General features: G+C 32.9%; 56 protein-coding genes and 2 riboswitches (2 of these 58 cut by a window edge). Of the genes, 16 read left to right on the top strand and 40 right to left on the bottom strand.

All coding sequences use genetic code 11. The annotated features are described in order from the left end of the window. Both CLORY_RS03380 and CLORY_RS03375 read right to left on the bottom strand, forming a co-directional pair. A protein-coding gene (locus CLORY_RS03380) for an ABC transporter ATP-binding protein (protein WP_079422113.1) crosses the window boundary here: on the bottom strand, positions 1–195 show its 5' end (the start). Its footprint begins 1602 nt before the window's first position; 195 of the gene's 1797 nt are visible here — the first part of the coding sequence; the start codon lies at positions 193–195; its stop codon lies beyond the left edge, outside the window. Next, the gene (locus tag CLORY_RS03375) at positions 195–1136 is read right to left on the bottom strand and encodes a glycoside hydrolase family 113 (RefSeq protein ID WP_079422129.1); all 942 of its coding nucleotides are present in this window, start codon (positions 1134–1136) and stop codon (positions 195–197) included. The genes CLORY_RS03380 and CLORY_RS03375 overlap by 1 nt, the downstream gene beginning before the upstream one ends. 108 nt (positions 1137–1244) lie before the next feature. Between CLORY_RS03375 and CLORY_RS03370 the strand changes: the two genes are divergently transcribed. Both CLORY_RS03370 and CLORY_RS03365 read left to right on the top strand, forming a co-directional pair. After that, positions 1245–2126, top strand: coding sequence for an AraC family transcriptional regulator (locus tag CLORY_RS03370; RefSeq protein ID WP_079422112.1), 882 nt, complete (start codon positions 1245–1247; stop codon positions 2124–2126). 91 nt (positions 2127–2217) lie between these two features. Next, positions 2218–3186 carry a Gfo/Idh/MocA family protein gene (locus CLORY_RS03365; protein WP_079422111.1) on the top strand — a complete coding sequence of 323 codons (969 nt, stop codon included), beginning with the start codon at positions 2218–2220 and terminating at the stop codon, positions 3184–3186. Positions 3187–3447: 261 nt separating this feature from the next. Here CLORY_RS03365 and CLORY_RS03360 read toward each other — a convergent pair whose 3' ends face one another. The 8 genes from CLORY_RS03360 to CLORY_RS03325 all read right to left on the bottom strand — a co-directional run bounded on the left by CLORY_RS03360 (position 3448) and on the right by CLORY_RS03325 (position 11293). Further along, complete coding sequence (locus CLORY_RS03360) at positions 3448–5142, bottom strand: alpha-glycosidase (RefSeq protein WP_079422110.1); 1695 nt, start codon at positions 5140–5142, stop codon at positions 3448–3450. Positions 5143–5167: 25 nt separating this feature from the next. Next, on the bottom strand, positions 5168–6058 hold the full coding sequence (locus CLORY_RS03355; protein ID WP_079422109.1) for a sugar ABC transporter permease: 891 nt from the start codon (positions 6056–6058) through the stop codon (positions 5168–5170). Further along, on the bottom strand, positions 6059–6937 hold the full coding sequence (locus tag CLORY_RS03350; RefSeq protein WP_169911510.1) for a carbohydrate ABC transporter permease: 879 nt from the start codon (positions 6935–6937) through the stop codon (positions 6059–6061). A gap of 46 nt (positions 6938–6983) precedes the next feature. Next, on the bottom strand, positions 6984–8210 hold the full coding sequence (locus CLORY_RS03345) for a sugar ABC transporter substrate-binding protein (protein ID WP_079422107.1): 1227 nt from the start codon (positions 8208–8210) through the stop codon (positions 6984–6986). A gap of 48 nt (positions 8211–8258) precedes the next feature. Next, on the bottom strand, positions 8259–9170 hold the full coding sequence (locus CLORY_RS03340; protein WP_079422106.1) for a LacI family DNA-binding transcriptional regulator: 912 nt from the start codon (positions 9168–9170) through the stop codon (positions 8259–8261). Between the two features lie 162 nt (positions 9171–9332). Continuing rightward, entirely contained in the window at positions 9333–9440 is a 108-nt protein-coding gene (locus CLORY_RS23670; RefSeq protein WP_242954323.1) for a hypothetical protein, read from the bottom strand. Between the two features lie 121 nt (positions 9441–9561). Continuing rightward, complete coding sequence (locus CLORY_RS03330) at positions 9562–10185, bottom strand: DUF6033 family protein (protein WP_079422105.1); 624 nt, start codon at positions 10183–10185, stop codon at positions 9562–9564. 286 nt (positions 10186–10471) lie between these two features. Next, positions 10472–11293 carry a class I SAM-dependent methyltransferase gene (locus tag CLORY_RS03325; protein ID WP_207652165.1) on the bottom strand — a complete coding sequence of 274 codons (822 nt, stop codon included), beginning with the start codon at positions 11291–11293 and terminating at the stop codon, positions 10472–10474. Between the two features lie 263 nt (positions 11294–11556). Between CLORY_RS03325 and CLORY_RS03320 the strand changes: the two genes are divergently transcribed. Both CLORY_RS03320 and CLORY_RS03315 read left to right on the top strand, forming a co-directional pair. Beyond that, a complete protein-coding gene (locus CLORY_RS03320) occupies positions 11557–12000 on the top strand; it encodes a YsnF/AvaK domain-containing protein (protein ID WP_079422104.1) in 444 nt (147 codons plus the stop codon). Positions 12001–12075: 75 nt separating this feature from the next. Then, complete coding sequence (locus CLORY_RS03315) at positions 12076–12528, top strand: YsnF/AvaK domain-containing protein (RefSeq protein WP_079422103.1); 453 nt, start codon at positions 12076–12078, stop codon at positions 12526–12528. A 103-nt stretch (positions 12529–12631) separates the two neighbouring features. On the opposite strand, the gene CLORY_RS03310 is transcribed toward CLORY_RS03315, so the two are convergent. The 5 genes from CLORY_RS03310 to CLORY_RS03290 all read right to left on the bottom strand — a co-directional run bounded on the left by CLORY_RS03310 (position 12632) and on the right by CLORY_RS03290 (position 19877). Continuing rightward, on the bottom strand, positions 12632–13597 hold the full coding sequence (locus tag CLORY_RS03310) for a small ribosomal subunit Rsm22 family protein (RefSeq protein ID WP_079422102.1): 966 nt from the start codon (positions 13595–13597) through the stop codon (positions 12632–12634). Positions 13598–13666: 69 nt separating this feature from the next. Beyond that, complete coding sequence (locus CLORY_RS03305) at positions 13667–14194, bottom strand: GNAT family N-acetyltransferase (RefSeq protein ID WP_079422101.1); 528 nt, start codon at positions 14192–14194, stop codon at positions 13667–13669. 218 nt (positions 14195–14412) lie between these two features. Continuing rightward, complete coding sequence (locus CLORY_RS03300; protein WP_079422100.1) at positions 14413–15276, bottom strand: pentapeptide repeat-containing protein; 864 nt, start codon at positions 15274–15276, stop codon at positions 14413–14415. A gap of 62 nt (positions 15277–15338) precedes the next feature. Next, positions 15339–18281 carry a DEAD/DEAH box helicase gene (locus CLORY_RS03295; RefSeq protein ID WP_079422099.1) on the bottom strand — a complete coding sequence of 981 codons (2943 nt, stop codon included), beginning with the start codon at positions 18279–18281 and terminating at the stop codon, positions 15339–15341. Between the two features lie 240 nt (positions 18282–18521). Then, entirely contained in the window at positions 18522–19877 is a 1356-nt protein-coding gene (locus tag CLORY_RS03290) for an MATE family efflux transporter (RefSeq protein ID WP_079422098.1), read from the bottom strand. Between the two features lie 330 nt (positions 19878–20207). On the opposite strand from CLORY_RS03290, the gene CLORY_RS03285 reads away from it, so the two are divergent. The 5 genes from CLORY_RS03285 (at position 20208) to CLORY_RS03270 (ending at position 23560) form a co-directional block, all read left to right on the top strand. Further along, positions 20208–20990 carry a sensor histidine kinase gene (locus CLORY_RS03285; protein WP_423236514.1) on the top strand — a complete coding sequence of 261 codons (783 nt, stop codon included), beginning with the start codon at positions 20208–20210 and terminating at the stop codon, positions 20988–20990. A gap of 99 nt (positions 20991–21089) precedes the next feature. Then, positions 21090–21587 carry an NfeD family protein gene (locus tag CLORY_RS03280; protein WP_079422097.1) on the top strand — a complete coding sequence of 166 codons (498 nt, stop codon included), beginning with the start codon at positions 21090–21092 and terminating at the stop codon, positions 21585–21587. Positions 21588–21613: 26 nt separating this feature from the next. Then, on the top strand, positions 21614–22597 hold the full coding sequence (gene floA / locus CLORY_RS03275; RefSeq protein WP_079422096.1) for a flotillin-like protein FloA: 984 nt from the start codon (positions 21614–21616) through the stop codon (positions 22595–22597). Positions 22598–22620: 23 nt separating this feature from the next. Beyond that, positions 22621–22791: a hypothetical protein gene (locus CLORY_RS23185; RefSeq protein WP_169911503.1), complete on the top strand. Its 171-nt coding sequence runs from the start codon at positions 22621–22623 to the stop codon at positions 22789–22791. Between the two features lie 25 nt (positions 22792–22816). Next, positions 22817–23560, top strand: coding sequence for a LytR/AlgR family response regulator transcription factor (locus tag CLORY_RS03270; RefSeq protein ID WP_079422095.1), 744 nt, complete (start codon positions 22817–22819; stop codon positions 23558–23560). 175 nt (positions 23561–23735) lie between these two features. Here CLORY_RS03270 and CLORY_RS03265 read toward each other — a convergent pair whose 3' ends face one another. Beyond that, positions 23736–24707 (bottom strand): D-2-hydroxyacid dehydrogenase, encoded by a 972-nt coding sequence (locus CLORY_RS03265; RefSeq protein WP_079422094.1) that lies wholly within the window; start codon positions 24705–24707, stop codon positions 23736–23738. Between the two features lie 193 nt (positions 24708–24900). On the opposite strand from CLORY_RS03265, the gene sstT reads away from it, so the two are divergent. Continuing rightward, positions 24901–26133, top strand: coding sequence for a serine/threonine transporter SstT (gene sstT, locus CLORY_RS03260; RefSeq protein WP_079422093.1), 1233 nt, complete (start codon positions 24901–24903; stop codon positions 26131–26133). Positions 26134–26256: 123 nt separating this feature from the next. Here the strand turns inward: sstT and CLORY_RS03255 are convergent, their stop codons facing one another. Both CLORY_RS03255 and CLORY_RS03250 read right to left on the bottom strand, forming a co-directional pair. Then, complete coding sequence (locus tag CLORY_RS03255) at positions 26257–27504, bottom strand: sn-glycerol-1-phosphate dehydrogenase (RefSeq protein WP_079422092.1); 1248 nt, start codon at positions 27502–27504, stop codon at positions 26257–26259. A gap of 11 nt (positions 27505–27515) precedes the next feature. After that, positions 27516–28124 (bottom strand): HAD family hydrolase, encoded by a 609-nt coding sequence (locus CLORY_RS03250; protein ID WP_341456629.1) that lies wholly within the window; start codon positions 28122–28124, stop codon positions 27516–27518. 144 nt (positions 28125–28268) lie between these two features. Here CLORY_RS03250 and CLORY_RS03245 point away from each other — a divergent pair, with 144 nt between their 5' ends. Then, entirely contained in the window at positions 28269–29021 is a 753-nt protein-coding gene (locus CLORY_RS03245) for a DeoR/GlpR family DNA-binding transcription regulator (RefSeq protein ID WP_079422090.1), read from the top strand. A 29-nt stretch (positions 29022–29050) separates the two neighbouring features. Here CLORY_RS03245 and CLORY_RS03240 read toward each other — a convergent pair whose 3' ends face one another. From CLORY_RS03240 to CLORY_RS03200, 9 genes are all read right to left on the bottom strand, one after another. Next, positions 29051–29515, bottom strand: coding sequence for a GreA/GreB family elongation factor (locus tag CLORY_RS03240; protein ID WP_079422088.1), 465 nt, complete (start codon positions 29513–29515; stop codon positions 29051–29053). A gap of 151 nt (positions 29516–29666) precedes the next feature. Continuing rightward, positions 29667–30125 (bottom strand): hypothetical protein, encoded by a 459-nt coding sequence (locus tag CLORY_RS03235; RefSeq protein WP_079422087.1) that lies wholly within the window; start codon positions 30123–30125, stop codon positions 29667–29669. Between the two features lie 25 nt (positions 30126–30150). Further along, a complete protein-coding gene (locus tag CLORY_RS03230) occupies positions 30151–31767 on the bottom strand; it encodes a thiamine pyrophosphate-binding protein (RefSeq protein ID WP_169911509.1) in 1617 nt (538 codons plus the stop codon). 153 nt (positions 31768–31920) lie between these two features. Further along, entirely contained in the window at positions 31921–32316 is a 396-nt protein-coding gene (locus CLORY_RS03225) for a hypothetical protein (RefSeq protein ID WP_079422084.1), read from the bottom strand. A 280-nt stretch (positions 32317–32596) separates the two neighbouring features. Further along, positions 32597–33007: a DUF1284 domain-containing protein gene (locus tag CLORY_RS03220; protein WP_079422083.1), complete on the bottom strand. Its 411-nt coding sequence runs from the start codon at positions 33005–33007 to the stop codon at positions 32597–32599. Next, a complete protein-coding gene (locus CLORY_RS03215; RefSeq protein WP_079422081.1) occupies positions 33004–33543 on the bottom strand; it encodes a biotin transporter BioY in 540 nt (179 codons plus the stop codon). Before CLORY_RS03215 ends, CLORY_RS03220 begins: the two co-directional genes overlap by 4 nt. 239 nt (positions 33544–33782) lie before the next feature. Beyond that, positions 33783–35237, bottom strand: a complete 1455-nt coding sequence (locus CLORY_RS03210) for an amino acid permease (RefSeq protein ID WP_079422080.1) — start codon at positions 35235–35237, stop codon at positions 33783–33785. Between the two features lie 125 nt (positions 35238–35362). Beyond that, a riboswitch (Lysine riboswitch) is annotated at positions 35363–35538 on the bottom strand. 132 nt (positions 35539–35670) lie between these two features. Further along, complete coding sequence (locus tag CLORY_RS03205; protein WP_079422079.1) at positions 35671–37110, bottom strand: amino acid permease; 1440 nt, start codon at positions 37108–37110, stop codon at positions 35671–35673. Between the two features lie 141 nt (positions 37111–37251). Next, entirely contained in the window at positions 37252–37869 is a 618-nt protein-coding gene (locus tag CLORY_RS03200; protein WP_079422077.1) for a GGDEF domain-containing protein, read from the bottom strand. A gap of 268 nt (positions 37870–38137) precedes the next feature. Continuing rightward, positions 38138–38267, top strand: a riboswitch (cyclic di-AMP (ydaO/yuaA leader). Between the two features lie 123 nt (positions 38268–38390). Between CLORY_RS03200 and ablB the strand changes: the two genes are divergently transcribed. Further along, positions 38391–39254: a putative beta-lysine N-acetyltransferase gene (gene ablB / locus CLORY_RS03195; RefSeq protein WP_079422075.1), complete on the top strand. Its 864-nt coding sequence runs from the start codon at positions 38391–38393 to the stop codon at positions 39252–39254. Between the two features lie 216 nt (positions 39255–39470). On the opposite strand, the gene CLORY_RS03190 is transcribed toward ablB, so the two are convergent. Beyond that, positions 39471–41054 carry a ClC family H(+)/Cl(-) exchange transporter gene (locus tag CLORY_RS03190; RefSeq protein WP_079422074.1) on the bottom strand — a complete coding sequence of 528 codons (1584 nt, stop codon included), beginning with the start codon at positions 41052–41054 and terminating at the stop codon, positions 39471–39473. 215 nt (positions 41055–41269) lie between these two features. Next, complete coding sequence (gene yicI / locus CLORY_RS03185) at positions 41270–43612, bottom strand: alpha-xylosidase (protein WP_079422073.1); 2343 nt, start codon at positions 43610–43612, stop codon at positions 41270–41272. A gap of 213 nt (positions 43613–43825) precedes the next feature. Between yicI and CLORY_RS03180 the strand changes: the two genes are divergently transcribed. Beyond that, positions 43826–44734, top strand: a complete 909-nt coding sequence (locus tag CLORY_RS03180) for an AraC family transcriptional regulator (protein ID WP_169911508.1) — start codon at positions 43826–43828, stop codon at positions 44732–44734. A 37-nt stretch (positions 44735–44771) separates the two neighbouring features. Here the strand turns inward: CLORY_RS03180 and CLORY_RS03175 are convergent, their stop codons facing one another. After that, entirely contained in the window at positions 44772–45095 is a 324-nt protein-coding gene (locus tag CLORY_RS03175) for a DnaJ family domain-containing protein (RefSeq protein ID WP_079422071.1), read from the bottom strand. Between the two features lie 550 nt (positions 45096–45645). Here CLORY_RS03175 and CLORY_RS03170 point away from each other — a divergent pair. Continuing rightward, on the top strand, positions 45646–47253 hold the full coding sequence (locus CLORY_RS03170) for a xylulokinase (protein WP_079422070.1): 1608 nt from the start codon (positions 45646–45648) through the stop codon (positions 47251–47253). 208 nt (positions 47254–47461) lie between these two features. Here CLORY_RS03170 and CLORY_RS03165 read toward each other — a convergent pair whose 3' ends face one another. From CLORY_RS03165 to CLORY_RS03150, 4 genes are all read right to left on the bottom strand, one after another. Continuing rightward, on the bottom strand, positions 47462–48205 hold the full coding sequence (locus CLORY_RS03165; protein WP_079422127.1) for an ABC transporter permease: 744 nt from the start codon (positions 48203–48205) through the stop codon (positions 47462–47464). Then, on the bottom strand, positions 48192–48920 hold the full coding sequence (locus CLORY_RS03160) for an ABC transporter ATP-binding protein (protein ID WP_079422068.1): 729 nt from the start codon (positions 48918–48920) through the stop codon (positions 48192–48194). The genes CLORY_RS03165 and CLORY_RS03160 overlap by 14 nt, the downstream gene beginning before the upstream one ends. A gap of 109 nt (positions 48921–49029) precedes the next feature. Next, the gene (locus tag CLORY_RS03155) at positions 49030–49791 is read right to left on the bottom strand and encodes a MerR family transcriptional regulator (protein ID WP_079422126.1); all 762 of its coding nucleotides are present in this window, start codon (positions 49789–49791) and stop codon (positions 49030–49032) included. Between the two features lie 152 nt (positions 49792–49943). Beyond that, positions 49944–50198, bottom strand: coding sequence for an isochorismatase family protein (locus CLORY_RS03150; RefSeq protein ID WP_079422067.1), 255 nt, complete (start codon positions 50196–50198; stop codon positions 49944–49946). Positions 50199–50376: 178 nt separating this feature from the next. Here CLORY_RS03150 and CLORY_RS03145 point away from each other — a divergent pair, with 178 nt between their 5' ends. After that, the gene (locus CLORY_RS03145; protein ID WP_079422066.1) at positions 50377–51315 is read left to right on the top strand and encodes a metallophosphoesterase; all 939 of its coding nucleotides are present in this window, start codon (positions 50377–50379) and stop codon (positions 51313–51315) included. 109 nt (positions 51316–51424) lie between these two features. On the opposite strand, the gene CLORY_RS03140 is transcribed toward CLORY_RS03145, so the two are convergent. Next, the gene (locus CLORY_RS03140; protein ID WP_079422064.1) at positions 51425–52759 is read right to left on the bottom strand and encodes an arabinan endo-1,5-alpha-L-arabinosidase; all 1335 of its coding nucleotides are present in this window, start codon (positions 52757–52759) and stop codon (positions 51425–51427) included. Positions 52760–52770: 11 nt separating this feature from the next. Then, positions 52771–53529, bottom strand: a complete 759-nt coding sequence (locus CLORY_RS03135) for a lipocalin-like domain-containing protein (protein WP_079422062.1) — start codon at positions 53527–53529, stop codon at positions 52771–52773. A 451-nt stretch (positions 53530–53980) separates the two neighbouring features. Here CLORY_RS03135 and CLORY_RS03130 point away from each other — a divergent pair, with 451 nt between their 5' ends. After that, positions 53981–54601: a L,D-transpeptidase gene (locus CLORY_RS03130; RefSeq protein WP_169911507.1), complete on the top strand. Its 621-nt coding sequence runs from the start codon at positions 53981–53983 to the stop codon at positions 54599–54601. A 269-nt stretch (positions 54602–54870) separates the two neighbouring features. Here CLORY_RS03130 and CLORY_RS03125 read toward each other — a convergent pair whose 3' ends face one another. From CLORY_RS03125 to CLORY_RS03110, 4 genes are all read right to left on the bottom strand, one after another. Continuing rightward, complete coding sequence (locus CLORY_RS03125) at positions 54871–56127, bottom strand: sensor histidine kinase (protein WP_079422060.1); 1257 nt, start codon at positions 56125–56127, stop codon at positions 54871–54873. After that, on the bottom strand, positions 56120–56800 hold the full coding sequence (locus tag CLORY_RS03120) for a response regulator transcription factor (protein ID WP_079422058.1): 681 nt from the start codon (positions 56798–56800) through the stop codon (positions 56120–56122). The genes CLORY_RS03125 and CLORY_RS03120 overlap by 8 nt, the downstream gene beginning before the upstream one ends. Then, positions 56793–57347, bottom strand: coding sequence for a UBA domain-containing protein (locus CLORY_RS03115; RefSeq protein WP_079422057.1), 555 nt, complete (start codon positions 57345–57347; stop codon positions 56793–56795). Before CLORY_RS03115 ends, CLORY_RS03120 begins: the two co-directional genes overlap by 8 nt. A 120-nt stretch (positions 57348–57467) precedes the next feature. Beyond that, positions 57468–57671, bottom strand: partial view of a DUF4342 domain-containing protein gene (locus CLORY_RS03110; protein WP_079422056.1) — the final stretch only. The gene runs 204 nt beyond the window's last position; only the last 204 of its 408 coding nucleotides appear in the window; its start codon lies beyond the right edge, outside the window; its stop codon occupies positions 57468–57470.

Here is a 57671-nt window from a genome sequence, read left to right as displayed (position 1 = left end):
TGAAGTTACAATTGGAAGTACCCAAACAGGAAAATGTTTTACTGCAAAAAAGACAATGGAAAAGAATAGTTTTAAATAATGACCCTTGTATAGCCCAAGCAGTGTAATTAATGTATGATTTTCATTTCTCCTAAAATTCTCTAAAAGGACTTCCTCTTCTGGTTCTAACTTGTCTGTTTCTATGCTCTCTGCCATTATCGATCAGCCACCACCATGTCATAGTACTTTCTAATAACTTTCTCTGCTGGTTTACCATATACATCATAACCTTTGTTACTTTCTGCTCTATTTAATGAATATTGATTGGATGCCCAATCCCACATTACAAAGCCAGATATCCATTTACGTCTTAAGCAGGCTTTAAGCATAGTTTCATACCACTCTGCCTGTTCCTTTAAATCCACATCACCTTCCATGTTCCAATCATTTGGAACTGCCGAGGAACCTTGAGTAGACATGCAGCCTGCCTCTGCAAAGAAAAATGGTTTATTAAACTTATGCACTACCGCTTCTATACGATCTAGCTGCCTTTCCCAGTCATTAAGAGGATAATATCCGCTGGAAGAAATTACATCTACACAGTCCCACCACTTTACATTATGTTCTTGATATTTATCTGTATTGTAGGTCACAGCTCCATGATAAACATCTCTGATATCTGAAATTAACTTACGCCATTCTCTTTCTCTACGTTCTGACATTACCATTTCACAACCTGCAATAAACATTTCACAGCCTGTTTTTTCAGCTAAGCTTGCGTAATGCAGCTGAAAAGCCGTATATGCTTCAAACCACTTACTCCATTTCGGTTCACAATGAACATCTTCATCAAAAAAATTAATATGAGCTCTCCAAGTTCCGTTCTTACAATTTGCTGTTGGTTTAAGCGCAACCCTTAGACCCTTTTTCTTTGCATAATATATCATAGCTTCTAATTCTTCATCTGATACAGTTGAATTTGAAGTATAACAAATCTCTTCTGATTGTGGAGTATCCTGTAAACCATTAGGTACTAGTATTATGAAATTAACACCAACTCTTTCTACCAAATTATCTAAACTCTTATATGCTTCTTTTCTCATATAGCTTCCTCTTTTAGCAAAAGGCGCAAAAGTAAAACCTTTAATAAACTTCAAAACTCTCATTCCCCTCCATCTTGTTTCATATAATATACCAATTTATTCTTGAATCTGATATAATACAATTATTTAAAAATAGAACAAATCTATTTTAAGGAGATTATTATGGACTTTTTATTTGAAGAAAGTAACATGTTAACTTCACCTTATGAAGCCTTTTTATTTGATACAAAACATAATGTATTTCCAATAAAAGCTCATTGGCATTATTTTATGGAAATTATATTTATGCTTAAAGGTACTGCCATAATAAATTGCAATACTGAAGAGTATGTACTGGAGCCTGGAGATTTGATTCTTTTCCACCCACAGGCAGTGCACTCAATTTTTACAGCTTCCCATGAGTCTCTAAAGTATGACGTGCTTAAATTTGATGCAAATAAACTACAAATAAACAGTAGTTATACTCCAAAGCTTAGTGCAGTTTTCAAATGTGCTGTAGATGACCCCTGTGCACCTATTTTCTTTCCTTCAAAAACTTTTGCTAATTTTTCATTGGATAATTTAATGGATAGCTGCATAGAAGAAGTGGTAAATAAAGACTATGGTTATGATATTCGCCTTCAATCCTTGATATCAACATTATTAATCGAAATTCTTAGACTATGGAGAAAATACGGATTTGATACTAATAATGCCGCTCTGATGCCTAATAACACAGATTCACTATACACCATATTACAATATATAGATGAGCATTCAAATGAATCCCTAAAGGTTGAGCTGCTGGCTGAAAGGTGTCATATGAGTTACTCCTACTTTGCTAAGAGATTTCATGACTTATACGGTCAGTCATGCAGAGATTATATTGAATTTATAAGACTGAGTAAAGTTAAAGATTTGTTGTTATTTACAAATTTTGATCTTAACTATATAAGTCAAGAAACAGGTTTTTCAGATTGCAGTCATTTGATACGCATCTTCAAAAAAAACACAGGCATGACACCAAAACAATTTCGTTTACATCATACTATTTCAAAAAATTAAATTTATGTTGTTAAAAAAACACCTTGACTTTTACTTAAGTTAAAGCCTTATAATGTACTTACAATAACTTAAGAAAAGGAGATTATATAATATGAAAATGGCTATCTTGGGAGCTGGTTTCATAGCTAGATCTATGTCAGCTACAATAAATAAAATGGATGAAGTTACAAGCTATGCTGTAGCTTCTAGAGATTATAAAAAAGCAGAAGCATTTGCAAAAGAATTTGCGTTTGAAAAAGCATATGGTTCATATGAAGAAATGTTATCCGATCCAGAAGTTGAGTTGGTTTATGTTGCAACTCCTCATTCACATCATTATGAGCATGTTAAGCTTTGTCTGAATCATGGAAAACATGTACTGTGTGAGAAATCCTTTGCAATAAACGCGAAACAGACAGAAGAAATGTTTGCTTTGGCTCTTGAAAAGAAACTCTTACTTACAGAAGCCATCTGGACCAGATATATGCCTCTTAGAAAAACCTTGGACGATATTATTGCTAGCGGAGTTATTGGAAATGTAAGCATGTTGACTGCTAACTTAGGCTATGTAATTAACCGTGTTCCAAGACTGCTAGAACCTTCACTGGCAGGAGGTGCACTATTAGATGTTGGTGTGTATCCTATAAATTTTGCTCTTATGGTTTTCGGAAATGACATTGAAAGAATAACTTCAACTGCAATCTTGACTGATAAAGGTGTAGATGCACAGAACAGCATTACATTTGAGTATAAAGATGGAAGAATGGCAGTATTAAATAGTACAATGATGTCTCAAACGGACAGACTGGGAATAATCAGCGGTAATAAAGGATTCATCATAGCAGAAAATATTAATAACTGTGAAAGGATAAGAGTGTATGACCTTGATCAAAAAGAAATCGCCTGCTATGAAGCTCCAAAACAGATATCAGGCTATGAATATGAAGTAAGAGCTTGCATTAAGGCTATACAAGAAGGTAAATTAGAATGTGAAGAAATGCCTCATGCAGAGACAATAAGAGTTATGCAGATTATGGATAGTCTAAGAAAAAAGTGGGGAGTTATTTACCCAGGAGAATAAAATAAGGGATGAGTGACCTCCGTCGGCTAAAAAATGCCTCCTACGGCCACTCTCACCTCTATAACCAGTTCTATGCATTTACAAAGTAGTATTTTCTACATTACTTCTTCCAATTTATTTTTCTTATTTATTTGCTTAATGGTGTTTTCTTCAAAGTTACCTTCATATTACTTCGTATATTTTATAGTTACTTCTTTAACCATACATGTACTATGTTCCTGTATGGTTGAAAGTTATCCACAATTCACAAATCATTAACCTCTATGATTCTATTCTTATTATACGTTTTCCAAATGGTCCCATATAGAGGCTTAATCTATCTGATTCTATAGCATACTCTACTCCATTAAATAGATCTATTCCTTTGTGTCCATTAACATCCAGCGTAATAGTTTTAGAAACAGTACTGTAATTAAAAATATTTATAACTGTATCTTTATTAGTAAATCTCTTGTATGCATAAACATCATCATTTACATATAAAGTTCTGAACTCACCATACTTTAATGCATCACTGCTTTTTCTGATTGAAATAAGCTTTTTATAATAATTAAATAATTCTTTATTTCCATAATTGAAATCTATAGTTCTTCTACAGTCAGGGTCATTCCCCCCTGTTGTACCCAATTCATCTCCATAGTACACCATCGGTATTCCCATAGAGGTCATTTGAAAAAACACTGCCATTTTTAACTTTTCTATATCTTCATTTGCCTCGTAAAGAAATCTGCTGGTATCATGACTGTCAATAAGGTTCAAAAGCTGATTTCTTATGGGCTTTTTATACCGTACAAAAAGATTATTTATATAGGCGTCAAATTCGCTTAATGTAGATTCTTTTTTAGCAAAATAACCAATCAAAGCATACATGTACGGATAATTCATGACTGAATCGTACTGATCACCATTAAGATAGCTTTCTCCTCCATCCCATACCTCACCTACTATAAAGGCATCCTTTTTAATATTTTTAACTGCTTCTCTGAATTTTCTCCAAAACTTATGATCAATTTCATTGGCGACATCTAATCTCCAACCATCTATATTGAACTCATCAATCCAATATTGTGCCACGTCTATTGCGTACTGTGCTACCTCACTGCACGCCGTATTAAGCTTTGGCATATTCTTCGATGAACCAAAGCACTCATAATTATTATCCTTGAATATATACCAATTATAGTATTTCGAGTTTTTCCCTTTTGCAAGTACATTTTTAAATGCGAAAAATTGGTCACTGGTATGATTAAATACTGCATCTAAGATAACTTTGATGTTTCGTTTATGACACTCTCCTATCAGTCTTTTTAAAGTTTCTGTATCACCAAAGCTACTATCTATCTTATAATAATCAACAGTATCATATTTATGGTTACTTGGAGACGCAAATATTGGAGTTAGATATATACAATTAGCACCTAATTCTTCGATGTAATCAAGCTTATTGATTATTCCATTAAGATTACCCCCATAGACATCCTTTGGTGTAGGTATCCTATACCATTTCTCATCTATTCCTTCTTTATAAAACCTATCTATAAATATCTGATATACAATCATATCCTGCCAGCAAGAGTAACCGTCATAGATATCAGCCCTGCATATATACGAAAACATAAACAGCTGATTTCTTTCTTTAGGCGGTTCTGTTAAAAATCTTCCCTGAGCATAAATAATTCTTTCCTCACCGCTTGTAAGCTCAAAATAATATCCTATTCTATTAAAAGTAGGATTTATTTCTACCTCATAATAGTCATATAAATCATCAGTAAAAGTAATGCTCATTTCTTTTTTATACATTGTTATTTGTTTAGTGGTTTCATATCTATCTCCGTAAAACAAATTAACTTTATCTACATCATCCTTCTTCACCCTTAATTTAAGCATTAATGAATATTCGCCTACGCTGTAAGCAAATGTACTGTCTGTAATATGCAATATAGCTTCTCTTAACATGTTTATTACCTCCTTGTTAGTATGTTTATTTTGAACTTCCTAAAGTCAATCCTGAGACCAGACTCTTTTGCAAAAATAAGAATATAATTACAACTGGTATGGCAATTATCATTGAACCAGCTGCAAACAGTGGCCAATTTGTAGAATAATTACCCGAATTTTGCAAGGACCATAACGCTACGGAAAGAGTATATATATTTTTATTAGAAGTAAATGTCATTGCAAATAAATATTCATTCCACGCTGACATAAAAACAAATAGCGATGTAACAGCTATAGCTGGCTTGGAGAGTGGAAGTACTATCTTAGTAAATATATCAAATGAGGATGCTCCATCAATAAAGCTAGCTTCCTCTATTTCATATGGTATTGTGTCAAAATACCCTTTAAGATTCCATATAGTAAAAACTAATTGTCCACCTGAATATATTAATACTAATCCCCCAAGAGTATTTATGAGATTAAGTATTGAAAGCATTTTATAATACGCAACTATACTTAAAATGCTTGGGAAAGCATTTAATAAAAGAAACATATTTAAAAATAGCTTTCTTCCTCTAAATCTAAATCTCGAACAAGCATATGCAGCTGTTACCCCGAGAAAAAGGCTAAATAAAGTGGTCGTAACTGAAACGATAAGGCTGTTGAAGCACCATCTGAAAAAATGACTGTCCGGTCCAATTAACATCTCTCTATAATTATATAATGTAAATTTTCTTGGAAGCAAGCCCAGAGAAGTGCTGGAAAGATTGTTTACTGCATCAAGTGAAGTAGACAATATCCAAAGTATTGGAAGTATGGCAAAAACAATTGCAATAATCAAAACTATATAGGCCATAGTACATTTCAATATGGTTTTCCTTTTAAACACATTTTGTTTTAAATTGGGATTTGATATTTTCGATGTATTTAGCATTTATATATCCTCTCCTCCCTTCACGGCTCTCATATTGATAATAGTGAATACAAGAAGTATTAAAAATATAATTACAGAAAATGCTGAGCTAAAGGCATAATTTTTCGATGTAAAAGCTTTATTGTATGCATAGGTTATAACTACATCTGTTTTTCCGCCAAGTCCTCCAGTCATGAGATAAATAATATCAAATTGTTTGAACGTTACGAAACTGGTTAGAATGATTGGGGCTATGAGCATAGATTTTATTAGTGGTAGTGTAATTCTAAAGAATTTATCAAAAGCATTAGCTCCATCCATATCAGCAGCCTCATAGTATGAAGCGTCGATGCTCTGTAGTGCTCCAAGGCATACCGTCATCATAAATGGAGTAGCTAGCCATACGTTTACAATAATACATGCTATCATTCCAAAAGTAGGAGAAGTAAGCCATTCTATTCTATGCAGTCCAATCTTAGTTATCAAATCATTCACTATACCGAAATCGTAATTGAACATACCTTTCCATATAAGTGAAGATATATATACAGGTATAGCCCAGGGCAATATAAGTAAAGTTCTCATCAATCCTTTGAGTTTAAGCTGCTTTATATTTAAAAGCATGGCAAGAAAAATACCAAATGCAACCTGCAGAAATATATTTATAACAGTCCATACTATAGTTCTAAGCAAAACCTGATAAAATTCCCCATTAAGTCCTTTTAGAACTTTAGTATAACTTTCAAGACCTACAAAACGATAATTTATCCAATGATACATATTCATATTGGTAAAGGAAATATAAATACAGTAGAATATAGGTAATACGACGATTAATAATATTCCTATAAATGACGGTACTATATAAAGATATGCTCTATTTTTCTTGTTAACTAACATATAGGCTCCTTTCATACTAATAGAGGACATTCCTCTATTAGTAGATTTATTTCATATTAGAAATAGCATCCTCAGCTCTTTTTTGAAACTTTTCAGCTGTTTTTTGAGGATCCTGCCTCAAAACAATTGTACCCTGAAGAAGATCAGTAGCTGGCTGCCACATTACACCCATCTCTGGAATATTAGGTTGAGCAATCCCTACTTCTGCCTGAGCCTTAAATGCAAGGATATCTTTGTCTGCCTTCACTTCAGCCTTGTTATATACAGAACTGTTTGATGGCATATATCCACCAGATTTGAAATAAGCCATTGCCACATTCTCACCTAAATAATATTTCAATACTTTTGCTGCAGCTTGTTCATCTTTACAGCTAGATGTCATCATCATACCCTGAACGCTTACAAAAGGTGCAGCTGGTTCATTAGTATTGCTTGAAATAGGAATTAATGCTAACCCGTAATTAATTTTTAATTGTTTAAGCTTGGCTATGTCCCATGGGCCGCTAATCATCATAGCTACTTTCTTATCATCAAAGAGCTGGGACACCATTTGATTATCCAAATCCTTTGGATAATACTTGCTTAACTGCTTTAAATATTTAAGAGTTTCAATGTTTTCAGGTGTATTTAACGAAGCCTTCCCATCTGTTGTCAGATATTTATCCTTATTTGATCCATTGAAGAAACATGAATTAAAATACGGATCCTTGGGAGGTATCAAAAAACCAAACTTATTGTCCTTAGATAATTGTTTCGCTTTTTGAAGTAACTCGTCCATAGTTTTAGGAGGCTCTGGGATTAGATCTTTATTATATATTAGCGTAACCGTTTCCAAGTGGCCTGGAACTCCATAAAGCTTTCCTCTATATGTGAATCCATCTATCGCAGTTTTCATAGTATTCTTTAGATCTGATTTACTAATAAGTCCATTCAGCGGTTTAATTGCTCCCATAACGGTAAGTTTTCCAACCATATCATTAGACCTTATTATTATGTCTGGCAATTTCCCGCTTTGAGAACCTATTTCTATCTTGTTATCAATATTTTCCTGCTTCTCAAATTTTAATTTTATTCCTGTTTGTTTTGTAAAATCCTTAAATGAATTTATTAATAGTTTTTCAGTGTCCGGAAGGTATTGATGCCATACCGTTAACGTTATATTCTTTTTCCCTCCTGAATCGTCGTTTACTGAACCTTTTGAACTCGAGCAAGCCGCTAAGGATGACATGACTGCCATTGATACAAATGCCGTTAATATTTTTTTTAATTTCATAATAACACCTCACTTAACCGTTTAAGTATATATTTTTTTAAGCAGATTTTACTCTGCTCGTAATATCAAATATTTATTTCCTCTATATCTTTTCTCTAAAACTTCCTTCATTAATTCAACAGATCTTTCTGCCTTTTTCAATATGTTAAACTTCAGTAATTTTATATCTTCTGACAATAAATACGAATCACCACAGGTCGCTATGACTGTAAGTTTTTTACAATCAACATATCTTTGAGCTAATATAGCAAGGTACTCACTTATTATTATGCCTTGGTTACCTTTCCTATCTTTGAGGAACTTTTCCATACCACTAATAGATTCCATTATATACAAGTTTTCTTTCTTTCCGTTAAAAGCATCGCTAATAGAAGCCATCACTTTATTACTGTTAAATTTTTCAGTTATAAGATATGCCTCGTCATCATCTATATCTTTCAGCGCTTTCTTTATTGAATCATTAAAATCAGGCAATATCTTATAAAAAAGTTTATCATCGATAATACTATCTAGAATTATTATTGGTACAGTGAAATTATTTGAGATCTTATAAAAGAATTTTTCATCAACATCTATAACAAAGACAGCTTCAAGTTCCCTTTGCAAAACAATGTCTAAATCAGGTTTATCTAAAGGGGTATTTGTTACAAGTAAATGATATCCCTCTCTGTCAAGGAGTCTTTCAAGTGCATTTATGTAACTGCTATAAAAATTTTTCTTCCACGGTCCTTCTTTCTTATAATCTCTTACAACTATGATACCAATAAGACCGGATTTCTTATTAACTAAAGAACGAGCATTTAAATTAGGTACATAATTAAGCTCTTTTGCAATTTTAAATATTTTCTCTTTTGTCTCATCATTAATTTTTTCTTTTTCGTTGTTATTTAATACATAAGATACAGTCGCTAAAGATACTCCTGCACTTATTGCAATGTCCTTCATAGTTACTTTCTTCATTTTTATCCCGCCTAGAAACGTTTTGTTTTACTTAATCGCTTAAGTTGATTATATTATAACAGCATGCCCTTAATTTGTAAATAGTTTTTTTGTAATTGTTTTCCTAAATATATCACAATATACTAATAATCTATTTTTTAATCATACTGTACACTACAACGACTAAGAGTGCTGACAGCATATTGCAACCTTAAACTTTTTACCAAACACAAGATTTATGCCAACACAAAATATAAGCATTGAACCTATGAATGATAAATTTTGGATCATTTGCTGTGTAAGAATTTGTTCAATAAAATGAACAAATATTGTACAACTTTCAACTGTTGCATTAAATTTCATATCCTCGTCTATTATACTTTAATTTAAGTTACAATCCTTACGTCCCTATTTAATATATCTTAGTGTCTAGTAAATTTGAGTCAAAACCTTCTGATATAGTATCATAATAGCCGCATACTTGCTGCCCTTTTATATCCTTTGAAGCATCTTTTCTAGCTTCTTTTAAAGCTTTAGCTCTCTCCCTTAATGCTTTTATCTTTTTCTTACGCAATTTTTCTTGGTGGTCTTCAGTAGTATTAAGCTTTTTAGTATCCTCGTCTTCAAATTCACACTTAGTTCTGCATTCACCATTCTCATCTATCATTATACTTACTTTTGTTACTTTTTTTCCCGTTAAACTATAGCTCAATTTTTCAATAAATTGTGGTAATGATGGCATCTGATCAAGAAGATAATTTATTTTTTCAGATGCCTTAGGATCTTTTGTTGCTTTTTCAACTAACTTAGGAGAAATGTTTATAGTTAATTTATTTTCCTCACCCAAAACAGCATCACTCATATTAATATTAAGATTTTGATATTTACTACATATATTTTTAAAGTAATTATACTTTGATATTCCTTTATCTGATGTACACCTTTTGCCCGCTTTGTTCTCACTAACATCGCATTTTGTTTTATTGGATACCTGTTCATAACACGAACCATACCTGTTATCAATTTCTACTGACATATAAATCACTACCTTCATGTACTTAAAATAAATTACATATATGCTATCGTATCTACTTTCTTATTCTTTATATCAATTGTATTATTAAAAGCTACTACTCATCATATAGTAGTAGCTTTTATCCCAAAAATCTACTGATTCATACAGCAAATAAAAAATATTCTTTTTTACTACTAATTTCTACAATATTACATATAAAAGCATTTTCGTAATAGTTTTTTATGTCTTAGTATATTTTTAGCAAAAACAAAGGAAAAATAAATGTTTTTAAATTATCACTGAACTTCTAATTCTTGTAATTTTTTTCAGCCACTAATGTAAACGTCTTTGGAATTCCCTTATCAAAGATATCAGATGATAAGTTGGGTTCTTCATCTAGACTCCTAATAAGGAATCCTTCCTTAGCAACAGCTGTAACTATCTCACCCAAGTTCCATTTACGAAGCAGTACTTTCTGAGGTTCTTTATTATCAATTAGATATTTTGAATAAGAAATATCTTTTTCCTCCAAGGAGGTATCAAAATAATCTCCTGTAACCTTATGTTTACGTACTTTAGCAGTTGATCCCCTTGAAGTAATTAGCTTTGTAGAAACTGGATGAAAATCTCTTATTATGAATATTCCATTGTTTCGCAAAAGCTTATAGATAATATTCATAAAAGGTTTTAAATCAGTAAAATAGTGCAATATACCCATCTCAGCAAATACTATATCATAATCGCCAGTAAGCTGTTCTTGTGATAACTTAAGCACATCTGATAAAATATAATCAATTTTTACTTTAGCTTCTTTTGCCAGCTCCATGGCATAACGTTTATTACCTGATGAAAAGTCTACAACAGTGACATTTGCTCCTAGTAAAGCTAGTGCTACAGCCTTGCTGCCATTTGACCCCATCAGATTCATAATTTTCTTTCCGCTTACATCATTCATTTTGTTGTAGATCACGGACAAAGTTTTTACCGGATTTATTTTAATTTTATTAGCTGCTTCACATGGTTGTCCAAATCTTTGTGCCCACGCATCATAAGTTTCTTTATTCCAAGACTCTTCGTTCACATCGATACATATATCTTTATTATCCATAACGTTATTTTCCTTTTCCAATCATTTTACCTCCAGTTTCTAATACTATGCTATGCTTATTATAACAAAATTTATATTAACTAATTATAATATTTTCTCTCAAATATATTTTTACATTCATACAAACATTATTTTATATTAGCATATCATCTCTTAAGTGAACTGGTTATTCTTAATTTTCGCATAATAATTACTTCTAATTCCAATTTTCAAATAGGATAATATATTCTTTTAAGTGACAACATATAAATGAACAAATTTAATTTATATGGAGGTGTTTGCATATGAGTATATTTGGAGGTATTTTTGGAGATGATGATACTAAAAAAGAAACTTCTGATGATGCAAAGCTCCGTCTTCACAAGGAAGAACTTGATATAGGGAAAAGTAAAGTTCAAAAAGGCGAAGTAGAACTTGGTAAAGAAATCATAGAGGAGCGTAAAGAAGTCGATGTTCCTGTAACACGTGAAGAAGTTGTAATTGAGCGAAAATCTCTAAATAACGAAGTTTCCGATTCGCCGATAACCGATGAAGAAACTATTCGAATTCCTGTTAGTGAAGAAAAAGTTGATGTAGATAAACACACTGTTGTAACAGGAGAAGTTTCAGCTCACAAGCGTTCTATCGAAGAGAATAGACATATAGATGAAACTCTTAAACGAGAAGAAGCTCGAATAAATAAAACTGGTGATGCCGATATAGTAGATAATGACAACTCTATGGAATAAATAGCAAATCAAAAACACCTCCAAATTTTATTGAAATTTGAGAGGTGTTTTTAGGAACATATGGAGGATAAGAATATGGAAAATGACTCATCCATAATTAACACAAAAATAGATATGACTAACAATCATAATAAAGAAAATAAAACTTTGCAAATTAAACAAGAGCAACTAGATATAGCAAAAAGATGGATTCAAACAGGACAAGTAAATATTCACAGAGAAGTTATCTCAATAGACAAAAACTTTACTATACCCATTAAACGTGAAGAACTCGTAATAGAAAAGACCCTCATAAAATCAACTATTCCGGGTTTTAATGCTTCATCACCAGAAGCTATTAGAATACCATTATGTGAAGAACATGTTGAGTTCTCAAAACATATGGTCACTTTAGAAGATGTATCTATATACAAACACCAAATAAAAGAAATAATCCATATTGAGGAAACTTTAAAGAGGGAAGAACCTAAAATTAAAACTACAGGAGCACCAAGAATTATCGATGAATCAAATTTTACTCATTCCTGATACAAAAGAACCTCCCTTAGCTATTGTTTATAAAATATTGCTCAAATTTTGACATCCAATTTGTATTCGTATTGGATGTCCATTATTAAAGCAATTATTACTATCATTTAATTGATATTTCATCACCACATTGTACTTTTCGTGCCTGTTTATATAGCTCTCCATCTTTTTTAAAAACATTTACCTTTCTTATTCCACTAGTACTGCAAATATCCAGTAATACTCTCCCTTTTCCTACAATTGGATGTCTTAAAACACGTGCGACAGCATTTTTATATTGTTCTCGTGCTATTGCTAAATATGCAAATTTCTCATCTTCATACGGAACTTCTCCCTCTTTTAATAAGCGATGCAGTCTGCTTCTTTGTATTCTACACGTAAAGTGGCACCAATCATCCTGTTCAAGCTTACAGGTATCTTCATGAGGACAAGGTGCTACCATATGAGCTCCTTTAGCTAATAAGTAATCCCTAATTTTTTTCAAATGAGAATATCCTATTGGTGTTCCCGGTTCTACAATCAAAATAATTTTATTAGCTGCATTCCATAATTTTTCTGCAGCTTTTATTCTTTCATTATCATCCAACTCATTTAGTACATAAGATGCGATAACTAAATCAGCTTTTTCTGAAATATTATCCATTGATAGGTCATATTCTGTCCATTTGGCTTTTTTTAAAACTTCTGATCCTTCCTGCATCATTTTTTCACCAATCTGGCTCATGGCATGTTCTCTTTCCAAACACGTAATCCTTTTTAATTTCAGCAGTGAATCTGCAGCCCACGAAGCTGCTCCAGTACCTGCTCCAACATCTAATAGCGATTCTATATTACAATCAGCTAAAGCTAAAGTATATTTCAGTGCTGAATAAACTGCCCCATAAGTGGCCGGCATCCTTACAACGGAATATGTAGCTGCCTCATTACTGCACGTAAGAAGACGTTTTCCATGTCCGCTTTCAGTTCTATATTTTTTACTAAGCGTTTGAGCATCTTGTAATAATTGAGTATGCTTCATACCAACAATCTGATTTTCTATAGCTAATTTTAATTCAAAAGGTAAATCCATCTATTCAACCTCTTTCATTACATAGTTTATGATAAAAAACAAGTATAAATTAGAATTAATTTGTTTGATCTATATTAATTTTTCGTATAGTTTAAACCAATTTAATCCGTGATTTCCGAGTCCTAAATCAACCGTAGTTATATACTTAAAACCAAGTTTTTCATAAAGTCTAATTGCAGGCATATTTTTTTCATAAACATCCAGTCTAATTGACCTAGCGTGCGTTTTAGTTCCATGCTCAACAGCAAAATCCATTAATGCTGTGCCAACACCGCATTTCAAGAAGTTAGGATGTACCGCAAAAGTATATACAACAATGACATCTGAATAATCAGATTCAAATTCCCATTTAGCCTTATAATATGCCGTTTCAGGTTTGTGACTCAGAATAAAGGAACCTGCAATTTTGCCATTATGCCTTGCCACATACAGATTATCATTATTAATTCCATCGATTGCATTCTGCCTAACAGGGTATACTCCCTTTAACCATCCTGGATAGTTTATTCCTTTTGATAAATAATCATTCAAATCATTATAAAGCTGCTCTAATTCATCAATATCATCTATTTTCCCTAATTCAATGATAATGTCCATATATCTTTTCTCCAATCAATAACTATAAGATTTTCTACCATCATTTTATTTACTTGTATGCTAATCAGCAATTATTATAAGTCAATTATAGCCCATATATAATTTCAATAGTTTCCTGTCTCTGATACTATGGTTGAATATACCACATAATACACAATTCCAAACTTATTTTCATATCATGCAGCACATCATAATGAGTCAATACTATATGTTTATGATTACTTATCCCAGTATGCTGGACGAGTTAATGACACTGGTAACTTTGTATTAGAATCCCCTTTTGCTGCGTTGATTTGAATTTGTGTAATAAATATACTTTCTGCAAGATTAGCTCCTCTTATATCAGCATCTCTTAAATCTGCTCCTATAAGATCCGCTCCAGTCAAATCACTGCCACTAAGATTTGCAGCAATCAAAAGTGCTCCTCTTAAGTCTGCACCTCTAAGATTAGTCCTTCTAAAATCCGCACCAATATAATCAGGCCTCCCTAAAATTGACTTCTTTCGTTTCAAGCCGGATTTTTGACCTCTACGAGTTTTTGTTCTCACAGCCTCACTGGTCTTTGAAAGCAATACATTAACATTATTTCTGTGTGTATCTAGATTTAGCTGTATCAGATTATCCGCATCAAGATTAGTTAATCTCTCTGTTTCACTTATCATGCTGCTAATATCCTTTTCAATAATACCATCAGTTTGCACTCTGAAAGCTTCTATTAAGTACCATAAAATTTCATGAAGCTGTCTCATAACTAGAAATGTGTCAAACATCCTGTTTGCAGTTTCAGGTTTTTTCCTCCAGTCATGTCCACCATATGTAACCTGTGCAACTTTTTGACCTGCGCCAAAACAATCATAAGCAGTACATCCTTTAAGGCCCTTTTCCCTAAGATTTTTATGTACAGCACATCTATAATCAGCTTGTAGATTTATACAAGGCTTGCCGGCATCTTTATTTGCTGGAAACCCTTCAGATGCTGAGAAGTATAATGCTACACAACAGAATCCAAAACAGTTTTGACAATCAATCATAAGTTTTTCGTATAATTCTTTGCTGTATTTGATACTATTCTGGTTAGTCAATGTTATCACTCCATAATTTTTATATTTAAATAACGTTAATTTTTAAATTAAATGTACTTGATTTAATCTCTATCAAATAACTGCAGTAAATCCTCCCTTGATAAGCTGCTGAGTAAACTGCTATTTTTAAGCTCTCCCGTAAGAATATTATTAATGAGTTCTTTTTTATCTTCCTGCAACAAAATAATTTTTTCTTCTATAGTTCCTTTTGCTACCAGCTTTATTACCTCTACTATGTCTGTTTGACCAATTCTGTGAGCCCTATCAGTAGCTTGATCCTCAACTGCTGGATTCCACCATGGGTCAAAGTGGATAACCAGATTTGCCGCAGTTAAATTCAAACCAGTACCCCCAGCCTTCAATGAAATCAGAAATACTTTTACAGAATTGCTGTTGTTAAATTCCTTCACTCTTTCAATTCTATCCTTTGGTTTTGTTCTTCCGTCTAAATGAAAGAATTGGAGTTTTTCTTTGTTTAAGCGTTCACCAATTTTATCTAAAACAGAAGTAAATTGAGAAAACAGAAGCACCTTTCCGCCTGAAGCAGTATGTTCTTTGATAAGCTCCATTGCTACCTCCAGTTTTCCACTTCCCCCCTCATATTTTTCTACTATTAGAGAAGGATCCAAGCATATCTGTCTTAATTTAGTTAAATATGAAAATATCTCAATTTTACCCTCTACGTTGTTCTTCATTATGGTCTTTACTCTTTTTATATAACTGCTATATACAGCTTTTTGAGCTGCTGTCATTCTAACTAATAGCTTCTTTTCTATTTTATCTGGTAATTCATTAACCACTTCTTTTTTAGTTCTCCTTAAGATAAACGGCTGTATCAACAGCTTAAGGTTTTCTAAGTTCTCATCTCCACTATCAATAAATTTTTCTTCAAATTTTTCTTTAGTATATAAATATCCAGGCATTATATAGTCAAATATAGACCAAAGTTCTGTTAAATTATTCTCTATAGGAGTTCCAGTCAAAGCAAATCTAGTCTTAGCTTTGATCTGTTTAACAGCCTTTGTATTTTGAGCTGATGCATTCTTTACGTTTTGCGCCTCATCAATGATGCAGTAATCAAAAATGAAATTACTATAGTTATCGATATCCATTTTCAAAGTTCCATAGGTAGTTAAAATCACCTCATATTCATTCATGCATTCCGCTGCTTTATTTCTATCAGAGCCATGTACTATTAATACCTTTAAATCGGGTGCAAATTTCTGAAATTCATCCTTCCAGTTATAAATCAAAGAAGTAGGACAAATAATAATTGTCTTCTTTTCTTGTTCCGACAATAGAAAAGCTATTGTTTGAATAGTCTTACCCAATCCCATTTCATCTGCCAATATTCCGCCAAAACCTACTTCACTTAATGTTTTAAGCCATTTAAAACCCTTCAGCTGATATTCTCTAAGTGTTCCATTAAAACCATCTGGCAAGGTTATTCCTCTATTATTAATATTGATTAGTTTATTTTCTATTTCATTTAACTCTTCAGAATTTTTGAAAAATCCCAATTTACTATTTTTTATATTTTCATATAAATATAGAGCTTTGCTTTTTTCTAGTTTTACACTGTCCCATTCGGTGTTATCATCCGTCCTTAATACTTCAATAAGATTGAAAAAACTCTTTACACCATCATCTTCAAAATCAAGAAAATCATTATTTTTCGTTTTATAAAATTTCTTTTTTGATCTATAAGCTTTAAAAGCACTTTTTAGCTCTTCTTTTTCTAAATTTCCTATGCTGTAGGAGAAATCATAATATCCATCTATCTCATCCAAATCCGCTTTAATATGTGCTGAACTATATATTTTTTTGTCTTTAAGCCCATTTCCTAAAATAATGTTTCCTAAATTTTTAATACTATCTCGTCTACCACTTAATATGTTAAATAGTTCATCCTCTCCACCTGTGAACATAAATCTGTCTTTCATCTTAGTAATACCACTTTTTTCTATCTTCATAAGAAGTTTCTCTTCTTTTTTATAGTCTCTTATTAAGGTATCGCTATTTTCACTTTCATGTAGTATATTAATCTTTCTGTTTCCATAGTTTAAAAACACGTCACAGTAAATTTTATCAGCCTGTTCAAAAATATAAAATTCAGGTCTTAATAAATCCGATACAAAATTTTTTAGTCCTTCTGAAATATTAATGTTATGTGAAATACTACTCAATATAGAGATGAGCTTATTATAGTTATTTATATTTTTTCGATAACTAATTTCTCCATGCTCCTTTAACTTTTCATATAAAGCGGCATATTTATCCGTCTGACTCTTTGATGGCAGATAAAGTTCATTTCTAAAATAATAGACATCATGGTTTGAGTTTAATGGAATTGGCAACTGTTTGTGAGTTGTCAAAACTATACGTTCAGCGTCTTCTTTCAGATTGAAGGTTAATGGTAAATCTTTATGTAAAATAGGAACTACAAATTCTATATATTCAAATTTAAATCTAATTTTTCTATTTTCTATTTTCTCCAAAAATGTTTTCAGCTCATTAGGATGCATCCTCCGTTTCTCATTTCTAGAAGATGACTGTCCCTCATAATAAACAGAATCCTTCTCAGTTTTTCTAACAAGTCTAGCAGTACAAACACCTTTCTGTTCTTGCTCTTTATTTATAGCTCTAATTTCTTGAACTTCATTTACTTGATTTTTATTTTTTGACAGTAGGCTAAAAAATTTATAAACAGTAGCAGTTAAATGGCGGCATTTTAGCATATATCCACTGGAAGATAATTCTCTGAACTCACCACAGGAACACACTGCTTCTTCTATTTTTTTCTCCTTTAGATTAATCTCTAGATGAGTATTAATTTCCTTAAATTTGCTTTTATCTTTCACTTTACCATAAATATGATATACTTCATCTATCTTCTTACCCTTAAAATGAGTAACTAGGCCTTTATCAAAAATTTCTTTTCCTTCCTTTTTTATAGCATTGGAAGCAGATTTATTAAATATTAATTTTAATTCATTTAGTTTCAAACAATCACTTCCTTTCGTAGTGACTTCAAGTAATCTATCCGTCTATTCAATAAAGGAATAGCTGTTAAAAGTAATTTGCACCATCAACCTTCTTTTATGTTATCAATCATATTTTTCATAAAATATATTATAACATAGCATATCTAAAAATTATCCATATTTAACAAGATGCATAAATTCCTAAAGAGTAAAAACTAATGCCTGGCATTAACACCAGGCATCTATCTATTATTTATAAATTTATCCGTGAATAACTAACGATTTGTTTTTCCACTTACCTTGTTTATATCTTATCACACTTGCAGTAGATGTAATAAGCCAGGTTAATCCCGTAGTCAACCATATGCCCCAAACCCCAAAGGCAGGAACAAAAACCAATGCGCTTGAAAACCCTACCCTTCCAACAACCTCAATAAAGCCGTTAAGCATGGCATAAAAAGCATCTCCTGTACCATTTAGCAGTCCTCTGGTAATATAAATCATTCCAAGAGGAAAATACAAACAGCTGGTAATTCTAATTCCATTAGCTCCTAGAGAAATTACTGCGTTATCCTTAACAAACAGTTCCATAATAGCACGTCCACCAAACTGGGCTGCGAGAAAAGCCGTAAAACTAAATGCTGCTATTATTATTATACTTTTATGATATCCGTTTTTCACTCGTTCAAGTTTACCAGCTCCCATATTCTGTCCTGCAAACGTAGACACGGCAGCACCTAAAGAGTTAAAAGGCTGCTGTATAAGCTGTTCCACTCTTCCTGTTGATGTAAAGGCTGCAACTGCTACCTTCCCATAACCATTTACAACGCTCTGCAGTGCTACTAAAGATACAGCAATCATAGAACTTTGAGCAGCTACAGGAATACCAATTTTTATACATTTTACTATGATCGTACGGTTTACCTTCAAATGTTCCGCTTTTAATTTAAAATAAGGATTCTTAAGCAGTGCAAAAATAATGCATCCCAAAGCAGCTGAGCCCTGAGAAATAACCGTAGCACACCCTGTTCCTGCTACTCCAAGTCCAAATTTAAGAACGAAAATCAAATCCAGAATGACATTAATTCCACAGGATATAATTAAAAAAATCAGTGGTGTCTTGGAATCTCCTAAAGCCCTAAGTATAGCAGATATAGCATTATAAGCTGCCACCGCTATCATACCACCTGATACAATTCTTAAAAACGCTGTAGCATCATCTATAATTTCAGGCGGTGTTTTTAGAAACACTAAAATAGCACGCGCAAAAATTACAGCTAACAAACTCATAATTATGGCTGCTGCACCTATAACATAAATTGAATTGGCAATTGCTCTTTTTACATGTGATTCTTTCTTGGCTCCGAAATACTGTGAAATAATAATGCCTATTCCAACAGACAATCCTGCGCATATAGAAAAGAATAGAAAATTCAAAGAGCCTGTAGCACCTACTGCAGCTAATGCATTAGCACCTATAAACCTTCCCACAACTACGGAATCTATAATATTATAAAACTGTTGAAAAACATTACCGATAAGCATCGGCAGTGAAAATTTTATCAGAAGTGAAACTTCACTCCCTTCTGTCATATCATGTACGTACTTGTTTGACATATCTTACCTCATTTCTTCTAGCTATCTTTTCTGTATGTTCATTTGTTTACTTTGCTATTATCTTTGCATCTATTTATTCACACATATTATATAGATAATTGTACATATTGGATATAATACTATTGTTTTAAAATAGAATAAATCTATTTTATGTATAAGGAAATCTTTCCATCACAAATATTATCGCTGCTGTACAAAATCAATGTATTTATATGGTAAAATATACTTAAAATTTATATTCCAGGGGGTAAAATGCATGCCAGTTAAAAGGCAATCAATCGATGTATCTAAAATAGTATTACTATCTATTTTTTAAATTTAACACAAGTAGTGTTTATAACATTATTCATCTACTATAAATACAAAACCCCCTATAACATTCAAGGCAATTTTATTATTTATGTTATCGCAATAAGTATAGGAATTAACAGCATTATTTCAGGCATAATATTCTATAATCTCTTATTTAAGAAAAGCAGTAATAACTTAATTGACACTATCAAATATCTTGAAGCCTTTAATAAAACCCTGAGATCCCAAAGACATGATTATCTAAATCATATACAAGTCATTTATTCACTGATGGAGCTCGGAGAGTTTGATGAAGCAAGAAACTATATAGAGCCAGTTTACAAGGATATAGTAAAAGTTAGTAAAGCATTAAAAACTTCAGAACCAGCTGTAAACGCATTACTTCAGGCAAAGTTACAAACAGCTGAAAAAGAGGACATAGAAATGGAACTGGAAATAAAAAGTGATTTAAAATCACTTAATATGGAGCCCTGGGAATTTTGCAGAGTTCTTGGCAACATAATAGATAATGCAATTTTTAGTTTAAAGTTGAAGTCCTGCAATAGACACTTGCTGGTTGAATTTGGTGAAGATTTGAAAAACATTAAGGTCAACATATCAAATAATGGGACAAACATTCCTAAAGAAATTATGAGTCGTATATTTAATGTAGGCTTCACTACTAAGGGAGACAAAGGAGAAGGCATGGGACTTGCTATAGTAAAAGAAATAATTGAGAAGTCTCATGGAACAATAACAGTTACATCAAATGAACAAAGGACATCCTTCGAAATAACTATTCCAAAGGATACCTCTAAATGACATTTGGAAAACAAAAGTGTATAATTCAGAAGTTTTATATTAATGTTTTCTATTATAAGGTCTATTATATTTACATAGTAAGGAGGGAGGTATCAAAACATGGGTGTATTTTTGCCGAATATTACGCTGCTGACAATTATATTTCTAGTCATAGGATTCGGATTAGTACTACTAGAAATGCATATTCCAGGCTTTGGAGTTCCAGGAATCATAGGTTGTATATGTTTAATACTAGCAGTTGTACTAACGGCTCAAAACTTTGGTCAGGCATTAGTTATGACATTAGGTATCCTAGCCGTTCTTGGAATAATGTTAGGTGTAGTTTTGACATATTTTGCAAAGGGTAAACTTTTTAAACCGCTTATACTGCCCTATGAACAAAAAAAAGAACATGGATATATCAGCTCGTCAGATTTGGACTATTTACTTGGAAAAAAAGGCATCGTGATAACAGACTTAAGACCAGCTGGTTCAGTAGACATTGACGGAGTTAAATTTGATGTAATTTCTGATGGTGAATATATCTCTAAAGGTACTAATGTTGAGATATTTAAAGTTAGCGGAGTAAAATTACTAGTAAAAAAAGTAAAATTGTGAATTTATAAGTAAAGGAGAAATTATAAATGTATGCTAATTTAATTATAATAGTAGTAGCAGTTGTATGTTTTATTGCTATATTTGCTATGTTCGTTCCATTGGGATTATGGATATCGTCCCTGGCAGCTAATGTTCAAGTGAGTATTTTCAATTTAATAGGTATGCGATTAAGAAGAGTCATACCTTCTAAAATAGTAATTCCACTAATAAAAGCAACAAAAGCTGGTATGGGACTGACAGTTAACCAGTTGGAAGCTCATTATTTAGCTGGTGGTAATGTAGATAATGTGGTAAACGCATTAATTGCTGCCCATAGAGCGGATATAGGCTTGCACTTTGAAAAAGCAGCAGCTATTGATTTAGCTGGTAGAGATGTTTTAGAGGCGGTTAAAATGAGTGTTAACCCACGAGTAATCGAAACTCCAAATGTCTCAGCAGTTGCAAAAGATGGTATAGAACTTCTAGTTAAGGCCAGAGTTACAGTCAGAGCTAACCTAGAAAGACTTGTTGGAGGTGCTGGAGAAGCAACTATTTTAGCCAGAGTTGGTGAAGGTATAGTAACTACTGTTGGTTCATCTACCAGTCATAAAATAGTGCTGGAAAACCCCGATGCCATCTCAAAGACTGTATTAAATAAAGGACTAGATGCTGGCACAGCCTTCGAAATTTTGTCTATAGATATTGCTGATGTTGATGTAGGAAGAAATATAGGTGCTCATTTACAAACTCTGCAGGCTGAAGCTGACAAAAATATTGCTCAAGCTAAGGCTGAGGAAAGAAGAGCTATGGCCGTGGCAAAAGAACAGGAAATGAGAGCTGCTGTTGTAGAATCCGAGGCTGAAGTACCAAAAGCAATGGCTTATGCTCTTAGGGAAGGAAAACTCGGAATAATGGATTACTATGATATGCAAAATGTTATTGCAGATACAAGCATGAGAAGTTCAATTTCAAAAGCAGGAACCAAACCCCAGACATTAACTACTGATAATAAAGAAAAACAAAATCAATAAAACCTCTTGGGAGAGTGAGATTCATGAGAAATAATGATGATCTTAATAAGCAGCAAAATACTTCAGCAAATCCTCAGGGTGTTATAGATTCAATTGCACAGGAACTTACTCCAGTTAGACTGCAGCAGGCAATCATACTTTCAGAAATAGTTAGCAAACCTAAAAGTAAAACCAGAAAAAGAAGACGATATTAAGTATTAGGATTAGGAGATTTTTTCTATGAATATAAAAGTGCTTATAGTGGATGATGAAAAAGGAATGAGAACCGTAATTAGTAAGGTGTTAGAAAAATCCGGCGGTTTTGAGGTTGTTGGTGATACGGATAATGGTGAAGAAGCTATAAGTGTCTTCAAGAAGCACCATCCTGAGGTGGTGTTCTTTGATATTGAAATGCCAGGATGTAACGGGATTGACTGTGCTAAGCTATTGACGGACATAGATCCAAAGACAATTATTATTTTTGCTACGGCTCATCAAGAATATATGTCTGATGCTTTTCAGCTTTATGCTTTCGATTATTTAGTTAAACCCTTCAAAATAGAAAGAATAATGCAGACTCTAGATAGAATTAAAAGAATTAATAGGCCTAGCTTTGAAGACAATATTGATAAAATAATAAAACACGAAAAAGGCCTAGATAGGCTTATGATAAAAAATAAAGAAGGTATAAGTTTTGTGGATACAAAGGAAATTATTTTAGTACAACGTGAAGAAAGTACTACTGTCATATATACAAAGACAGATAGCTTCGTAACCTCAATATCTTTATCAGACATAGAGGAAAAACTTGATAAGTCACAATTTTTTAGGAGCCATAAATCTTATATCATAAATCTATCTTCCATTACAAAAATTTATCCTTATGGGAGATGGACCTACGTAGTTAAGCTTAAAGATACAGAAAAAGACGCTTTGCTTACACATGAAAAGTATGAAGAGATAAAAAAGATTTTTAGCTTATAATAGATGTAGCTGACGCGCCACATCTATTTTTAATATACTTTTTCCTTAATATTGGAGCTCCCTTTGAACATAAAATAATTAATAAATTAGTGATGAAAAATGAGAAACTATAGTAGAATTCTGCATAGCAGAATTTCTTCCTTCACTTTTCTCTTTTCTCTCTACTCTTTACTCTTTACTCTTTTTCTTCCTTCTTCATCCTATAGCCCGTTTCAAAATTAACTATATTCTTTAATGGTTCCTGCTTTTTAAAATGCTCAAGATTCTCAATACTTATATTAACTATTCTCCTCAAAGTTTCTGGGAGATGGTAATATCCTGATATATGTGGAGTAATAACAACTCCCGGTGTATCCCACAACCTGTGTTCGGCAGGTAATGGTTCTTGTTCTGTTACATCAAGACCTGCCCCACTAATGATTCTATTTTCTAGCGCATCACATAAATCCTCACTACAGATCAAACTTCCTCTTCCCACATTAAGAATAACAGCATCTTTCTTCATCAAGTTAAATCTGTCTCTAGTAAATAAATGATAAGTAGTCTTTGTACCTGGAAGGCATAGTGCAACTATATCAGCTTTAGGCAAAAGAGTGTCTAAGGTCTCCATTGTGTACAGTTCATCAACATATTCCGGTTTCTTTCCTTCAGTTCTCTTTATTCCTATTGTATAGCTTCCAAGGGCCTTCATTTTTCTAGCAAAATTTCCTCCAATATCACCAAGTCCTACAACTAGTGTAGTACTTCCCTCAATTGCAGTGACATTTCCTTCATCCTTCCACACATGCTGTTTCTGATTTACATAATATAAATTCAGCTTTTTTTTAATTTCAAGCAGCATTCCTAACATATGTTCAGATATAGCAAGTCCATACGCGCCCGAAGCATTTGTAAGATATGCCCCTTTAGTAATTACGCCTGATTCGCAGTATCCATCTGTACCTGCACTATTTAATTGCAGCCATTTAAGCTTTGTACTTTCTTTTATATATTGAGGCGGAACATTTCCAATAATTATATCTGAACTCTTTACAATATTTTGAGTAATCTCCCCAGGCGTTATAAAAATATACTCAGCCTCTGGCATCTTTGACTCAAGTTGTTCTTTTTCATGTTCGTTAAATGGGATTACAACTAAAATTCTCATCTACTATCACTTCCTTTAAATATTTATTATACTATACAATTACCAATATAAATACCTGAATCTTTCACTTCACATTCGACAAATTTCGTGCTAAAATATCTGTGTTCCATTCTTTTAGTTCAAACATTTCATTAATTATATACAAAATAAAACTGCATTGTTTCGTTTCTATCTTAACTCAAGGGGGAAAAACATGAAAAAACTAATGAATAAGTGGAATCAATTAAGCCTAGTAAAAAGAATTATCATCGGCTTGATTGTAGGTATTATCTTAGCTGTAACGGTTCCAGAGACAGCAAAACCAGTTGTGATTTTGGGTTCTTTATTTGTAGGTGCATTAAAAGCAATTGCACCTGTATTGGTATTCTTCTTAGTTATGTCAGCCATCTCTCAGCATAAGAGCGGACATCAAACCAATATGAGATCAATCATCGTACTTTATCTTCTGGGAACATTCTCAGCTGGATTAGTAGCGGTTATTGTAAGTTTTCTGTTTCCTGTAAGCTTAACGCTATCTATGAGTGCTGAAAACGTAACTCCTCCTAATGGTATCACTGAAGTTCTTAAATCACTGTTATTAAACATAGTCGACAACCCGGTAAAAGCACTTTACAGCGGTAACTATATCGGTATATTGTCTTGGGCAATACTATTCGGCTTTGCATTAAAAAATGCTTCTGACCATACTAAAATGATACTTGCTAATTTTTCAGATGCAGCCTCATTAATAGTTAAATGGATTATAAACTTCGCTCCATTAGGAATAATGAGCCTAGTATTTAACTCTATTGCGACAAACGGATTAGCTTCCTTGCTTAGTTACGGAAAGCTATTAATACTTCTCATTGGTTGTATGCTTTTTGTAGCTCTTGTTGTCAATCCGATTATTGTATATATAAACATTCGCAAAAATCCATTCCCACTGGTATTTAAATGTTTAAAGGAGAGTGGAATTACAGCATTTTTCACTCGAAGTTCAGCCGCCAATATTCCTATAAATATAAGCTTGTGTGAGAGACTAGGCCTTGATAAGGATACTTATTCTGTATCCATTCCATTAGGTGCTACTATTAATATGGCTGGTGCAGCCGTTACTATTTCTGTTTTAACACTTGCGGCAGTTAATGCTCTTGGTATTCATGTGGATATACCTACTGCATTCATTCTCAGCATTCTGTCAGCAGTAGCCGCTTGCGGAGCTTCAGGTGTAGCCGGTGGTTCACTATTATTGATTCCATTAGCCTGCAGCCTTTTTGGAATTTCGAACAATATAGCTATGCAAGTAGTTGGCGTTGGTTTTATTATAGGTGTTCTGCAAGATTCCTTTGAAACTGCAATTAATTCATCAACAGATGTACTTTTCACAGCAACTGCTGAATTCGCTCAGCGCCGTAAAGAAGGAAAAGAAATTATTATCAATAATTAGCTGAACTTTATATATTGATTCTTCATAACTCATAAAACTATTCTTTTTAATAAAAAACCGGCGCTAAGCCGGTTTCTTTATCAAAAGAGTAGTTACTAAAAAAGGAAGTGATAAAATTAAAACTTATATACTGAAAAGTTTCGATATTCTCATCAAGGTTAACCTTCTTCGTACATATGGACTCAATGTTAGTGTCAATTCTTTAATATCGGGCAAATTCAATTCCTGCATAGAAGTTATACAATCCGTTCTATTTAACTTTTCTTCCATTTCATCTGATCCTGGTAATTTTCTAAGTTCCGCAGCAATAGCTGGTAACTGGTTTTTCAATCTACTCAGATTAATAGATTTTAATAAATTATCACCATTTTCCTCAAGAATGCCCTCATATAAACCTTTTTTTCCAAAAGATTCTTTAAGTAGTGCTGTCTCAAATTCAGCGTTATCTATTATCTTGCATTTTCCGCTTTCAATAGCCTTTAATATCTGTCCATACTTTTCCAAACACATAATCAGGCCTACTGATACTTTTTCACCGTGAAGCGCATCAATAGGTTCATTAATTACGCTCATCTCCCACAGATGAGAAATATGATGCTCTGCGCCAGATGCTGGTCTTGAATTTCCTATCATCTGCATTGCTAAACCAGAAAGAAGCAGTGCATACATAAGTTTTTCCATACATTCTTCATTTCCTGACTTTATCTCCCCTAATATACTCTCCACTTCTCTAACCGCTTCTATTTCTAAATCATAGATTCTAGAGCAAAAATATTCACCAGTAATCATATGTGATATTTTCCAATCAGTTAAAGCTGTATATTTTCCCATTAAATCTGATATTCCAGATGCAGTCAATCTATATGGAGCTTTACTGAAAATATTAGTATCCGCTAGCACAAAAATTGGTGCTTTAGCAGGGAAAGTCTTTTTCAATCCATTCCATGTCATAGCCGCAACAGTAGAAACGAACCCATCAACACTTGCAGCTGTAGGCATAGATATAAAAGGAATTCCTTTTTGAAACGCAACATATCTAGTCAAATCATGAATTGTTCCTGAACCCACAGCAATAAAAATATCTGCTTCATCATTTAACCTTTCAGATAAACGGGCAACATTCTGATTATCTGCATGTATTCCTTCTCCTGATAATTCAACAACTTCATTCTCTTTAAAGTATTTATTTAGAGCTTCCTCTGAGGCTTTTTTAGTTTTTGAATCACAAATAAAAACAGGATGTTTATACGACTGCAAAAGTTCACCCAAATATCTGCAGGCATTTGGCTCAATATAGATACCTTCCACAGATATAGAATGAGTGTGTCCGCAGCTGCATTTTCCTAGAAAACGATCTAATTCTATCTGCATACTTTCTCCCCCTAACGTAGATTCAAAAGATCAGTTATCTCATTGATAGCTGCATAGCAGTTTTCAACGCTTCCAAAACCGTATTTTGCATATACAAATGGAACCTTTGCAAGTAAAGTAGCCTCATAATCTCCTTGAGTATCTCCAACGTATATAGTATCTTTTAAATTATTTCTATCTATAACAAGCCTAATATTTTCTCCTTTACCTTTACCTGTATTTCCAAAGCATTCATAGTCTGTAATATACTTTTCGATTTCCGCCTTCTTCATAAATAATTCAATATATCCTGATTGGCAGTTGCTTACAATAAACAAATGACATTTTTCTGAAAGTTTCTGTATAGTTTCTTTTACATTAGGAAACAACAAATTATCAGTGTTTTCTCTCAAGGCATCATGTTCATATTCACAGCATCGTTGCATTATTAAGTTTCTTTTTTCTTCGCTGGCATCATTGAACAGATTATTTGCTATTGTATCCATTGTCTTACCAAATTCTTTTTTTAACATAAAAGAGGTTACGTTTGTCGATGTTCCACCGATTTCTGCTATTGCCTTATTCCAAGCTTTAGCTACAACCTCCGTTGTATCCCATAAGGTGCCGTCTACGTCAAATATTATGTTCTTTATAATGAAAATCTCCTTTCTAATTGCTATTTATGAGAGTATAATATTAAATAATGCTCATATAGTCAATAGCTGGCGTTGATTATGAAAAATAATCAGATATGAGCACATCACAGATGAAAAGGAGCATTGTTCATGAGCAATATTCAGAGAGAGAATGAAATAATGAAACTTTTAAAGGAAACTTCATATGCCACCGTAGAATATTTATCACAAAAGCTCTTTATCAGTCCTTCAAGCATTCGAAGAGATTTAACGAATCTGGAAAATCGAGGATTAGTTAAAAGAACTCATGGCGGAGTATCTCTACTTTCTGCTCAACCTGGCATGGCGCCCTTTTCCATTCGACTTCAAGAAAATAGACGTGAGAAAGTTGCTATAGTAAGAACTGCATCAAACCTCATAAAACATGGCACTTCTATTTTTATTGATAGCTCAACGACAGCAATAAATTTTTCAACCTTTCTAACTTCTGATATGAATCTTACTGTTTTTACAAACAATATTAGTTTAGCACATCTCCTTGCTTCTAAACATATATCAGTATATTGTATAGGTGGTCTGGTTTCTGATTGTAATGATGTAATTACAACTGGTTCCTTTGCTCTTGAAATGCTGGATAATATATATACAGATATGTTCTTTTTCACATCTTCTGCTCTGTCAAAAGAGGGTATTATTACTGATACAAATGAAAATGAGACAACCATTCGAAAAAAAATGTTGTCCCATTCAAAAGAAAAAGTATTTTTATGTCCTTATAATCGCTTTTCCTCAACTGCTCCTTACAGGGTAGCAAACATTTCGGATGTTAACTATATAGTCTCAGAGAAGAAGCTTCCTGACTCTTTTACTGGTAAATTCAATCATATATCTTATTTATATTAAATTTATCCTAGTTTAAATATTAATATATTTTACAATATTTCTAATACTTCTACTTTGTATTGTCCACTTGGTGCATTGACTTCAACTATATCGCCAACTTTTTTACCGTTTAAGGCTTTTCCCAAATCCGATTCTATACTTATGCACATATTTTCTGGATCTGAATCCATAGTAGTTGCTAATGAAATAACATCTTCATATTCATCTTCAATAAATTTGATTCTAGCTTTACTATTAACTCCTAATGCCGACTTGTCTATATTTTCATCTTCTATTACAGTTGCAGTTGAAATCATATTTAATAAATATTGTATTCTATTATCATTTTCTCTATAGTTAGCACAAGCTTCTTTATATTCTGCATTTTCTGACCTGTCACCATGTGCAGCAGCAATCATTTTTTCTTTTGCTATTTCTGCTCTCTTTACAGTCATTCTATATTCTAATTCTTCTTTTAACTTATTTATATTTTCTTCTGTCAGTCTGTTATTCATATATGTCTAAACCTCCATCAGATATATTATACTAATATTATATAGCATTCAGAAAAAAAATAAAGTTTCTTTATTCAACATCTTTACTTGAGAATTAGAATTTGCATAGCCTTTCTGTTTTCTAAATAAACACCAGCTCATCGCATAAAACTTATTTACTGTATTCTTCTACTGTCTGCAATATCTTTTCACTATACTCACAAACTAAACACTGAATTTTATCCAGTGTACCTTTATCAATTATATAATAATCTCCTATATACGCAATATCTACGAATCCAACAACTAAATTGTTATGCAGCACTGGGAATAAATATATGCTATATATATTTAGTATTTGGAACTCTTTTTGAGGCACTTCTAGTGCATGAGTATTTTCTACTGCAACATATTTTTTGTTTTTTACTAAATCTACAAGAACAGGTGATTTTGCTATTATAGTAGGGTAATCTTCCTGATGAAACTTCTTCCACTCAGCTAAACTAAATAACTCAGAATCTGCTTTATAAAAAGCAAATGCCTGAACTTCATCTTTTACAGTAAGATATGCAAATTCATCTACTTTAATTATTTCTTTTAACCTTTCTTTCAGCTCACTAAATACTTTCATATTATTTTCCTTCTATCTTTTAAAATTAGTTTACTTTTTTTATTCTATCTGTATCTATGAACACTTCGGTACCGTCTGTAACAACTTCAACAACCAGCGGAGACTTTCTATCTACAAACAAATGTTTTATACTATCTATTTCATCCACAGAATTGATTACTACACTATCAACTCCCATAGCTTGTGCAATTGAGGCTATATTACTTCTTTTAAATTCAACTTTTCCCTTACACTGTCTGCCCATAAATACTCTCGAACCATTTCTTACAAGTCCAAGCATTGCATTGTTTATGATGAAGTATATTATCGGCATGTTATACTCTCTAGCAGTAAGTATTTCTGCACCATTCATATAAAAGCTTCCATCCCCTGCCACTACTGCACACGTCTTACTAGTATCTGCTAAATATGCACCCATTGCTCCTGCAATTCCAGTTCCCATGCACGCATAATTCATACTTGTCAAATAATCTATTCCATTAGTAACCGGCATATATTTAAATATGTAATTAAAGAAATCTCCCATATCACCTATTATACAAGTATCTTTAGGAAGAATTTCCGGCATTTTCTCAAAAAATAACCTTAAAGATATTCCAGTGTGATTTTTAACATATGGTTTGTTTTCTATTGGCTTTTTAAACACACATTCTTTTGCTGCAATGCTTTCATGGAGGATTGGCATTGCTTTTTTAAGATCATAATATACAGATATATCCTCATTAAATACTTTATTAAATTCCTGTCTATCCCAATCAATTCTTATAACCTTCTTATTTCTAACAAGCACATCATTAAAATCTCTTGTAGCTGTTTGTCCTAATGAAGAGCCTAAAATTAACAAACAATCTATTTGCCCTTTTTCTATATATTCAACTGCTCCATCTGCTGAACAAAACCCGTAATTTCCTATATAATAATCAAAGTCGGTATTAATAACCCCTTTTGCATTAGGTGTCGAGATAATAGGCCATTTTAATTTTCTACTTAACCTTTTTATTTCTTCTCCGAGTCCCCTTGCTCCTTTTCCTACTAAAATAATTCCATGTTTAACACTATTAATCTCTTTTATAGCTTCATGCAACATTTCATCATCACATTCAATTGATTGAATATGTATTTTTTGATTATTAATTCTCCCATTAAATTCTGCTAATTGCACATCAAAAGGTATTGAAATTAAAACAGGTCCGCAAGGCGGCGTCATAGCAATTTTAATAGCTTTTTCAATTTCAGAAACTGCCTCGTCCTCATTCAATATATTTTTAGCATATTTTGTTATAGAACTTACCATTTTTTCATTGTCTAATTCCTGTATGGCACCCTTGCCATTAAAAGCTCTCTTCGTATCACCGCATATGATAAGCATAGGTACTTTGTTTCTTTTAGCGTCATTTATCCCGTTTATAGCATTACTTACTCCTACTCCACCTGCTAAAAGACATACCCCTATTTTTTTAGATAGATCAGCGTACTTAGAAGCAGAATATGAAGCACCTGCCTCATTTTTAGTAATTATATATTCTATGTCACTATCATTCAACGCATCATTAATTCCTGCAAACGTACTTGCAGGTATACCAAATATATATTTAACACCATTAATTTCCAATAATTTTACTATTACATCGGATATTCTCAATATTTCCATCTCCCTTTATGTTCTATATCATATAATATAATTTATTTTGAACTTTCTATAATGTTATCTAAGAATACTTTTGAATTAAAGTAAATGTTTAACTATTTTTAGTAAAAAAAGAATATCTCTTAATGAGATATTCTCTTTTTACTATTAATGACCTACAGACTTTAACCATGCGTCTGCTTCTTTTTCATCTGTAAATGCATTAGGCGGTACAGGCGTATTTCTGCCAGTTCTATTCATTTGCATTTTGACAACAGCACTCTCAACAATAAGAGCTGCATGTTCTAATCCATGATCAATACAATATTGAAGATGAGTGTTCATTTCATCTACAATGTTAGACAATTGATAATTTCTCATATCACAATATTTAGCCCATTTCTTTCCACCCAACGCAGGTATTACTTTTTCCTTGTAATCCTTGTCCATTCTTTGTAAAGCTTCAATTGTGAATAGGCCCTTAAAATGGTTCTCATACACTATTCTTCTTTCCAAATCAACCTTAATCTCATATAAACCTTGAGGATCTTTAATTTCCATCATTTTGACGACCACCTTTACTTTATGTATTTTTTGAATATCAATTGTATGATATGTCATGTCATAATTATACATGATTTTTTAAATAATTCCAATTATCCCATGTAATTTTATTATTTTTATTGATTATTAAGCTTTTTATAGGTTTATTATCATAACATGTAATTTTTTGTCACACATGCATATTTTGATATCTATGAAAAACTATCTACAATTGGTAAAACACATAATTTAATTAAAAGTAAAAAATGATTGCACACTACCTCGGCTGCTTCAATTATGATTAAAGTTCTATTTTTCCTTTAGCTAAATTCAAAATATTAGCCCTACACTTACTTGTTTTGTACCACTCACATTTTCCACAGACATCGTCCATAATTTTTCCGTTTATACTTAGACTTAACTTATCTACAAGCTCAGCATACGTATATATTTTTTCTTCTAATCTCAAATAACGGATTACCTTACTATCCAAGTTCATTACCTTTTCATTGGAGCTGCAGTAATTTTCCGATAGCTTATTAGGACACTTTTTACACACATCATCCGTGGAAAAAACAATTTTAATTTTAAGGCCAGCTTTCTCATTAAGCTCTTTATGTATCCTGTTCATATTAAGAACGAATGATTGACTATACCCTTTTCCCTCGTAACCCTGAAAACACATAATATGGTGCGGTCTTAGTTTTATCATGATAAACCACCTACTACAATCCTAGTTCTAACGTTTAGACCAATTATGGCTACAATAACAATTTTTACTGCATCAAAGAGTATAAATGGCAGAACTGCGACCTTAAGTGCTGAGGTGAAAGACATTTTTCCTATCACTGAAAGCCATACAGCGCCGAAGATATAACAAAATAGAAGAGCGATTATCATTGCTATTACTATATATATCTTTGATTTATATTTATTTGTAGAGTATCCGGCAATAAGAGCCATAAAAGGAAATGCTATAACAAATCCACCTGTAGGACCTAAAATGATACTAGCTCCTCCCGTAAAATTAGCGAAAACAGGCACACCAATTGCCCCTAAAGCTACATAGACAAGTTGTGATATAAAGCCTCTTTTACCTCCTAATATTACTCCAGCTAAGTAAACAGCCATAACCTGCAATGTAAAAGGCACCGGACTAAATGGCAGCTGAATAGATATCTGAGCTAAAACACAGGTTATTGCCGCAAAAAGTCCGCATAATGTTAAATCCTTTGTTGATATTTTCATATTTTTTCCCCCCCTTATTGTAAACCATAATTATAATATAGGTTTACAATTTAATTATAGCCACTTACTTGCAACTGTCAATAGAATTATGTAAGCAGAAACTATACAGTAGTAAATTGAACATTTTTTCCTTAAGAATTAATAAGCTGGGAATTATTTTATAAAAATAACTTCCAGCTTATTTAATCAGCACAATCAGAAATTAAAACAAAGAATACACAATTTTACAGTCAATAAGTTTATTCTTCTGAATTATTATCCTCTATATCAAAATTAATTTCCTGTAAGTTAACAACCTTTGTTTTATGTTTCTTTTTATATCCAATCCATAAACCCAAGAAGATCGGTAATCCTATATAGGAAGATATTACTCCGCTCCAATCAATTTTAGCAGCCTCAAAATAGCTAAAACCCTGACCTAAAATGACAATTATACATAAGGTTAATGCCATCATTGGACCAAGTGGGAATAATTTCGCTCTATATACAAGTTTATTTAAATCATGTCCTTGAACAACATACGCTTTACGAAAACGGTAGTGGCATATTGCTATACCAGCCCATGCAAGAAAACCTGCAAGCCCTGAAGCCGCAACGAGCCATACATAAACAGTACTTTCAGCATAAATTCCAGTCAAGAAACAAGCCGATGCTATAAGTGTAGTTAATAGTAATGCATTTACTGGAACTCCTCTTGCATTAAGCTTTCCCAACCAGCTAGGTGCCTTTCCTTCCTTTGCCATTGCATACAGCATTCTGCTTGAAGCATACATTCCTGAGTTTCCACAGGATAATACTGAAGTTAAGATAACTGCATTCATAAGTGATGCTGCGGCTGCTATACCAGCTCTTTCAAATACTAGTGTGAATGGACTTGTATTAACTCCAGCCTGCGTATAAGGAATTATAGCACTTACTACAAATATTGTTCCTAAATAGAAAACAATAATTCTCCAAAAGATTGTATTGATTGCTTTAGGTATGGTCTTCTTAGGATTTTCACTTTCTCCAGCAGCTATACCAACAAGTTCTGTTCCTTGAAAGGAGAAACCTGCAATTAAAAACACCATAAAAATAGATTTTGCTCCTCCAACAAATGGAGCATCTTTAATAGTAAAGTTTTGCAACCCAATTCTATGACCACCTAATATACCTAAAATAGTTGCAGTACCTATTAATAAAAACACAATTACAGTAACTACTTTAATACCTGCAAACCAGTATTCAGACTCCCCATAAGCCTTCACAGATAATAGATTTAGAAAAACTATTATCGCAAGGAATAAAACACTCCAGATGATAGCAGGCACATTAGGAAACCAAAATTTCATAATTAGTGCACCTGCAACCATTTCAGCCGCAACTGTAATAGCCCAGTTGTACCAGTAGTTCCAACCAAGTGCAAATCCAAAGGACGGATCAACGAACTTTGAAGCATAGGTTTCAAATGATCCTGATACAGGCATAAAGGTTGCCATTTCTCCTAAGCTAGTCATTAAAAAATAAACCATAACTCCTATACAAGCATAAGCAACAAGTGCTCCCCCGGGACCTGCCTGCTTAATTGTTGCACCAAGTGCTAAAAATATTCCGGTACCTATAGCTCCGCCCATAGCAATCATATTAAGATGTCTTGCCTGCAAACTTCTTTTAACTCCACGTGAGTCTGTATTTTTTCCTCTTGTAGTATCCATTTGTCTCCTCCTTATCGGTTATATTTCCGATAAGCGAACTAACTAAGTCGAGTAAAAAAAATACCCTGAGGCTACACTCAGGGTATTAAGCATGTATTTAATAGGATAATATGCATTAATTCCACAACAATGATAGCTCTCCACAATTACACTTTGTGACAGTCTTGTACATATTCTATACAAGCCCAGTGCTACAGCATTAAAGCATTAGCTGTACACTTCGGCAAAATTTCCTTTCGAACCGTTTCATAGTGCTTATCTCCACAGTTTTACTTTTAAACTTTGCGCCTCTACCTTAGTTATTCACTTACGCGTCTTAATATACACTATATTTAAGATTAAGTAAACTTATTTTTTAAGAAAATCAAAGCATATTCCTTAAAATAATTCTACCACTAGGGGGCCTGAGGTAGAATTATTTCGTTGTACTAGCTTAGTTTTTATTTCCATCATTGGCTTTTTCCGTCAGCTCTTTAGAGAATTCTACTACAATATTTTTATGATATCTTTTAATATTGATTCTTCTATCAACAGTTTTTTTAGTTTTGGAACTAATAAAAAATTTCGTTACTATATACATAATGGAATATATCACCAGCATCGCTATCCCAGCTATAAGTCCTGAACCCTGCCCAGAAATAAATGGCATGCTTAAGATAATAATGACCATACTTACTAAAGTAAACCAGGAGGTATAGGGATATCCAGGCATCTGGCATTTTCCCTTCGGAGGACATCCATGCATTCTACGAAGTCGTATTTGAATAGCTAGAATTACTGCGTAGGTAAATAGAAGGGCAAAACTGCCTGAACTTATTAAGAATAAATACATTCTAGGAAACAGAAGACCCATCCACAATGCTAATAGCATTGCAAAACCAGAAAATAATATTCCACGGTAAGGCACATTTGTTTTATCCTTCAGCCACCTTGGAGCCTGACCCTCATACGCAAGAGATCTCATCATCCTTCCAATCCCAAACATAGCTGCTAGTGAAGCTGACAGTATAGCGGTAATAAGCACCAAATTCATAACAGTTCCAGCCCAACCCATTCCATATCTGTTCAGGGCGGTTACCATAGGGCTCCTTTTTTCACTTAGTACAGCTGTTGGAACTAGTGGAAGAAGTGCAAGTATAGAAAGTATATACAATACTACAAGTCCTAGAACGGTATTTCTTATTGCTTTAGGAATTGTTTCCTCCGGATTAACCGTTTCTGAAGCAGCTAACCCGATTATTTCAAAACCTGCATAAGCAAACATAACTATGAGCATACTTCCAGCAATGCCTTTTATTCCACCAGGTGCAAAAGGCTCTCTTGCTAACACTCCGATGCCAACCGGTGCAGCTTTTTTAGTTATGCCTAAAACCAATAGTATTGATACAATAATAAAAGAGACTATTGCCAGCAGTTTCACAGCTGCAAGGCTGCTTTCCAACTTGCTTAATTTATCTGCTCCCAACAGGTTTAGCAAAGTAACAGTTATTATTATCAAGCTTCCCATCAGCGATATAGATATATTAGGAAGCCAATTACGCATTAAAATTGAAACAGCAGTGGCCTCGCTAGACATAGATAGAACCATTCCAGTCCAGTACACCCAGCCTACAACAAATCCAATTCCAGGGCTAAAAATCTGCGCTGCAAATGTATGAAAAGAACCAACATGTGGATTTGCTACAGTTATTTCAGATAAAGCATACAGTATAAAATAAACTAGTATTCCAGCTAATATGTATGATATTATAATAGATGGTCCTGCGGCATTAATAGCTACAGCTGAGCCAAGAAAAAACGAACCTCCTATAACAGTACCTAGTGCCATCATTGTAAGATGACCTACAGACAATCCTTGTCGTTTCTCTTTCATAATATTATCCTCCAATACCAAAGTCGTGTTACGATGAATAATATTATTCCTCAAATACAAAAATGTATTCTTATACTGATTCTTCACGGCAGGGTATATGGTTTTCTCCAAAATCTTCACTTCCTTCATAGCAGTAACTATTTATCTGCTATACTTCTTAAATAAATCATCAAGTGCTTCTCTAAGGAGAAAAGCTTCTGTTCTATCAGTTGATTTTGAAAGTCTTGAAAGTCTATCGAGTTGAGTTTTGGTAAAATAATTAGATTTCAAAACCATATTTTCTGCTTCTGAAAGACAAATTCTATTTTTGCCCAATTCTTTAGCTCTAAATAAAGCACTATCAGCTACTCTAAAAAGTTCAACTACATTTTTAGCATCTCTCGGATAACTAGCAACTCCAAAACTCAATGTAAAGTATAAACTCTTCTCTTTGTCATCACCTAACGAAAAGGTATTATCTGATAAATATCTTCTTATTTCTTCTAACTCCATAAAACTTCTCTCAGCACCTTTTTTTACAAGCAAAATATTAAATTCGTCTCCTCTTCTATAAATGAGATCTGTAGGAGCTAAATTATTATGTAATATGGAAATAAGCTTTTCTATTACTTCATCGCCAGTAAAATCTCCATACAGAGCATTTAAATTTTTAAAGTCATCTATATCTGCTACTACTATACTAAATGGTCCTTCATTCCTCAATATAAGCTCTTCCATCTTATTTATTAATTCTTCTTTTTTAACGAGTATTTTGTCCATAGTTACCTCCAATAATTTATGCAGTGTATATAACGGCGTAATGATTCACTAATGCTAGATTTGACTTTAAGTACACTATATAAAATTCAATACTATTATATTAACATAAGATTCTTTATACCTTAATTATATTAGCGTTAGCATATATATGTGTCAATATATACCTAGATGTATTAATATTCTTTATATACATTCATTTTCAGCATGATACGCTATTTATATATACATTGACATATATATATCCAAATGCTATACTTTAATAAAATAAATATTGCTAGCGCTGAATCAATTGAGCGGGAGAACCAATTTAGGGGTGAATCTTGTCATTATGACAAGTAGGGTTAATTTCTTCAATCCGAATCCGACAGCTAATCTCGTAAGCGTTGAAGAGAGGTTTTTCTTAGCATATTAATATCATTCTTTTTGATATATATGAATAATAAGGCTTGATAAGCTGTAGAGACTTCTCTACGGCTTATTTTTGTTTTAGTAAGAATAATCATTAAGGAGCTATCAATTCTATGACATTGCAAAGTTGTAATTTGAGCAATAATTACTTTACCAAAATAGACCATACTAAGATATATGTAGACTATACTAATAAACTAGTTAGAATACTTGATTTAGATAATATATCAATTCTTAATATAAAACGAATAATTCATTTTTCTTCAAAACAACATTTAGGAAAAATTATATGTAACTGTGATGGCGAAACTTCAATATTTTTTAGAGATGCTAAGTTTAAATTAGAAGGTACAATAGAAGGATATTTCAAAGGAAAAGATGCATTTTGCATGTCATATTTCATACATAAGGAAAGAGAAATATGCAACGACCACGTTCGAAAAGACTCGTTATTAAGGCGTTCTGTCAATGTAAAAAATGCTTATACCCACAGTATTTATAATTCTAAATACTGTATCAGAAATGCTAATGAAGATGATATAGATGAAATGGCCGAGCTGTTTTCCAAAACATTTTCAACATATCCTTATCCTATTTATGATAAAGAATATTTAAGGAGAACTATAAATAAGCAAGTCTTATATAAAATCGCTGTATATGATAAAAAGGTCATTGGTATTGCATCAGCAATTATGGATAAAAATAATTTAAATGCTGAAATAGCTGACTGTGCTACTTATCCATTATATAGATGTAAAGGCATATTATCGAATATTGTTTATTCTCTAGAAGAAGATCTTAAAAATAAAGGATTTATTACTCTATTCAGTTTATCTAGAGCAACTAATATTAGTATGAATATTGTATTAAGCAAATACAATTACAAATTTGGAGGACGACTAATTAATAACTGCAATATATGCGGTACATTTGAAGATATGAATATTTGGTTTAAAGATATTCGTAACATAATGTAATAAATAAAAAATGAAATGTTGTGGCACTACGGAGATTGATCCGTTCATTAAGCATTTGTAACACAAATTTTATGCACCTTTTCTCCTATTTAGTGGTGTATCTTTATATTAATTAAAAGTTATCCACAATTAGCAAAATACATAAATTCCTAAAGTGTAAAAAAAGCTTCAGCGATTATATTTATATCTATACTCGTTGAAGCTTTTTTATTTATACTAAGCTAATTCAAGGCTTTTTGACATTCCAAGTAATTCGTTAGTTATTTTTTCCGATTCGTCTTCATTGGTAAGAACTATCAGATAATCACCAGTAGTAAGCAGAGTATTACCCTCAGGAATTATTTCAGTTTTTCCACGCTTAACTGCAACCAATAGACAATTTTGCGGCCATGTTATCTCTTTTATTCTTTTCTCATCAATTATTGATCCCATACATACTGCTATCTCGAGCAATACTTTATTGTGCCTGCTTCCTTGAAACTTATCGCCAGTATTTCTATTCAAAAATCTGTTAAGTAATGACTCATAAATTGGCCCTTCACCCAATAAATCTGCAACTATATATGCTACAATTGAAACAAGTGCCAATGACATTAAGTGACTTAATGATCCTGTCATTTCAGTAATTAAAATGCTTCCTGTTATAGGGGCTCTCACCACTGCAGTAAAATACCCTGCCATAGCGAGTATTATAAAATTACTTAAGTAACTGTTGTCAAAATGGAAAATATCTATAAGGACATTTCCATATATATTACCTATTAAAGCACCTATGGCTAGAAGCGGCAAAAAAATTCCACCAGGAGCCCCTGAGCCATAACTTACCATTGTAAAAAGGAATTTAATTACTAATAATATTATAAGAAATTTAATTGTAAAATTAGCCTTAATTAGTGATCCAATAAGTTCATGCCCACCTCCTAAAACTTGTGGAAGGGTAAAACCTAACGCTACAGAACATAATAAAGGTACTATAATTCTAAATTGCTGATTAAGCCATTTCTGTTTGGCATATATAGTCTGAGTTCCAAGTAAAGCCTTATTAAATAAAACACCAAGTCCTCCAATTATTATTCCTAGAACAATAATATACAAATAATATTGTAAAGGCAAAACAGATACATTTTTAAAATCAAATACAGGTTTTAATCCTAAAAACTCACTAGACACAAAATTAGCAGTTAATGCTGCTGATAAAGAAGATAAAAGTACTAAAGGTGAAAAATTCTTATGAACCTCTTCTAACGAAAACATAGCACCAGCTAACGGCGCATTGAACGCAGCAGAAAGGCCTGCGCTTGCCCCACTAGTTATAAGAAATTTTTCCTCTAATTTAATTCTTCTGAATATTTTTCCAAAGCCTTGTCCAACAGCAGCTCCTAATTGAACAGATGGACCTTCTCTTCCAAGTGATAGCCCTGATCCTATGGTCAACACTCCTCCGAAAAATTTACCTAGTATTACTTTCCACCATACCATCTCAAGCTTTCTAGTTAGAACTCCCTCTACCTGAGGAATACCACTTCCACTAATCATAGGTTCATTTTTAACCAATCTCCCCACTCCGTAACCGATTAATACCAAAACAAAAACCCATAGTGGAATCAGCCAATATTGAGACTTCAAAGCAATATAAATATTATCTATAAAAATAACTGACTTTTCTAATAAGAATCTATATAATACTACAATTAAACCTGTAATTAATCCTACCGCTATTCCTTCTATTACAAGTTTTAGCTTTAAACTGCTCCAGTGAAATAATGTATTATATATATCACATTTATCGCTTTCATTCATTTTACGTCACCCCGACAAACTAAAGCAAAAGACTCATTTCCAATTAATAATTGTATCACCTGTACATATATATGTCAAAATATATATGTATTTTTTATAGATATTCATTATATTGCTTAGATATTAACTCCGTAATCAACAAAGGAAGAGGAATCTTCATCATTCAAAGATTTCTCTTCCTTAATTTTAATTAAAAAATTTATATTTTTTCATTATTATAAGTTAATCTGTACACTTGTGCTTCCAGCTGCGGCATAAGCACTCTTATCAGTACCAGCAACAACAACTTTGAAGTTCTTATCAACTTTACCATAAGTCACATTGATTACATTGCCGCTTCTCGTTGCAGTAATATCAGTAAGTTTGTTTGCCTCACTATCATAGATTGAAGCTGCAGCAGTCTTGCCATCTTCCAGACTGTAGATTGTAACTTCCGCATTTTGAAGGTAATCATACACAACATTATTAGTTGCAAATTCACCATAAGTTACAATTGAATTTGGTCTTGCAAGAATTGGCATCTGATAGTAATCGCATTTTCTTTGATAGTATCTTCCGCCTTCATAAGTATCCTTTGTAACTATATCAATCCATTTACCTTCTGGTACATAGAATTCAGCTAGGCCTTGCTCGTTCATTACTGGTACGATTATAAGATTATCTCCTAACATATACTGCTGATCAAGATATTTGCATGCAGTATCATTTGAGAATGCAATAACCATTGAACGCATCATAGGTACACCAACCTCATGAGTCTTGATTGCCTGAGCCCAAAGATATGGCATCATTTTACCCTTCAGCTTTGCATAGAATCTTAAAACATCACAAGCTTCTTCATCAAAGTTCCATGGCACTCTGTAAGAGGATGAACCATGCAAACGGCTGTGAGTTGACATCAAGCCAAAGGCACACCATCTCTTATATACATCTGCAGGAGCAGTTGCTTCAAAGCCTCCGATATCATGACTGAAGAAACCAAAACCTGAAGAACAAAGGGAAAGACCACCACGAACAGTTTCAGCCATTGCAGAATATTCTGCATAACAATCTCCGCCCCAATGTACAGGGAACTTCTGTCCGCCTGCTGTTGCACTCCTTGCAAATAAACAAGCCTTATCTTTTCCATAGTATTCTTCTAATGCTTCAAATACACATTTGTTATAAAGATAAGTATAGTAATTGTGCATCTTAATTGGATCCATACCGTTGTAGTATACACATTTTGTTGGGATTCTTTCACCAAAATCAGTCTTGATATTATTAACGCCCATCTTGAACAATTCTTTAAGCAAGCTCTTGTACCAATCACAAGCTTCTGGGTTTGTAAAGTCAACAATGGCCATGCCTGGCTGCCAGAAATCAGTTTGAAATACACTTCCATCACGATTTTTAATAAAATATCCTTTTTCCTTGCCTATATTAAATAGCTTTGAGCGCTGGCCTATATAAGAGTTTATCCATACACAAATTTCTAAACCTTTATCATGAAGTCTCTTAAGCATAGCTGGAGGATCTGGAAACTGTCTCTTATCCCATTCAAAGTTACACCACTCATATTCTTTCATCCAGAAACAGTCGAAATGAAATACCTGTAATGGAATATCTCTCTCAGCCATTCCATCAATAAAGGAATTTACTGTTTTCTCATCATAATTAGTTGTAAAGGAAGTTGATAACCATAGACCAAAAGAATATGCCGGTGGCAATGCAGGTTTACCAGTTAATGTTGTGTAGTTCTTTAATACGTCCTCCAAGTTTTCTCCGCCAATTACAAAATACTCTAATTCTTCTCCAGGAACTGCAAAAGTTACCTTTGATACTGTATCTGACATAACTTCAAAGGATACCTTGTCTGTACTGTTTACGAAAACACCGTAGCTCTTTGATGAGATGTAGAAAGGAATATTCTTATAACTTTGATCTGAACAAGTACCGCCATCACTGTTCCAAATCTCAACAGTCTGTCCATTTTTAACGAATGGAGTGAATTTCTCGCCGAAACCATATATACATTCACCAATATCTGTTTTTAACTGTTCTCTTAGATATACTGTATGCGGATCCTGTGGATAGTTAAAGAACTCATCATCCTCCTGCAGTGCCATTCTTGCATTTGCAGTAAACTTGCTCTCTTTTACATAAGTAGTAGAACGCCATGCTCCTCCTGTAAGATGTCTATCCTTATAATAATACTGAACACTCCACTCAGTTCCCTTTTTAATTACAACTTTAGTATCACCAGAAACTAACTCAACATAATCATCAGTCTCATTAATATTAGGTATATACCCTGTATCTTCATTCAATTCAAAATGAGGAACATTATCAAGTCCGCCGCTAAAATGTGTAACGTTTACTTTGATTATATTCTCAGAAGTTGAAGAATACGTAATTTCAAGATTAGGTCCACCTAACGTCATTCCACGATTCTCTATAACACCTGGAGTTGCCAAAACTTTAATTGCATTCTTTGATATTTCAATTTCATAAGGTTGTGAAGCATACTTTACTTCATATCCCTTCTTATTTAGCCAAAAACCATCTGCTACTTTCATTTTTACTCCTTCCCATTGCTTCATTGGAAGCAATAATCCATTATTATTTTAGAAAAGAAAGACACTATTTTTGAATTATAGATAATGCATTTACTATAATCCACCTATATGTTATTATATTGATATTTGCTTATATAATCTTTAACTATAATATTTATTTCTAACACTATTTTGATGTTTTTATATTATTTTTTATTATCAGGAGGTGTTTCAATGAATCAGCGCCGCAATTTTGAGGAAAAAGTAATTCATGGTACTGCTGAATTACCGATAGCACTTCATAAACTTACCTATCCTAAAGATACAAATGTGATTTTCTATCTTCATTGGCATAAAGAATTTGAAATACTTGTTATCACTGAAGGAAACGTTATCTTTACTATAGAACAGAAGGAATACCTTTTAAACGCTGGTGATTTTGTATTCGTAAATTCAAATTTCTACCACTCGGCAAAAGCTGCTACCGGCGAAAAATGTAGTTTTTTTGCCATTGACTTTTCTTACCAACTTATGCAGGAAGATCTCTATACACGCTTCGGCAGAAAATACATTCTTCCTATATTAAATGGACATCTAGCATTTTCTGAAGTTATAAGAAGAGTAGAGACTGATACAAATTCAGATTTCTGGCAGGCCCAAATTATGAAACATCTTATAGAAATAAGCAATTATCCGGAACACGAACTAGATTCTCATGAATTAGCAATCAAAAGTCATATATTTGCTATTTGGGATTTATACTACCAAAATGCAACTGTGAAAAGTCAGCTTAATGATACAGTTTTATTCAATATGGAACGCTTGAAGCCGGTTTTACAATTTATCCATGAGAATTATTCATATGACATCACATTAGCAGAATTAGCAGGCCTTATTCCAATGAGTGAAGGCCAGTTTTGCCGCATGTTCAAACAGACTATGAAAGTGACTCCTGTCCAATACATCATGCGATACCGTATCATTCAAAGCTGCCATCTTCTGCTGGATACAGATAAAAAGATAGGTGAAATAGCTAATCTATCAGGTTTTAATAATATCAGCTATTATAATCGCTTATTCTTACAGACCATTGGCTGTACACCGAAACATTACCGTACTTCGGCTAGTCACCGGCTTTTCTAGAGAAAAAGATTTTCCAGCAGCAAAGGAGTCCTGACGTTTAATACCTACGCTTAATTTTCTCTTTCATAATATTGTACTCAGTGATTTTTTTGCTTAATTTAGCTCTTAAATTCTTTTTTTCATCTTCAGAATTACTTTTTTCTATTCTGCTCTCAAGCTCACTAATCACTTTTTTTAACTCCATTTCTGGAGGTAGAATATTTGCGTTTTTAAGTATTTTGTATGCCATTCTGTCCTCTGGCGATATGCCCGATAAATCTTCGAATTTAAGGGGTTTACCTTTTCCAGATAGATTATCAAAATCACCATTTTTAATTGCCTCTTGTATTTTTTGCTCTGCGATAATTTCAAAGATATCCATGTTTAATCAAAAAACCGGTTGGGTTCTAGAGGGAAATAAAATACTAAGAACAGCTGATGGAGGTAAGACATGGAAGGATGTTTCGCCTTACTCAGATAGTATAAAAAAGGGTAGGAAGTGATTTCCGTCGGCTGGAAAATGCCTCCTCCAACCACTTCCTACCCTATGCCGACTATATGCATTCACAAAATGCTTTTATTATTATGATATACAATCAAAAATATTATGTTTAAATCAAAATCGTATTGATTTAATGTTATTTTGATAGTACAATAGCAATATATGTTGTACGTACAAGTATCTCCTGTTGAATTGTAATTTAATATAAATACAAAATATTCAAAGTACTTATTTTAACAGTGAATGTGATAAGCAATAATTTCAAATAATAAATAACATTAGCGGCATCAATATTATTGCAAAAGTTATACGTACATTATGTGTATTTGAACATACATTTTTTAAAAGAATGCTTAAAAGTATTTACAAAAGTTATCAATGCAAATTATATAAATATTATTATTAAAATATTTTATGGAGGAATAAAAAATTGAGTATTTCAGTAAATGGTATCAAAAATTCTATTATCAACGGAAAAACAGTATTAGGCATAGAACTTGGTTCTACACGAATTAAATCAGTTTTGATTGGTGAAGATAATACACCTATAGCCTCTGGCAGTCATGATTGGGAAAACAGCTATATTAATAATATCTGGACTTATAGCTTAGAAGATGTTTGGAAAGGTATACAGGACAGTTATCAAAAGATGGCTAGCGACGTAAAGGAGAAATATGGAGTAACACTTCAAACTATTGGTGCCATAGGTTTTAGTGCTATGATGCATGGTTATATGGTCTTCAACAAAGAGGGCGAACTTTTAGTACCATTCCGTACATGGCGTAACACTATTACTGAAAAGGCTTCTGAAGAGCTTACTAAGCTTTTTAACTATCATATTCCTCAAAGATGGAGCATTGCTCATCTTTATCAGGCTATTTTAAATGGGGAAGAGCATGTAGCCGATATCAGCTTTCAAACAACGCTTGAAGGATATGTACATTGGAAACTAACTGGGCAAAAAGTTATAGGTATTGGTGAAGCGTCAGGAATGTTCCCTATCGATATAAACACAAAGAACTATAATGCAAAAATGATTAATCAATTTAATGAATTAATAGCTTCTAAAAACTTTTCGTGGAAACTTGAAGATATCCTGCCAAAGGTTCTACTAGCCGGCGAAAATGCAGGTGTTCTTACAGAGGATGGTGCAAAGCTCCTCGATGTTACTGGGCAATTGAAACCTGGCATTCCACTTTGTCCTCCAGAAGGCGATGCAGGAACAGGTATGGCTGCAACTAATAGCATTGCACAGCGTACAGGTAATGTATCAGCCGGAACCTCTGTCTTTGCAATGATCGTTCTTGAAAAGGAATTGTCAAAAGCATATGAGGAAATCGACTTAGTTACAACACCTACTGGTAACCTAGTGGCTATGGTTCACTGCAACAACTGCACTTCAGATCTTAATGCATGGGTGGGAATATTTAAGGAATTCTCTGAAACAATGGGCATGGAAGTCGATATGGATAAGCTCTTCGGAACTTTATATAATAAAGCACTTGAAGGCGATGCAGATTGTGGTGGGTTACTGGCTTATAATTATTTCTCAGGTGAACATATAACTGGCTTTGAAGAAGGACGTCCATTGTTTGTACGTACACCAGAAAGTAAATTTAATCTAGCTAATTTCATGCGTGTAAACTTATTTACAGCATTAGGTGCATTAAAAACTGGTTTGGATATTCTTCTTAAAGAAGAAGGCGTTAAGCTTGACGAAATTTTAGGCCATGGCGGTCTATTTAGAACTAAAGGTGTAGGACAAAAGATCATGGCTGCAGCTATAGATGCTCCAGTCTCTGTTATGGAAACTGCTGGAGAAGGTGGAGCTTGGGGAATGGCATTACTTGCCTCTTATATGCTTAACAAAGATGAAAATGAAACATTAGATGATTATTTATCGAACAAAATATTTGCAGGTAAGGTTGGCACAAAAGTGGAGCCAGATGCTAAGGATGTAAAAGGCTTTGATGAATTCATGAAGCGCTACTCCAATGGGCTTGCAATTGAAAGATCAGCTGTAAATAACCTTAAATAAAAAAGATAGTGGCATCCGGCAACTAATCCCGTTCATTAAGAAATTACTCCATGTCGCCTACTGCCACTATCTTTTTTATGCCCTAACTCTTAATCTTCATATAATTCTTTTATTTTATTACTTCTGTTGCCTTTTTCTCTTAATTCATTAACTTCAAAATATATTATTATTACTCTTTAATTGCTTTGTAAACATGATGTAACATTTCTTATTCCCATTTGAAAAATCTAAGTGCTATACCGGTACATATTACTCCAAGAACAATCATTACAATAACAGGAATTATAACCCCATCTGTGGATAAACCAAGAGAAACTGTTTTTAAAAGTTTTATTCCTTGCGTTAAGGGTAATATATTGGCAAATTTCTGAAGTGTTGTTGGCATAATCTCATAGGGCAGCGTTGCTCCCGAAAAAATCAGCATAGGAAAATATAATACACTTGCTATGATACCTGCTGTCTTCAGGTCTGGAGCAATGCCTCCTACCATTATGCCTATGCTAAACATGCATACCATTACCAAGAAGTAAGCACCTAAAAACTGAATATATGAACCACTAAATCGAAAACCAAAGAAAATTTTCGATGTGCCATAAACAAGTATAAGTGAGCTAACAGAATAAAATGTGTAAATTACTACTTGCGCTGCCAGAATCATAGCAGGGCTTACAGGTGTCACTTTAAACCTCTTTAGAATTTTTTTATGCCGATAGTCAGACACCACCAATGGTAATCCCATCACGCTCCCTGCACATATTGCAATTGTAGTAATAGCCCCAAAAGATTGCTCAAAAAATGTGTATTTTGCTCCAGCAAAAGCTAACTTATTCCCATAAATGATACCAAGAATTATTGTTATAACTACCGGCATACAAATTGCAAAAATGAACATATCCATTCCTCGTATGGATAATTTCAACTCTATTTTCAATATTGTTCTAAATGCTCTCATCATCAACTACCTCCTCTGTATACCACAAATAAGCTTCCTCAAATTTTTCAAAAGGACTTCCTGCAATAGCTTCCTGAACTGTTCCATAGAAGATACTCTTTCCCTTCTCAAGAATGCAAATCCTATCGCACAATACTTCTACCTCATCCATGAAATGAGAAGTTAAAAAGATAGTAAGACCTTTCTTCTTTAAATCCAAAAGTATCTTCCATACCTTTCTCCTTGCTCTAGTATCAAGTCCCGTCGTCAGTTCATCTAAAAACACAACTTCCGGATTGGGAATTAAAGCAAGTATAATGAATAAGCGCTGCTTTTGTCCTCCTGAAAGCTCACTCACTTGACTTTTACATTTATGTAAAAGACCAAATTGTTTTAGTAATTCTTTATAATCTGATGCCTGTTTGTATAGAGCTTGTGTACCTTCACAAAGTTCTTCTACTATTAGTTTGTCTTGATAATTTGATTCTTGAAATTGGACTCCAACTCGCTCAAATAATTTCTTTCTTTCTGTTTGTGGGTTCATTCCTAAAATCGAAATTGATCCGCTATCAATTTTCTTTGTACCCAAAACACATTCAACAGTTGTACTTTTCCCTGCTCCATTAGCACCAAGCAGCCCAAATATTTCACCATGCTTAACCGATATGCTCACATTATTTACAGCTTGCGTATTCCCATATGCTTTACATAAGTCATGAATCTCAATTACTTCCATGTCTGTCGTACACCTCCTATTTTTAATACATGAATATTTCATAAATCATTAAATGTAAGCTTTTTAGTTCATTACATAAAAGAGAATAACACCAGAATTAAGTCTGGTGTTAAACTGTAGGGTTCATATTAAAATTTTCTTGCATAGCTTCTAGCTGCCTCAAAATGCTATTTGCATTTAATTCTGCATTGCTTAGTGAGGTAAGAAGTTTGTCACAGACTGTTACAATATCATCGGATTGAGGCGTATTGATGACTTCCCGTATATCAATTTCTGAATTATTTGATATGGCATTTACCATACGTAAAATTGCCGCAAGAGAATAATTGGCACAACGTAAAGAACGTATTATCTTCAATAATTGGATGTCATTTTTAGTGTATATACGATACCCATTTTGTCTTCTCTTTACAGAAAGTAACCCATTCATTTCCCAATTTCTTAACGTATCTATCGTAACTTCCAGATAATCTGCAGTTTCTTTTCTGGTTAATGACACATCCGTTTCTTTCTCCTTTACATCAGAGAGCAAGTTTTTTGTAATTTCGATAGCTTCTTCTGCATTTTTTCGCTCTATTTTAACCTGCTCTATATAGTTTTGAGTACATACAATTGCCCTTTCAAACTCACCTTGGGCAGATAATTTAATAATATTAATCATATTTTTTCTCAAACCGCTTTGCAGGACTTCAACTTTAAGTGCTGTCCTCGCCAATTTAAATTGTGCAATATGAAAATCTGAAAAAACTCGGTATCCATTGGATAATCTTTGAGGTTTAGGTATCAAACTTAGTTTTTCATACAACCGTACTGTATTAGGGTGTATCCCGATTATTTTTGCTACCTGTGCAGTCATATATTTGTTTTCCATCATATTTTACCTCCATTTACCACTATAATAACGCACATTTTAAGTCTGGTGTTATAGTGTATAGTTTATTATACAAAAAATAGCCTTATATATTAGGCTATTGCATGAAGTTGATTATAATATTCAAGATAAATTTGATTCTATCAATTGCCCTAGCAATTGCTAAGCACATATGAAATAACTTCATAAGAAATCAACTCTCTATTATAATAGATATCCAGCAAACCACTTGGGTGACAGGCAAAAATACCATTCTGAAGCATAGCTGCTCCAAAGTCTCTCTCTATCGCACCATTATAAGTTGCTAATACACAATACTCTGCAGCATTACCACACAATACAGCAAAGTCAACATTTTTTTCTTTTAATATTTCCTCTAAATTCGTCTTTCTCTTTAAACAACCAATTTATATCTATGCATTTCCAATTGCTGTAATATACTCTATTTTATCAACGTACGGATTTAACATTATATCATTAACATCTTTTAAAATAATATATTTATATTAATAGGATATATTATATATAGTCTAATTTTTATGTTAATTTGAAAATTAATTTGATTAATTCTAAAAGAGGTGTCGCATGATCTGGGATAAAAAGTTAGCAAAAAAGAGGTTAGATGAAGCTTACAATAATGCTAAAATTGAATATTTTGATAATAATTCAAAATATATATTTTTCAGTGACTGTCATAGAGGCGACAATACACCGTCAGATGAATTTGCAAAAAATCAAAATATTTTTTTATATGCATTAGGATTTTATTTTAATAATGGCTATACTTATGTGGAGCTTGGAGATGGGGATGAACTTTGGGAGCATTCTAATTTTAAGCATATAAGATTAGCACATGATGAAGTATATTCCCTGCTAAAAAAATATTATGATTCTAATAGATTGATCATGCTATATGGTAATCACAATATACTTTTAAAATATAAAGATTTTGTAAAAAACAATTTTTATAAGTTTTATGATGATTATAACGAAGAAGAAATAGAGTTATTTCCTGGAATTACGCTGTATGAGGCTGTAGTGTTTAAACACAATATTACATCACAGGAAATTCTTGCTGTTCATGGGCATCAAGGAGACAGGATGAATGATAAGCTATGGCGCTTTAATATGTTTACAGTGAGATATTTTTGGAGGTTCCTTCACTCAATCGGCTTTATAAATCCTGCAAGTCCTGTAAAAAGTTCCGAAAAAATCCACAAAATCGAACGTATCTATGGTGATTGGATTAAAACAAATAAAATTATGATCATCTGTGGACATACTCATAGGCCTCATTTTCCAAAAGCAAATGAATTACCTTATTTTAATGATGGATCATGCGTCAGAGCAAGCGGGATACAAGGTATTGAAATATCAGGTGGAAAGATAATGCTTATTGAATGGAAAATCAGAACTGATTCCGAGGGAGATCTTCATATAAAAAGAAAAATATTAAGAGGACCCGAACCAATAGAAACCTTCGACTTAAGAAATAAAATGGCAAATAGAGTAAGCATACATTAAACATATGAAGATTTTTATATATTTAATATTTGCAATTATTAGTATAGGAATATTAATTTTCTTTTTATCAAATTTTGACCTAGTATTGCTGAAAGTTTTATATTAACATCTATAATTTCTTGCCCCACACAGCAACCCCATACTGATCTTTACCTGTAATCGCTAGGGTTCGCTCATCCAACTGCCAATCCCATGCAGGTGTTACTTTATAGGTTTCTACAGTATTACCGTAAGAAATTGAGATAGTAGTACCATCAATGTATTCCCAATGACCATTGATTGAACAGCAGGTAAATCTTCCATCTTGTTCTAAAGTCATTGGAACAGAGTTAATAACTCCTTGAGGGATAGATGGTACTAATTTAATTCTTTCATATTCGCCTGCAATCAGTTCCTTTCCTATAAGCTGAGTCTTTTCACCTGCATAACACTGAGGATTTAGAACTGGCCAGCCATCGGGTGTCCAGAGCATCTTGTGTATATGCATGGTAGAAATCTGAGGAACCTTAAAATCATGTTCCCTTATATGACACACGAGATACCACTCATTATCAAAATCCCTTAGAACCGAATTATGACCAGGTCCCATATATCCTTGACCATCATTAAAATGATATCCACAGGCAATCATGTACCCAACTTCATTTTTATAATCATCTAAATCTGTCATATCTCTTCCGTTCACATCATAATATGGTCCTGTTACCTTTATGCTTCTTCCAACTCTTATATTGTAATCACTTTTTAAGGAGCCATAAGAAACAAATAGATAGTAATATTTCGTATCTGGATTATACCTTATATACGGTCCTTCTATAGCACAATCAACCCACTTTGGGCGGCAAGCAATACATTTTCCTATACCTTCTTCTGCAGCAAGTCCAGTTTCCTTATCAAGCTTTATAATATGACAGCCACCCCAAAAAGATCCATAGGTCATATATATGTCCCCTGTTTCTTCGTCCTTTATCAAATTTGCATCTATTGCATTTACAAGGGAATCCTCGCTTGTTTTTATAACGCAGCCTCTGGGAATAAATGGGCCTTCCGCATTATCAGCCACTGCTAGAAATATACAGGATTGACGTACACCCCAAGTAGAATTTGAGCAATACAAACGATACTCATTACCCATTTTTATAATATCTGGAGCCCATATTCCGTTGTCCCCTACCCAATCAAAAGATTCTTTTGGAGGATTCTCAACTACTTTGCCTATATTCTCCCAGGTGATCATATCTGCAGATCTTCTAGCAATCGCTCCTGTACAATAGGTATAGTAATTACCTGATACAGGATCATGAAAAATAGCAGGATCGTGAGATCCCCATAAACTCATTTTATCTGGTTCCTTTGGTTTTTCACCTTGTGCAAACACGGGTTTAGTCACAGGAACCGGTGGTTTACTTGGAAATTCTATTTTACAATCTTTAAATTCAGCCATTTTAATCCTCCTTAAAAGTTCAGTTTAGGCAAATCACATTTTTTTGCAAAACACGCTATTCCATTACTATCTTTTCCAGTTAAAATAATAGTAAGCTTGTCTAATTCATTATCCCAAGCTTCTTTAATGATACAAGTTTCTTTATAGTTGGCATAAGTGAATTCGATTGTCTCAAAATCAATAAGCTTCCATGCACCTCTTATACTTCCTCCTAGTTCAACCCTTCCTTCAGTATTTTCAGGCATCTTAACTGCCCACGAATTTCTCGTACTGCTTGCACCCTGCATTGTAATATCGAGAATATCAAGTGAAACTGAGTTGAAAACGCCTTGAGGCAGGGTAGGTGTTAACTTAACAAACTCATAATGGCCTATTATTTTTTCTGATAATAAGGAGCTTTTCTTAAATTCCTTATAGCATTCTGGGCTTATAACAGGCCATCCATCAGAAGTCCAAAACAATTCTCTGACCTCAAATAGTTCTTCTGCACTCTTATTAGTTGTATATGAAAGCGCTTGAACAGGATTTGGATTTTCAGCTGAAACTGCATCCTCTGAAGTAGAAGTTACCACTGGCAGCCGCAACACAAATTCATCTTCCAAGCTTTTTGCCGCTAATAAATTGATAGAACTAGAAACTCCTCTATTGTTCTCAGTATAAACGGTTTCATAAGCCCTATATTCATTAGCTGCTTTAATTGTGTTAGCCCTCAGAAAATTAGGTATTAACTTTTTAAGGCTCTCCAGAGTACAGCCTGTAATTTTCCCCATGTTTTCTCCTCCATTACTAACTTAAGATTCATTTTTAATATATCACGATAAAATTTATATAGCAATAACTATTTTATGTTTATTTAAAATGTTTTACTTAATCTAAAAACGCCATTATCAAAAATAAGGGATAGCTGTGCAGCTAACCTTTTTTACAGGATTTATTTTTCCTGATCTAGCATTTTTCATCGCAGCAAAGGCAGCAAACTTTTGAAAAAGCCTAAATAATCGTTATAATCAAAATATAAACTAGTTTAAGTCCATATAAAATATTAGTTCTTTTATAAAGAGTAAAAAATAAGCACCATTTGCAGTGATAATTAATAAGCTGAATACATATGTAATTATAGTACTCGGTATTTTATTCCATATGCAATCAATTCCTAAAACAAACTATTCTATAAAATACAGAGATTATACATATGAATTTTATTTTAAGGGGGATATCTGGATGAAAACTAAATTAGTACACAAGCTTTTCTGTATTATAACTGTATTTATTATAGGTGTTTCAGTAATATTAATTAATAAATGTAATAGTAACAAAACCGTATATACCAAGCAAAATAATATTCTTCTTGGTAACATAACATATAACAGTAAAGCAAAAAAATCTACCAATGGTTCAAAACAAAAAAAGCCGGCTACTACCAAAGGCTTTCAAATTAATATTGATAAGAAAGTTATAAAAAGTACTACGAACTATATAATATATGTTAATTTATCGCGCTGCAAAATTTATATATACAGTTACTTAAATAAGAAACCTTCATTAGTAAAAACAGCTCCTTGTGCTCCTGGCAGAAGGTTGACGCCTACCATAAAAGGTCTTTATAAATCTCAACGAGTAGCTGTATGGGTACATGATGTAAAATATAAATGCTATTTAAAATATGTTACAAGAATATATGGAGGATACCTGTTTCACGCTCAGCCAATGAACAGTAAAGGACAAATAGTAAGCAGAATAATGGGAGTACCCGCTTCTCATGGATGTGTACGACTTTATACTAATGATGCAAAGTATATCTATGAAAAGATACCAACTGGGTCTACAATATATATTAAATAAAAAAGGAAATGTTGTGGCACTACGGAGATTGACCCGTTCATTAAGCACTTGTAACACAAATTTTATGTAAATTTGCTAACAATTGCTAAATTCACTCTATATCTCCTTTGTGCCACAACATTTCCTATGCCCTGACTCTTAATATCCACAAAATACTTTTATTATATTCCTTCTGTTACCTTATTCTCTTAATTCACTAACTTCAAAATATATTATCGTTTCTTTATTTAATGAAGCTAAAATCATAGCTTGTTTCAAATAACAAGCTGCTATTTTGGCTTAGGTAAAAATATTGTTATTCTAGTACCAATACCTTTTCTGCTTAATACAGAGAAATATCCTTTATGTCCATCAATAATCCATTTAGCTATAGAAAGTCCCAAACCAGTACCGCCATTTTTTCTGCCTCTTGCTGTATCTGCTCTGAAGAATCGCTCAAAGATATGCGGTATATCCTCTTCATCCATGCCTATACCATTATCTTGAATCGAAAAATATGGCTCTCCTTTTTCGTTCACTCCTGTTTTTAATATTATAACTTCGTTTGTATCAGTGTATTTAACGGCATTTTCAATCAATATTCTTGCCGCTTGCTTGAGCAAACCTATATCTCCATAAACAATTATTTTTTCTGAATTATTATACTCATATATATGATTTTTATCTATCATCTTGGATTCTTCCAAAACTTCATTTATCATATCATTCAAAAGCAGCTCCTTGCAGCTAATCTGTGTCTTGCCATTGATCCCTCTAGCTAAAAATAATAATTGTTCCACTAGATTTTTCATATTATCAGATTCGCTTTTTATAGCTGCAATGGATTCGTTTAATACGCTTTCATCCTCTTTTCCCCACCGATCCAGCATGTTAGCATAACCTTGTATTACTGAGATTGGAGTTCTAAGTTCATGTGAAGCATCAGAAACAAACCTTGCCTGCTGTCTATAAGAATCTCTCATTCTTTCCAAAAGGTTATTTATCGCTTCTTCCAAACCTCGCAGCTCACTGTCACCGGTATAAATTTTTTCATCTGAACTATCAGGACTAATTTTAGAGATAGCCTCCTCAAGATTCTGAAATTTTTCCTCATCAAAGGTCATATTACTAAGTCTGCTTGCCGTTTCAGCTATTTCATCCAGTGGTCTTAGAGTTCTTCTGATTTTTATTGTTCCGAATATTATTTCTTTAAGCACAGATAAGCCTTCTATAATAGCTATAGCCGTAATTACCCTATGAACAATATATATATATCCGCTTGCATTTTTAATCATAGTTTTACCATTATCCCAAACTACTTTATAAGTTGAACTTTCTATAGGAAAAAAATCTAAAGATCTTTTAGCATCTGGCACAAATTTTCCGTAAAAACTAATTTCGGCATCTATACACCAGGTCGAAATAAGAAAAAGTATTAAAAATACGTCAATCACAAGAAATTTGAAAAAAAGTTTTCTTACAAAAACAGCATTGAGTTTTATTGCAATAGATGTAACTTTTTTTGTTGAGTTTGCCTTCTTATTCATCTTTTATTACATACCCCACTCCACGTACTGTGGATATTATCTTTGTATTGAATACATCATCTATTTTTGTTCTTAAGTACCTTACATAAACATCTATCACATTAGTTTCTCCAATATAATCATAGCCGCACACTTTTTCCATCAATATATCTCTATTTAATACTATATTTTTATTTTCCATTAAAATTTTTAACAAGCTGAATTCCCTATTTGTTAATTCAATCTTTGTATTGTCATACATTACCTCATGTTTCTTCTTATCTAAAGACAATAATCCACAGCTTATTACATCTGTATCAGCTTTTTCAATAACAGTTCTCTTTTTAAGAGCAGTCCTTATTCTTGCTAATAATTCCTCTATAGCAAAGGGTTTTGTTATATAATCATCTGCCCCCGCATCAAGTCCAGATACCTTGTCCATAACAGCATCCCTGGCCGTAAGCATTATAACAGGCAGATCAGAGGTTTTTCTAAGTCTTCGCAATACTTCCAATCCATTTATTTGTGGAAGCATTATATCAAGGAGCATTAAATCCGCTTCTCCCTTTTCCGCAATTTCAAGACCAGTTCTTCCGTTGTCCGCCTTTAATATTTCATAACCTTCATGTAACAATTCCAGCTCTAAAAATCTCATTATTTTCTCTTCATCTTCAACAATCAAAATTTTAATCATTTTTAAATCCCTTTCTTAATCCCTCTTTTACCTTTTTTACATTTACTGAAAACAGCTTAAATATGTTATTAATCTTGTTGGTAACCTCCCTCTTTCCCGATAGTGAAAACTCCATGTCAAAGAAAAGACCTACTATAAACAAAGGAATAACTATCCAAAAAACAAACATTAATAATACTATAACCACCGTGATAGGCAGTCTAAGGAGTATTGAATTCTCTCTTTTTATTTCAAAGAAAATATTATTGCAGATGTCTATTACTTTACATACTGCCTCAAAAACTCCCCCAGAGTTAGTACGTCTTTTTGAATTATTATAATTATTCTCATGATCCTTTTTAATAATTATCTCTCTATATTTATAGTTTTCCTTATATTCATTTGTATAAAAAACACTAACAGAAGGCTTTTTAACCTTACCCTTTTCTTCAAGATACAACATTGCATCTAGAAGATTCCCATTTGCTTTTTCCAATGCATCACTTGCTTCTTTATAATTTATATTTGTTTCCTTCTGCAATTTTTCTACAAGCTTATGATTTTCCATAGGTACCCCTCCAGATCTATTGTATAAATTATACCATTTCGCCTCTTATTTTAATATGCTGTACTACATTAAAATAAGAGGCTTTGAATAATCTCAAAACCTCTTTTGACTGCCGCGAAATTAATTGTTGCTCTTATATCCTTCATTAAAATCACTCTTTATATTCTCTGCTGAGTTTGAAGCTTTTACTAGAATGTCATTTACCTTACCTACATTAATATTAGAACCAGTTATTGAATATTTATATCCTAAAAATAGCCCTATTACCAATAATATTGCTACCGGCCAAAATGCGATTATCAATAAAAGTACTGATATAGTCAG

Source organism: Clostridium oryzae (assembly GCF_002029235.1).
In the GTDB taxonomy this organism is placed as follows: Bacteria; Bacillota; Clostridia; order Clostridiales; family Clostridiaceae; genus Clostridium_AE; species Clostridium_AE oryzae.
The sequence above is the reverse complement of the archived record's forward strand: the minus strand, read 5'-3'. Positions and strand labels throughout refer to the sequence as shown.

Coding starts and splice junctions, on each gene's coding strand:
- CLORY_RS03220 (WP_079422083.1), bottom strand. CDS start 33,007: ATGATAAAACTAAGACCGCACCATATTATGTGTTTTCAGGGTTACGAG.
- CLORY_RS03315 (WP_079422103.1), top strand. CDS start 12,076: ATGGAAAATGACTCATCCATAATTAACACAAAAATAGATATGACTAAC.
- CLORY_RS03205 (WP_079422079.1), bottom strand. CDS start 37,110: ATGAAAGAGAAACGACAAGGATTGTCTGTAGGTCATCTTACAATGATG.
- CLORY_RS03330 (WP_079422105.1), bottom strand. CDS start 10,185: ATGTCAGTAGAAATTGATAACAGGTATGGTTCGTGTTATGAACAGGTA.
- CLORY_RS03130 (WP_169911507.1), top strand. CDS start 53,981: ATGAAAACTAAATTAGTACACAAGCTTTTCTGTATTATAACTGTATTT.
- CLORY_RS03125 (WP_079422060.1), bottom strand. CDS start 56,127: ATGAATAAGAAGGCAAACTCAACAAAAAAAGTTACATCTATTGCAATA.
- ablB (WP_079422075.1), top strand. CDS start 38,391: ATGACATTGCAAAGTTGTAATTTGAGCAATAATTACTTTACCAAAATA.
- CLORY_RS03200 (WP_079422077.1), bottom strand. CDS start 37,869: ATGGACAAAATACTCGTTAAAAAAGAAGAATTAATAAATAAGATGGAA.
- CLORY_RS03225 (WP_079422084.1), bottom strand. CDS start 32,316: ATGATGGAAATTAAAGATCCTCAAGGTTTATATGAGATTAAGGTTGAT.
- CLORY_RS03340 (WP_079422106.1), bottom strand. CDS start 9,170: ATGAAGAAAGTAACTATGAAGGACATTGCAATAAGTGCAGGAGTATCT.
- sstT (WP_079422093.1), top strand. CDS start 24,901: ATGAAAAAACTAATGAATAAGTGGAATCAATTAAGCCTAGTAAAAAGA.
- CLORY_RS03265 (WP_079422094.1), bottom strand. CDS start 24,707: ATGAGAATTTTAGTTGTAATCCCATTTAACGAACATGAAAAAGAACAA.
- CLORY_RS03320 (WP_079422104.1), top strand. CDS start 11,557: ATGAGTATATTTGGAGGTATTTTTGGAGATGATGATACTAAAAAAGAA.
- CLORY_RS03210 (WP_079422080.1), bottom strand. CDS start 35,237: ATGGATACTACAAGAGGAAAAAATACAGACTCACGTGGAGTTAAAAGA.
- CLORY_RS03175 (WP_079422071.1), bottom strand. CDS start 45,095: ATGGATATCTTTGAAATTATCGCAGAGCAAAAAATACAAGAGGCAATT.
- CLORY_RS03310 (WP_079422102.1), bottom strand. CDS start 13,597: ATGGATTTACCTTTTGAATTAAAATTAGCTATAGAAAATCAGATTGTT.
- CLORY_RS23670 (WP_242954323.1), bottom strand. CDS start 9,440: ATGATCCAAAATTTATCATTCATAGGTTCAATGCTTATATTTTGTGTT.
- CLORY_RS03290 (WP_079422098.1), bottom strand. CDS start 19,877: ATGTCAAACAAGTACGTACATGATATGACAGAAGGGAGTGAAGTTTCA.
- CLORY_RS03360 (WP_079422110.1), bottom strand. CDS start 5,142: ATGTTAAGAGAAGCTATATTGCATATTACAGACAGTACATTTGCTTAC.
- CLORY_RS03215 (WP_079422081.1), bottom strand. CDS start 33,543: ATGAAAATATCAACAAAGGATTTAACATTATGCGGACTTTTTGCGGCA.
- CLORY_RS03190 (WP_079422074.1), bottom strand. CDS start 41,054: ATGAATGAAAGCGATAAATGTGATATATATAATACATTATTTCACTGG.
- CLORY_RS03180 (WP_169911508.1), top strand. CDS start 43,826: ATGAATCAGCGCCGCAATTTTGAGGAAAAAGTAATTCATGGTACTGCT.
- CLORY_RS03240 (WP_079422088.1), bottom strand. CDS start 29,515: ATGAATAACAGACTGACAGAAGAAAATATAAATAAGTTAAAAGAAGAA.
- CLORY_RS03155 (WP_079422126.1), bottom strand. CDS start 49,791: ATGGAAAACAAATATATGACTGCACAGGTAGCAAAAATAATCGGGATA.
- CLORY_RS03270 (WP_079422095.1), top strand. CDS start 22,817: ATGAATATAAAAGTGCTTATAGTGGATGATGAAAAAGGAATGAGAACC.
- CLORY_RS03160 (WP_079422068.1), bottom strand. CDS start 48,920: ATGGAAGTAATTGAGATTCATGACTTATGTAAAGCATATGGGAATACG.
- CLORY_RS03245 (WP_079422090.1), top strand. CDS start 28,269: ATGAGCAATATTCAGAGAGAGAATGAAATAATGAAACTTTTAAAGGAA.
- CLORY_RS03165 (WP_079422127.1), bottom strand. CDS start 48,205: ATGAGAGCATTTAGAACAATATTGAAAATAGAGTTGAAATTATCCATA.
- CLORY_RS03365 (WP_079422111.1), top strand. CDS start 2,218: ATGAAAATGGCTATCTTGGGAGCTGGTTTCATAGCTAGATCTATGTCA.
- CLORY_RS03350 (WP_169911510.1), bottom strand. CDS start 6,937: ATGTTAGTTAACAAGAAAAATAGAGCATATCTTTATATAGTACCGTCA.
- CLORY_RS03280 (WP_079422097.1), top strand. CDS start 21,090: ATGGGTGTATTTTTGCCGAATATTACGCTGCTGACAATTATATTTCTA.
- CLORY_RS03140 (WP_079422064.1), bottom strand. CDS start 52,759: ATGGCTGAATTTAAAGATTGTAAAATAGAATTTCCAAGTAAACCACCG.
- CLORY_RS03135 (WP_079422062.1), bottom strand. CDS start 53,529: ATGGGGAAAATTACAGGCTGTACTCTGGAGAGCCTTAAAAAGTTAATA.
- floA (WP_079422096.1), top strand. CDS start 21,614: ATGTATGCTAATTTAATTATAATAGTAGTAGCAGTTGTATGTTTTATT.
- CLORY_RS23185 (WP_169911503.1), top strand. CDS start 22,621: ATGAGAAATAATGATGATCTTAATAAGCAGCAAAATACTTCAGCAAAT.
- CLORY_RS03145 (WP_079422066.1), top strand. CDS start 50,377: ATGATCTGGGATAAAAAGTTAGCAAAAAAGAGGTTAGATGAAGCTTAC.
- CLORY_RS03305 (WP_079422101.1), bottom strand. CDS start 14,194: ATGGACATTATCATTGAATTAGGGAAAATAGATGATATTGATGAATTA.
- CLORY_RS03115 (WP_079422057.1), bottom strand. CDS start 57,347: ATGGAAAATCATAAGCTTGTAGAAAAATTGCAGAAGGAAACAAATATA.
- yicI (WP_079422073.1), bottom strand. CDS start 43,612: ATGAAAGTAGCAGATGGTTTTTGGCTAAATAAGAAGGGATATGAAGTA.
- CLORY_RS03345 (WP_079422107.1), bottom strand. CDS start 8,210: ATGAAATTAAAAAAAATATTAACGGCATTTGTATCAATGGCAGTCATG.
- CLORY_RS03370 (WP_079422112.1), top strand. CDS start 1,245: ATGGACTTTTTATTTGAAGAAAGTAACATGTTAACTTCACCTTATGAA.
- CLORY_RS03235 (WP_079422087.1), bottom strand. CDS start 30,125: ATGAAAGTATTTAGTGAGCTGAAAGAAAGGTTAAAAGAAATAATTAAA.
- CLORY_RS03255 (WP_079422092.1), bottom strand. CDS start 27,504: ATGCAGATAGAATTAGATCGTTTTCTAGGAAAATGCAGCTGCGGACAC.
- CLORY_RS03355 (WP_079422109.1), bottom strand. CDS start 6,058: ATGCTAAATACATCGAAAATATCAAATCCCAATTTAAAACAAAATGTG.
- CLORY_RS03120 (WP_079422058.1), bottom strand. CDS start 56,800: ATGATTAAAATTTTGATTGTTGAAGATGAAGAGAAAATAATGAGATTT.